Source organism: Pseudomonas sp. SDO55104_S430, assembly GCF_054070595.1.
The window spans coordinates 1-47,187 of the sequence record NZ_JBSVXG010000022.1 but is presented as its reverse complement, the minus strand read 5'-3'; the positions used below and the strand labels follow the sequence as shown (position 1 = coordinate 47,187).

The window sequence follows — 47,187 nt, the reverse complement described above, 5'->3', positions numbered from 1 at the left end:
GACTGCGCAGCAGTCCCATCTTTTTGGGGCCGCTTCGCAGCCCAACGGGGGCAAGCCCCCTCGCCACAGGTATGGGTTCGGCATTCAGATCCACATCAACACGCCATCAAACGATACGCCCCACCTCCGCTAGCGAAGGTGGGGCGTTTGCGTTACTGAACCACCAACGGCGCCGTCCTCACGGTCCCAAGCGATGACCGGATGGTAACCGTCGGGTTGTTCGCGCTCGGCACGATGGTCGTGGTCGTCGCCGACAATCTCCAGCGCCCGGTGACCGGAACGGTCGCGGTGCCCAGCGTGACCAGTCCGCTGGCGGTGGAGACCTGAACGGTGATGGTGTTGCCGACCACCGCCGAGGTTGTCCCGGAGAGGTCCCAGGTGTAGCGGTTGTTGGAGCGTGACCGTGCTTCGGCGGTGGTCACTACCAGGTTTTCCTGGGTGACCTGAGGGGTGACTTGCACGGTGACGGTGGCCGGTGCCGAGAGCGCGCCCAGTGCATCGCGGACCTGGTAGGTGAAGGTGGTGGTGAAGGCACTGGTGAAGCTCTGCGGTGCGGTGTAGGTCACCACGGTGCCGTCGGTGCTGACACTGCCCTGACCGGCCGCCGGCTGGGACAGGATGATCACGCTCAATGGCGCGTTGCCTTCGGGGTCGGCGTCGTTGAGCAACACGTTGAGGGTCAACGTTCCGCCCTGGGTGGCCGCGGTGTCGTTGTTGGCGACAGGTGGCAGGTTGGGGCTGACGTTGACCGTGACGGTTGCCGGATCCGACGCGAGGCCTTTGTTGTCCATGGCGATGTAGCTGAAGGTCGCCTGCAGCGGAACGTTGGTTGCCGGTGGTGTGTAGGTCAGGCTGGTGGTGCCGTTGAGCGCCACCGTACCCTGGCCGGCTGCCGGCGGTACGAAACTGCCGATGGTCAGCGGCGTGTCGTTGTCCGGATCGCTGTCATTGGCCAGCACGTTGATGGTGATCGGTACGCCCGAGCTGGTGCTGGCGTTATCCGCCACGGCCAGCGGTTTCTCATTGTCGCCCGGAACATCGACGATGCCGGCGACGCTCACCGGTTCGCTGTCCGAACCGCCGGCAGCCGATTTCACCGTAACGCTTTCCGGTGGCTGGGCCACGTCATTGACCACCAGGGTTCCGCTGACCGGCAGAGGACCGTAGCCCTGGGCGACCAGGCCTGGGTTGACGACCTTGTCGCTGGAGGTCGCGGTGATGGTCAGGCGGTGATTGGCCGGGTCGTATCGAGCAGTGCTGACTTTGACCACATCGACCGGCGTGCGCGATACCGAGGTGGGTTTGTTCGCGCCACCCAGTTCGCTGGCGGTCAGCACCACCACCGAGGGCGGGGCGCCCGCTGTCGCGAAGTGGGTGTGGAAATAGCCGTTGTTGTCGGTCAACAGGTTAGCGCCAGGCAGGCATGGGCCCGGTGGCGTGCCGGTGAGCGTGAGGGTTGTGCGGTAGCAGACCGTCGAGGCAGCTGGCGTCACGGCCTGGGTACTGCTGTTGGTACGGAACGAATCGGCAAAGATTTCGACCAGCGAGCCGTTGCTGTCACGCTGATAGGTAACACGTTCCACTTCCACCGGCGTCTGGGTGCGGTCGTCGTAGATCTTGCCGGAGATCGAGAACAGGTTGGTGCGCAGAGTGCCGGCGGGACCGGAGATCTCGATGTAGTTCTGCGGATTGCCCTGATCATCGAGGACCGGGCTGCCGCGTACCTGCTCGGCTATGTTCGGGTCGCCGACGAATTTCTCCTGCAGCCCGGTTTCCGGGTTGGTCTCGGTGAAGTAACGGGCGATTTCGTTGCCGGCTTCGTTGGTCAGGCTATTGGGGGCCGACGCGCTGTACAGGTACGGCCCGATGGCACCCTGCAAAGCCCCTGAATAGTTGAGGGTGGCGATGCCGATGTCACTGGTGTCGTTGATCGCCCGCCGTCCGGGCGCGGCAACGACGTACACCTTGGTCCCGTACGGATGGCGCACGGTGTACATTCCCGCGGCAGGCACTGCGGCGCGGATCCGGATGCGGGCGAAGTTGTGTTGCTCGCCATCGACGATTTCGCCTTCACCGGCCACCGCTTCCAGGGCGGCGACGTACTGCTCGATGCCGAAAGTTCTGTCGCCGACGCTGGCGTCTGCGGTGAACCAGAAGCTTTCGCCTGGCCAGTTATTGGGGAAGACAATCGGCTCGGCAGGATTGAAGCCGCCTTCGGCGGGAATGGTGCACATGTAGCCCGGGGCGTCCGGCGTACCCGGCGCGCGGGAGCTGGTTGTCTTGGACAGGCAGAGCTCCAGCTTCACGTTGTTGAAGTCTTGGTACCACATCGGGAACCGGCCGGTGGAAAGGGTGTACGGACCCGGGTCGAAACTCTGCAGCGCTGCGTGGGCACTGCCTGCCACAGCAATGGACAGGCTCAGTGTGTTGAAGATGAAACGTGGCCACTTGTTCATGTTACCTCCTGGCTCTTGATCCGAATTCGGATGGGTCACTGGACGATGACCACTTCTTCTGTATCGCTGCCGCCGTTGGCCGACGTCACCCGGATGGTCGCTGGCGGCACGGTGCCGGCGTTGGGCGACAGGGACTTGTCGGCACCGCCCGACAGCTCACCGATCAACGCACCGCTCTTGCCGGCGTAGGCGGTCAGGTTGGGCGGCGTGATGCGGTCGCTGGTCGAGGCCTCGATGGTCAGTCGACCGCTGCTGCGGCTGTATTCCGCGCGGCTGATGGTGACCAGATCGGTCAGTTGCACGGCGACGGTGGTTGGGGCAAGGAGGGTAGGAATCGCCAGGTGGTTGTCGGCGGTGACTTGCAGCGTCGACGGTACTGACGGGTTGACGGTCGACTGGCCGTACCAGCTGCCGGTCGAGTTGGCTTCGGTCATGGTCACGGTCGCGCCCGAACTGTCCAGGAAGTTGACCGTCCCGGGCGGCGGCGGAGCCATGGTGAACACATCCTGATGCGCGACCACGTCACCGCCGGAGTTGCCCCGCGAATAGCTGGCGCGCTTGACCATGGCCGGAGCCGGCAGGTCCACGGCGCTGAGCTTGCCGGACACGGAGAAGGTGTCGCTGCGGGTATCGATGCCGTTGGGGCCCTGGATACGCAGGTAGTTGGTGTTGAACGGGCTGCCGGTCACCAGCTCCTCCAGATTCGGGTCGCCGATGTATTTCTCCTGCTGGCCGGTCTCCGGATTGGTCTCGGTGTAAGGGCCATTGACGCTGCGCAGGAACGGGCCGATGTCGCCCTTGAGCGCGCCGGTGTAGTCCCCGGATGGACCGATGCCGATATCGCGGGTCATGTTGATCGCCCGGGTGCCGCCGGTGTCGGCGAACTCTTCGGGCGTGACGTTGAACACTTCCACGCCATAGGGGTGAGTGACCGTGTAGACGCCGGCGACGGGCACATCCACACGAATGCGGATACGGGCGAAGCTCAGTTGGTGACCGTCCGCGACCTCGCCGTTGAATGCCGCTTCGATGGCTGCAACGTAGTCCAGGTCGATGCCACTGGCGGCGTCGGTGATGGCGCCGTCCGCGGCGTACCAGAAGGTCTCATCGGGATAGTTGGTTGGGAAGACGACGGGTTGGGTGTCATCGAACTCGCCGGGTGCCGGGTTGAGGACGCACATGTAGGCCGGCGCCCCGGGGGTGGGTGCTGTGCGAGAGCTGACTGCTTTGCTCAGGCACAGGTCCAGGGCTCGGCCATGGGTGTCCTGATACCAGGCGGCGTATCCGGTCTTGTTGCCGCTATCGAGGGGGTAGGGGCGTTCTCCTGGAACACCCGGGTCCACGGCGTAAAGTGCCGCCTGCGCCGTCCCGCCACCGAGTGACGCCAGCAGGATCGAACTTGCCAGTAGGGTCAATCTGTTGTGCATGATTCAGTCCTCTTGAAATGACGCAGGCTGGGGGTGCAGCTCGGTCGAAGGGTTCTGAAACGGCATCAGCAACGTTCGTGCCTGTTTAATCCTTTGGAAGTTGTCTTGAAAATGTCATGAACGGATTAACCCAATCGAAATTAGTTGGTCAGGTGTCGGCTTGGGTAATGGATTCGGCGGTGTCAGGGTGCTGGGCTGTGCTCCGGGAATAATGAAGAGATCTGGTTTTTCATAGGGCGATTTTGATTCCGTGTTCCCGTTTTATTGGGCGGGAACGGTGCCTCGATAGAAGTGTGACAAAATATGTCGAGGGTTGCGGAATTCAGTTAATTTCAAGTTCTGGGGGAACTTCGTGTTTGTCGAACTAGAGGCTGGTGGGGGAAATCACCCACTGGTGGGGAACTCGAATTGAACTGTAGGTCACATCTTTATAGGGTCCAAGTTGTTTCACTATTGATACTGTCATTTGCGGTCGACAACTAAATCCCCGAATTTTTGTTATCGAGAGCGTCTCCATGACAGATAATCGCGCGTGCGGGAGTCATGCAGGTTTCTCATACATACTTTGAAATAGGTTTGGGGAAAGTGGGGAACTAAGCAAGAGAGGTGGTATTTCCCCGATTGTGGGCGGTTAGTTCTCAACTAGTTGAATTCAAACTTGATTTGCATCTGGCGCGATATTTGCGGTGCCGAAGCCCAACCATGTTTGTGCTGACTTGGAGGCCTATCCAAATGATCCGCGCGCAACTGCACTCTCACATCGAACTAGATGGCATCCGTCGCTGGTTAAAGAGACCGCAAGGCTTGGCCTTGCTCGCCGGCGTATGGCTCGCCGGTGGCGAATTGGCCGAGGCGGCGGTGCAGTGCCAGCGAACCCTGGTGGCCAATGTCGTGGCCATGGACCAGCCGTTGATGTTCAACCGGCTCGGCGCACACAACCCCAACGGCATGATGTTCGCCCTGCGCGCGGATGTGGTGGACACCAACGGGGTGTTGATCACCCAGGGCGGCAGCGCCACGCCCGGTCAGGTCACCTTGCGCCCGGACAAGCGTCCGCGGCCATTGGTGCTGCGGGTGGCTGCCGGTGACTGTCTGACGGTCAACCTGCAAAACCTGCTGGCGTTCCAGGCCAACCCCAATGGCCAGGGCGGCGACCACGAGAACGGTGCCAACGGCGAGTTGCACGTCGACGCTCAGGTCGCCGACCGCCATGTGGGTTTCCAGGTCAACGGCCTGCAGGCATTTGGCTCGATCAACGATATTTCCGCCAACAGCGGGCGTAACGACAACACCCTGCTGGCGCCCGGTCAAAGCCGCAGCTACACCCTCTACGCCGAACGCGAAGGCACTTTCGTGGCGACCAGTTATGGCGCCACGTTCGGCAGCGAGGGTTCTTCCGGCAACGTCGGCAACGGCCTGTTCGGCCAGGTCGTGGTGTTGCCCAAAGGCGGGCGGGCCTATCACAACACGGTCACCGAAGAAGACATGCGCCTGGCAACGCGCGGGCGCACACCGGCCGGTCAGCCGATCATCGACTACCAGGCGCGCTACCCGATGCTTGAACCCTGGATCGCCGAAGGCAAGGCCGGCAAACCGATCCTGAGCATGGTCGACGGCAGCGAGATCATTGCCAGCAATGCCGACGCGGTGATCATGGGTCCCAATGCCGACGGCAGTTTCCCGCCCAGCACCTATCCCCTTGAAAGCCAGGGCAAGCGCAACCCCAGCCTGCCCAATCGCCTGGAGCCGTTCCGCGATTTCGCTGCGGTGTTCCACGACCAGTCCGCGGTCATCCAGGCGTTTCCAGGGTTCTGGGGCGATCTGGCGTTCGGTCAGATGCTCGATCCGACCCGCGATGCCTTCATGGTTAACTACGGTTCCGGTGGCATGGGCGCCGAGGTCATCGCCAACCGGGTCGGTGTCGGCCCCATGCACGATTGCCTGTCCTGCGCCTACGAGGAATTCTTCCTCAGCGCCCACACCACCGGCGATATCGCGATGCAGGTGGACGTGCCGGCCAACACCGGCCTCGAACAACTGGCGCCCGGCCAGGTGCCGCCGGCCGACAGTGTCGGCATCAAGGCCAGCATGGCGCTGTATCCGGCCGAGCCGTCCAACGTCGCCCACAGCTACCTGGGCGATGCGGTGAAGTTTCGCAATATCAGCGTGGGTTACGAGCAACACGTCTTCCATCTGCACGGTCACCAATGGCTGTTCAACCCCAACGATGACAACTCCGATTACATGGATGCCCAAGGTGTCGGTCCGGGCTCGGGTTACACCTACGAGATCGCCAACGGCGGCTCCGGCAACCGCAATCGGGTGGTGGGTGACGCGATCTATCACTGCCATTTCTATCCGCATTTCGCCCAGGGCATGTGGGCCATGTGGCGCATCCATGATGTGTTCGAAGAGGGCACGCGCCTGGCGGTCAGCCAGGAGGGCGACAACGATTTTCACGCCCAGCCGTTTGCCCTGCGCAGTGGCTTGCCGGCCGCCGGCGCCCGGGCCTTGCCCGATGGCGAGATCGTCGCCGGCACGCCGATTCCGGCAATTGTGCCTTTGCCGGGTAAAGCCTTGCCGCCGATGCCGGGCAAGGTGGTGGTGATTCCGAAATTGAGCGGCGAAACGCTGACCGCCGAACACGAGCCTGGTGATGACAGCGAAGCACCGCCTGCACCGAAAGTCGTCGGCTCCCTGGCCCTGGTCGATCGCAGCGAAGCCAACCGCAATGCCGATGGCAGCCTGAAAAATCCCGGTTATCCCTTCTGGATCGGCGGCATCGAAAGCACCGTCGGCCAACGGCCGCCAACGCCACCGCTGGACATGCTCGATGCGCAAACGGCTACGGCACTCAAAGGCAGCGGCAAGGAACTGTGGTCGGCGCTGGATCCGGCGCAGGCAGGTGGTTGGGACGGTGGCCTGCCGCGTCACGGCCTGGATGGCTGGGCGGCTGGCGGCGAGGCGCAAGTGACCACCACTTTGGTGGACATGAGCAAAGGCCTGGAACGTGCTAAACCGGTGTATTTCCCGGAGGAGGGCACGGAGGTCGAACAGTCGGGCATGGCCTTCCACGCCAAGCCCTCACATGCCAGCTTCGCCGTGTTGCCCAATGGTCAATTGCAGCCGCGCGACTTCCTCACCAATGGCGCCCCACCGGTGGCGGGCGCGCCGTTTTTCGAACCCTGCATGGACGACCGGCAAAAGCGCCTGACCCGCGCCGCCGGAGCCGGCTATTTCAACAGCGGTGAGCGTCTGGACGCCCAGTCGTTCACCGGCGCCTCGTTGTTCACGGCCGATCACCCGCGCGTCTACAAAGGCGCCAATATCCAGTTCGACGCCGTGTTCAACAAGATCGGCTACCACTTCCCGCAAACCCGGATCCTCACTCTGTGGGAAGACGCGTGGCCGGTGATCAACAAACAGCGCCCACCTGAACCGCTGGTGATGCGCATGAACACCTTCGACTGCACCATGTACCAGCACACCAACCTGGTGCCTTCCGTCTATGAACTCGACGACTATCAGGTACGCACGCCAACCGACGTCATCGGCCAGCACATTCACCTGCCGAAGTGGGACCTGACGTCCGCCGACGGCTCGGCCAACGGCTGGAACTACGAGGATGGCGTGCTCTCGCCGTCCACCGTGGTCGAGCGCATCCACGCCATTCGCCGCTTCAACGATTGCCGGGACGGCGACCCACGGGAAGGCACCGGGGATTGCCCGGTGGCCAAGCAGCATCCGTACTTCGGACGATTCAATCGCGCTGACTGGCTGGGCGCGCGCACCACGCTGCAACGCTGGTTCGCCGACCCGGTGCTGAACGTGCACAACATCGATCGCGGCCTGGGCAATATCTTTACCCACGACCACCTTGGCCCTTCGACCCACCAGCAAGTGGGCATGTACGCCACCGTGCTGGCCGAGCCTGCCGGTTCCAAGTGGTATCACGCCGAAACCGGCGAGCCCCTGTACAACGGTGGCGGACGCCAGGACGGTGGCCCGACTTCCTGGCAAGCGGTGATCGAAACCGGCGATCTCGATGGCGACAATCGCAACGACAGCTTCCGCGAGTTCTTCCTCGAGTTCAGCGACTTCCAGCACGCCTATGAGGCCGGTGTCTACGTCGGCGCAGGCCCCGATGGTGTGCCCAATGCCGCAGCCTTCCCGGCCACGGCGGACAGCTTCCGCTACGCGATCAACCCGCCTGCGCGCAAGTCGGCCGCCAACCTGCTGGAGTCGGTGGTGGAAGTCGCCAGTGGCCAACTGCTGACGTGCCCGTCGCGGCCGTGTCCGCAAGCGATCTCGGCATCGGACCCTGGCATCTTCGTCGTCAACTACCGCCATGAGCCCCTGGGCCTGCGCGTCTACGACCCGAACAAAATGGCGCCGGACGGCAAGCGTGGCATGCAGGCTGATGGCCTGGCCGGCGATCTGTCTTACGCGCTGCAAAGCCGCACCGATCGGGCGATCCCTGCACTGAACCTGGCCCCCAGCGCGATCACCGCTGCGACCGGTCCCACCGGCGGCGTGACCCTGTTGCCCAAACACATCAACCGGGGCGACTTGCCGGGTGATCCGTTCACGCCGACGTTGCGCACCTACACCGGTGACAACGTGCGCCTGCGGGTCAATGCCGGCGGCCACGAAGAGGAACACAACGTGACGGTGCACGGCGTGAAATGGCTGCATTCGGGCAGTGGCTTCGGCAACAGCTCCAACACCGGCTGGAAGGCGTCGCAGATGGTGGCGATTTCCGAGCAGTTCGGTTTCATGGCGCCGGTGGCGATGATGTCCAGTGCGGCCAGCGAGACCGGCGATTATTTGTATTCCATGGATGCATCGCTGGAGGGTTACTGGAGTGGCCTGTGGGGCATCATGCGCAACTACTCCCAGAGCCGCAGCGACCTGTTCCCGCTGCCCAACAACCCAAGGCCGGTGGCCGCGCGCAACACCGTCAATTTCAATGGCGTGTGCCCGCGCATCAGCCCCAATCCCACCGGCATCGGCACCCGGCCGACGGTACAACGCAACTACGAGGTGGTCGCGGCCCTGGCCAACGACATCCTCGCCAACCCGTTGGGCCTGACCATCGGCGACCCGGCAGGCACCGGTCAGCATGTGGGCGGTCCGCTCAATCCGCTCGGGGGCACCCTGGTCTACAACCCGAGGCCGGTGACGGTGCCGCAGGTGACGATCTTCGATCCTGAAGATGGCGAGACCTTCACCATCGGTGGGCAGTCCGGCCCGTTGCACGACCCGACCGCCATCCTGTATGTGCGCAAGGCCGACCTCGATCCGGTCAGCGGCAAGCTCAAGCCCGGGGTGCCCGTCGAGCCGCTGACGCTGCGCGCCGCCGCCGGCGATTGCATCAACATCACGTTGGAGAACCGCCTGCCCCTGATGATGCCGGACCTGCCGAACTATGCGGTGATGCAAGGCACGGTCAAGCGTGACCGCTCCAGTGCGCAGGGCTCGACCACCTTCAACAACAACCTGATGCGGCCCTCCAGCCACGTTGGCCTGCACGCCCAGTTGCTGACCTACGACGTCAGCAAGTCGGATGGCTTCAACGTCGGCAGCAACCCGGTGCAGACCGTGGCGCCACGGGCCGGCAGCACCGGTGCGTGGCCCAGCCGGACCTATCAGTACTACGCCGGGCACCTGGAGCGCGCCGGTCAGCCGGTCGCGTCCCAATTGGGGCGCAACGTCGACATGATCGAAGCGACCCCCATCGAGTTCGGTGGCCTGAACCTGATGCCGGCCGACCCGATCAAGCAACCGCAGAAAGGCCTGGTGGCGGCCATGTCAGTGGTGCCGGCGGGCGCCACCTGGCAGGAGGACGCCGCTTCAAGGGCGTCGGCCACGGTGAAGCCGACGGGCGCCAGCAGCTATCGCGACTTCATGATGATCTGGCAAAAGTCCCTGAACATGCGCTGGGCCAACGGCCTGCCGGTGGAGAACATGTCATCCGAAGGGCCGGGCGTTCCCAACGACCCCAAAGACAACTCGGACATGGCCATCAACTACAGGAGCGAGCCCCTGTGGTACCGCTTCGCCCGCGCACCGAACGCACCGTTCGGCCAGGCGGCCGGCAATGGCCTGGGCGCAGTGCCCAATGCGCACATGGCCTACAGCAACGCGCTGGTCGGCGGCGATCCGGTCACACCGATCCTGCGGGCCAAACCCGGTCAGCCGTTCCGCACCCACGTGCTGATGCCGTCGGGCGGCAGCCGTGGCGCGACCTTCCAGCTCGACGGCCATGTCTGGGCGTTTAACCCGTTCCAGGCTGAAAAGCTCGACACCTGGGGTTACCCCATGAAAAACGCAGGCATCGGCTCGGTGCGCTTTGGCTACAACCCCATGGCCATGTACATCGGCGCACAGGAAAGCGTGCTCCCGGCGGCGCACTTCAGCTTCATGTTCCCGAGTGCGGGCGGGGCGAATGCGGTGCCGGGGGATTATCTGTATCGGGACTATGCGGCGTTCGGGAATCTGGGGGGGATTTGGGGGTTGTTGCGGGTCAGTGATGAGCCTGCGCCACCGCCGGCTGCCGCGCCGTAGCAGGGTAATTTACGAGGCACCGTCGCCGCCCAGGCGCGACGGTGCCCGTTACCTGCAAAGGCATTCGACTCTGGTAGATTGCAGCCACTCAACTGCCTGCCCGAGACCCGCCCACCATGAGAATCATCCGCAGCAAAGACTTCACCGCCACCCGCGCCTGGGGCGCCGACGACATCGCCAACATGGGCGGAACCACCGTGCGCCTGCACTGGACCGATCAGCCATATAAGTGGCATGTGAATGATGGGGAAGAGGTGTTTGCGGTGCTGGATGGGGTGGTGGATATGCATTATCGGGAGTCAGGTGTGGAGCGGGTTGTGACGCTGGAGGTGGGGGATGTGTTTTTTGCGGGGGAGGGGTGTGAGCATGTGGCGCATCCTCGGGGGGAGGTGAGGGTTTTGGTTGTGGAGCGGGAGGGGAGTGTTTGAGGTTGGTAATGGGGGATTGGTGGTTACTTTGAAGGGCAGAAATCGGCCGATTGTGTTGAAAAAGTCGATGTTGATACCCTCAACCATTCTCGTGGATTGGTTTTGGATAGATGCTCATGTTGACTGGCTTGAATCATCTTACGTTGGCGGTTGTGAACCTTTCTCGCAGCATTGAGTTTTATGTGGCTCTGCCCGGCTTTAGGTTGGCTGCCCGTTGGGAGACGGGAGCTTATCTTTCCCTTGGCGATCTCTGGCTTTGTCTGTCTCTCGATGAGAGCCGTGTGGCGGAAAAACAGCCTGCTTACACCCACTACGCGTTTTCGGTGGGGCAGGATGATTTTGAAGAAGTCACCGCTTACTTGCGGCTTCGTAACGTTATTGAGTGGAAATCCAATTCGAGCGAAGGTGACTCGTTTTATTTTTCGGATCCCGATGGGCATCGTCTGGAAGTGCATGTAGGCGGCCTCGCCTCAAGGCTCGAGCAATGCCGGCGCCAGCCGTATGCAGGTATGGAGTTTTTTGACTAATCGTTTTTGTCTGATTGTTTACTGAAAAAGTAGCTTTGCTATCAGGCCGGCATGCCAAAAGGGGACAGATTCTATTTCATAAATCTGTCCCCTTTTGATTGTAGGAGCAAGGCTTGCCCGCGAAGAGGCCGGCACATTCAACATCGATGTTGGTCGGCCTGACGCCTTCGCGAGCAAGCCCGCTCCCACACTGGATTTGTGTCGTGCGCAGCATTTGTGTTCGGCGCGGGACCTGTAGGAGCGAGCATGCTCGCGATGGAGGCACAGACACCGCGGGGTATCAGGCTGCCAGCGTTATCGTTGACGACCATCGCGAGCAAGCTCGCTCCTACAGGGGTTGATTATGGCGAAGGCCGGGCGCGCAGGCGTCGGCCGATGATGTCCAGGACGTCGCAGCCATCGCGCAGCGGGATGGCGCAGAGCAGGGCGAAGTCGCTGAGGATGAAGGAGTCGCACTCGATGGAGCCGCGCATGGCGAGGTTCTCCAGGACCTGGGTGACGGCGCGGATGCGGTAGTTGGCCGCTTCCATCAGGATGTCGAGCGGGACGTGGGTGTCGATGAAGAAGGTGGGCATGTCGGAGCAATTGCCGGTCATGGCCATCCAGCGGTTGACGGGAGGGGGCAGTGGTTTTTCGTAGGGTGGATCGGGGTGTAGTTTTGTCATGATTGAAGGGCCTTAGTACGCGAATTTCAGCAGCCAACGGCCTTCCTACGGGCTTGGGTGGCAGCCATGTGCGGGCGTAGGAACTGAGGCATACCAACTCAGCCACGTCGAAACGTGGTCCCGCACACAGCCGCCGCAAATCAAACGACAGAACTGGTTTGGTGTTGGTAAACGAATGGGCTCCTACACCCAGCCACCGCTTTCACGGCGACGGGAAAAAGACTATCCCGCCCATCCAACGCCCACCAGTTCATGCAAATCGCCGCGTTTCGAAGGAAATCTCCGACGACTTTGCCCAGAAAATTTCCCAGAACCTACAGCGCGTCCTACACCCCGGGTGTCAAACCCCCGGGGCGTGGGATTCTGCCCCAGTCAGGTGGGGCAAAACCAGGGTGTAGGAAAAACAGAAATGCCCTACAGCCTCAGGAGAAGATGCCTTCAGAGTTTTCCCAGTGCGGCGATAGACAACCGAAAAATCAGCGTCAAAGTTCCTGGCCAAAAAGGACAAGGGGACAGATCTATTTTTCATAAATAAACCTGTCCCCTTTTGGTCCATGTTGCAGTCTTCTGCGCCTCAGTTTTTCTCGGCACTGACCTGGCCGGTGTACTTGGGCAGATTGATTTCCACATCAGCTTTTTGTTGCAGGCCTAGTTCCATCAGGCGGCCGATATGGTGTTGGGCGGCAGGGCGTCGAACAGAGTTGAGAAAAGCGGGCCATTCCTTCCCGACGTCTTCGTTTGAAGGGAGGGAAGCTACGTTCACCAGATCCTTGATCTCGCCCAGAGATTGCTTGTCGAAGGTGGCGATGCGGCGCGCCAGTGCATCGACGAAGCCGTTCAGCTCGTTTTCGGGAAAGCTGCGGTTTACGTACCCATAACGCTCGGCCAGCTTGCCGTCGATGTCGTTACCGCTTAGCAGGACTTCTAATGCACGGCCGCGGCCGATAAGGCGTGGCAGGCGCGCCATTGGGCCTCCGCCTGGAACAAAGCCGGCGCCAATTTCAAATTGGGAAAGCACTGCCTTGTCGCTGGCAAAACGCATATCGCTGGCCAGTGCCAGTTCGCTGCCCACGCCAGAGGCGCGGCCGTTGATCATGGCGATGGAAACCACTGGGGACTTGCTCAGGCGTACCAACATGTCCGGAAGGGGCGGCAGGCCGGTCTTCCCGTTGGGCATTTCCAGTGTCCGCTCCAGGGGCTCCGCGAAGTCGTAGTGGGTCAGGAAAAAGCCAGGCACCTTGCTTTCAAAAACCACCACCTTGAGTTTGGCGTCGCTTTCTATCGCGCTGACCACCTTCTCGAACTGTAAGGTTGAATCCGGACCATATATGTTGAAAGGCGGGTTGTTGATCTGCACTCGCCAGTATTCCGGGCTGACCTTATTAATCAGAAACTGGTTGGGGGCGGAACTGGCAGATTTTGGGGGGCTGGCAGCAGCGTCGGCGGCAAGGGCTTGACCTGCGATGAAGCTCCCACCCAACAGCATGCTAAAGGCGAGAGTGGCGCTTACGATACGTTGTGATTTCATAATGGTGGAGCTCCAATGTTATGGATGAACAGCGTTGGATTGACCTGAGTTTTGTTCAGGACCACGAGCACCAGTTGATGCTCGAATTAGCAGTACCGCTTGGAAAATATAGGCGCGATGTGGTCAGGTTGATGCTCAACTTCTCGACCCCTTTCGCCGGCCAGCCAACATCGCCGGTTTTAATGGAATGTTGAACTTGGCTGTGCTTCTGGAGAACGATGGGGTCACTATATTTATGATCATCATGAAGATAAACGGACGATCTGAAATATCAGTTAATACATGGGGTAACTAATCAACTGAAGCTTCAGGAGGGATGGGCTATCGATCCGAAGTGGAGATTGGGTAGTTGCCCAAGCGCTGATCTGCTCAGCACCAAAAGGGGACAGATCTATTTTTCATAAATAAATCTGTCCCCTTTTGATGTTGGTTGTAGGAGCGAGGCTTGCCCGCGAAGAGGCCGGCACATTCAACATCGATGTTGGTCGGCCTGATGCCTTCGCGAGCAAGCCCGCTCCCACAGTGGATTGGTGTCGTGCGCGGCATTTGTGATCGACGCGGGACCTGTAGGAGCGAGCTTGCTCGCGATGGAGGCGCAGACACCGCAGGGTGTCAGGCCACCAGCGTCATCGTTGGATCAAAAAGTCAGCGTTGTGGTTCGACACAGAACCCATCAAATCATCGGCGGCAATCGATCCAGCATCTTGTCCAAAGTAATCGGGTACTCACGAACCCGAATCCCTGTCGCGTTGTAGATCGCATTGGCAATCGCCGCGCTGACGCCGCAGATACCCAGCTCACCAACACCCTTGGCCTTCATCGGCGAGGACACCGGGTCGGTTTCGTCGAGGAAGATCACTTCCTGATGGGGAATGTCGGCATGCACCGGCACTTCGTAGCCCGCCAGGTCGTGATTGACGAAATAGCCCAGGCGCTTGTCCACCGCCAGCTCTTCCATCAACGCCGCTCCCACACCCATGGTCATCGCGCCGATCACTTGGCTGCGGGCCGAGGTCGGGTTGAGGATGCGTCCGGCTGCGCACACCGCGAGCATGCGCCGCACTCGGGTTTCGCCCGTGGCGCTGTCCACCGCAACTTCGACGAAGTGCGCGCCGAAGGTCGATTGCTGGAATTTTTTGCTCAGCTCGGCGAACTCGATCGAGTCTTCGGCCACCAACTCCCCGGCTTGCGCGGCGTCTTGCAGCGGTATGCGTTTATCGCCAGTCCGTACTTCGCCCTCGGCAAACGTCGCATCGTCCACCTTCACACCCAAGCGCTGCGCGACGGCTTCACGCAACTTGACGCAAGCCGCATACACCCCGGCCGTCGAGCAATTGCCGCCAAACTGCCCGCCGGACCCCGCCGACACCGGAAAGCTCGAATCGCCAAGGCGCACTACCACCTTGTCCAGGCTGACGCCCATCATCTCGGCCGCGGTTTGACCGATGATCGTGTAGCTACCGGTGCCGATATCGGTCATGTCGGTTTCGACGGTGACGATGCCTTGCTGATTCAACCGCACCCGCGCGCCAGACTTGACCAGCAGGTTGTTGCGGAACGCCACCGCCACTCCCATGCCGAGCAACCAGCGGCCCTCACGCTGCGTACCCGGCTGCGCCGCGCGCTTGTTCCAGCCGAATCGTTCTGCGCCAGTACGCAGGCATTCGGTCAGGTGGCGCTGGGAGAAGGGGCGCTTGGGGTCGACCGGATCGACCTGGGTGTCATTGAGGATGCGAAATTCCACCGGGTCCAGCTTCAGTTTGTGCGCCATTTCATCCATGGCGATTTCCAGGGCCATCATCCCTGGCGCTTCCCCCGGCGCGCGCATGGCGTTGCCTTCGGGGAGGTCGAGGGTCGACAGGCGCATGGTCACCAGACGGTTCTCCCCCGCGTACAGCAATTTGCTCGGTTGCGCCGCCAACTCGACCTTGCCGTCGGGCAAGCCGCCGTTCCAGCCTTCGTGAGCCGAGGCGATGATCTTGCCTTCGGCGGTGCATCCGATACGAATGCGCTGAATAGTGGCGGGGCGGTGGGTCGAGTTGTTGAACATCAAGGGCCGGGCGAGGGCGACTTTCACCGGCCGTTTGGCCATGCGTGCGCCGAGCGCCGCCAGCACCGCGTCGGCGCGCAGGAACAGCTTGCCGCCGAAGCCACCGCCAATGTAGGGCGAGATCAAACGTACATTCTGTTTGTCGATGCCGAGGGTGGTCGCAAGGTCGGTCACGGACCAGTCGATCATTTGGTTCGAGGTCCACAGACTCAGTTTTTTGCCGTCCCAGGCTGCCATTGAGGCGAACGGCTCCATCATGGCGTGGGCCTGATCCGGTGTGGTGTAAGTGGCGTCCAGTTGCACCGGCGCGGCGGCGAATGCTCCCTCGAAATCCCCGTGCAGGGTATCGGGCATCTGCTCCTTGTCTTCCTTGCCAGATTCGCGGGTGGCCGCCAGATCAAACACGCCCTCGGCGCGCTCGTAGCGAATGTCGACCATCTGCGCGGCGGTGCGGGCCTGCTCAAAGGTATCCGCCACCACCAGCGCGACGGCCTGGTGGTAGTGCTGGATGTCCGGCCCGCCCAGCAGCTTCGCCGTGTTGTATTTGCCTTTGCCGAGCTTGCCGGCGTTGGCCGCCGTTACGATGGCCAGCACTCCGGGCGCGGCCTGGGCAGCCTCCAGATTCATCGAGGCGATGCGCCCCTTGGCGATGGCCGAACCGATCACCACGCCATAGGCCTGGTTCGGCGCGACGTCGTGATGCTCGTAGGCGTAATGAGCAGTGCCGGTGGTTTTCAATGGGCCTTCGATGCGGGTGGTGGCCTTGCCCACGACCTGTAATTGATCGATGGGATTGGTGCTGGCCGGGGTATCGAATTTCATGCCTGTTCCCTCGCTTGGGCCATTACCGCAGCCAGCGTGCGCTCGACCAGGGTCAGTTTGAAGGCGTTGTCATGGGTGGGGGTGGCGCCGGCGAGCAGTTGCCCGGCCACCGCTTTGGCGCCTTGGGCCATCCGGGCTTCGGCATCCTCCGCGCGCCAGGGCTTGGGCGCGACGCCGCCAAGGGCGATTCGACCGCTGCCATCCTTCTGGATCACGGCGGCCACGGATACCAGGGCGAAGGCGTAAGACGACCGATCTCGAACCTTCTGGTAGAGGTGCGTACCGCCAAGGGGCGGTGGCAGCGTGACAGCGGTGATCAACTCATTGGCGGTCAGGCTGGTTTCGATGTTGGGTGTGGTACCGGGCAGCCTATGCAAATCGGCAATGGGAATGACCCGGGTGCTGCCGTCGGGTTTCACCGTCTCGATCTGGGCATCTAGCAAGCGCATGGCCACGGTCATGTCGCTGGGATGGGTGGCGATGCAGGCGTTGCTGACACCGATGATGCCCAGTTGCCGACTGACGCCGTCGATGGCCGAGCAGCCGCTGCCGGGCTGGCGTTTGTTGCAGGCCTGGTTGGGGTCGTAGAAATACGGGCAGCGGGTGCGTTGCAGCAGGTTGCCGGCGGTGGTCGCCATGTTGCGTAACTGGCCGGACGCGCCGGCGAGCAGGGCCCGCGCCAGCACCCCATAGTCTTTGCGCACCCGCGTGTCGGCCGCGAGGTCGGTGTTGCGCACCAGCGCACCGATGCGCAGGCCGCCATCGGCCGTGGCTTCGATCCGGTCCAGGCCGGCACCGTTGACGTCGATCAGATGCGAGGGCGTTTCGATTTCCAGCTTCATCAGGTCGAGCAGGTTGGTGCCGCCGGCAATGAAGCGCGACCCGTTGGCCTGGGCGGCGAGGGCGGCGGCGTCGGCGGGTGATTTGGCCCGCAGGTACGTAAAGGGTTTCATGCGCTGGCCTCTGCGACTTCGCTGATCGCCTCGATGATGTTGGAGTAGGCGCCGCAGCGGCAGATGTTGCCGCTCATGCGTTCCTGGATTTCACCGGCAATCAGCTTCGGTGGTTCGGTCAGGTCGGGGCTGGCGTGGCTGGGAATGCCATCACGGATTTCCCCCAGTACCGCCACCGCCGAGCAAATCTGCCCCGGTGTGCAATACCCGCATTGATAACCGTCGTGCTTGATGAAAGCGGCCTGCATCGGGTGCAACTGTTGCGGCGTGCCGAGGCCCTCGATGGTGGTGATTTTCGAACCTTCGTGCATCACCGCCAGGGTCAGGCAGGAATTGATGCGCCGGCCGTCGGCGATCACTGTGCAGGCGCCGCACTGGCCATGATCGCAACCTTTCTTGGTGCCGGTCAGATGCAGCTGTTCGCGCAGCGCATCGAGCAGGGTGGTGCGAGTGTCGAGGTCCAGGGCGTGCTGTTGGCCGTTCACCTCGATCGACACCTTGGCCTTGATCGGACGGGCGGCGTTGGCGGCGCTGGCCTGTGCGCAAATGAAGGGCGGTAGCGCAACGCTGGCGGCGGTCACGGCTCCAACGATCAGAAAGGTGCGTCGGGAAATCGTCATCAGGTCAATTCCTTTGCAGGTTTTGGGAGAGCAGCGCACTGCGGCGCTTTCGCTGCCCTCCTAAGACTGACCCTGGGGTTGACTGAAACGTTCTGTGTTTTTCGCCAATGCTGTTATGCGCGTGTCTCATGAATCTCGACGCAGAACCTGTTGTGGATATGCATTATCGGGAGTCGGGTGTGAAGCGGGGGATGTGTTTTTTGCGGGGGAGGGGCACCGGGCAGCCTCCAGCTGCACCTAAACGCCCGCCAGAAGGGTCGAGCTCGGCGCCCAACCAAGAGCAAATTGGAACTTGAATGATTGCGCAATCAGTGTAATCTCTCCCTATGCCCTGAGGAGCCCAAGCCTCCTCGGGTATTTTTTTACGAGCGAATGATTGCGCAATCATCAAAATAAAACCGCCAATCCGAAGGAAGCCTCAAATGCCACAACAACCGCAAAACCTGCAGTGCGCTGACAACGACCGAATTGCCTACATCAAGGTTTCATCGGTGTTTCTGCCGCTGGCGAACCCGATCAGCGGCGCCAAGGTATTGACCGGTCGCCAGAAGCCGATGACCGAGATCGCCATTCTGTTCGCCGAGATCGAAACGGTCGATGGACACCGCGGGCTGGGCTTCAGCTATTCAAAACGCGCCGGCGGCCCGGGCCAGTTCGCCCATGCCAAAGAAATTGCCCCGGCGCTGATCGGCGAAAACCCCAGCGACATCGCCAAGCTGTGGACCAAGCTGTGCTGGGCGGGCGCCTCGGTAGGTCGCAGTGGCCTGTCGACTCAGGCCATCGGTGCCTTCGACGTGGCCCTGTGGGACCTCAAGGCCAAGCGCGCCAACCTCTCGCTGGCTCGCCTGCTCGGCGCCCAGCGCGATTCGGTACGCTGCTACAACACCTCAGGCGGTTTTCTGCACACGCCTCTCGACCAGTTGCTTAAGAACACCGACCTGTCCCGCGAGAAAGGCATTGGCGGGATCAAGCTCAAGGTTGGCCAACCCGATTGCGCGATCGACCTGCACCGCGTCAGCACCGTGCGCGAGCACCTGGGTGAAAACTTCCCACTGATGGTCGACGCCAACCAGCAATGGGACCGGCCGACTGCGCAGCGCATGTGCCGGCGCTTCGAAGAGTTCAATCTGGTATGGATCGAGGAGCCGCTGGACTGCTACGACGCCGAAGGGCATGCCGCCTTGGCGCAGCAGTTCGACACGCCTATTGCCACCGGCGAAATGCTGACCAGCGTTGCCGAGCACGCCGAGTTCATCAAACTGCGCAGTGCGGATTTCCTGATGCCCGACGCGCCACGGGTAGGCGGCATCACCCCGTACCTCAAGGTAGCCGCAATGGCGGAACAGGCCGGCGTGATGCTGGCACCACACTTTGCCATGGAGCTGCACGTACACCTGGCAGCAGCGTACCCAACTGAGCCATGGGTCGAACATTTCGAATGGCTGGAGCCGCTGTTCAACGAGCGTCTCGAAACCCGCGACGGGCGAATGCTGGTACCGACCCGTCCGGGCCTGGGCCTTTCCCTCAGCGAGCAGGTACAGCCCTGGACCGCGCAAGTCGTCGAGGTCGGCACACGCCCGTAAGACCAAGGGCCGGCCAGGCCCTGCTGCAACTGTACGACCGGAAAAAATCGTGAACCACAAGGCCCGGGCGCTGATGACAGCGCCTACGGGTCCGATCGACATAAAAAAGACAATAAGAGGGTTACGTACGTGGATCAATTGACAACCGCTGCAGCGGCGAGCGCAGCTCCCACCAGCCAGAAACGGACCCATGTCCGCTACTACATTCTCGCCATGCTGTTCATCGTCACCGCGATCAACGTCGGCGACCGGGCAACGCTGTCGATCACCGGCTCCGCGCTGATGGAAGTGCTAAGCATCGACACGGTGACACTGGGCTACATGTTCTCGGCCTTCGCCTGGGCCTATGTCATGGGCCAGTTGCCCGGCGGCTGGCTGCTGGACAAGTTCGGTTCGGCGCGGGTGTACGGCATTTCGCTATTCCTGTGGTCGAGCATCACCGTGGCGCAAGGCATGACCGGCTTCCTCTCGGTACCGGTCGCGGTCGCCACGCTGTTCGTGCTGCGTTTCCTGCTGGGGGTGATCGAAGCCCCCGTATACCCGGCCAACAACCGCATTGTCGCAGCCTGGTTCCCCATGCAGGAGCGAGGCCTGGCAACGGTAATCTACAACTCGTCGCAGTACTTGTCGGTGGTCCTGCTGGCGCCGTTGATGGGCTTTATCGCCCACCGTTTCGGCTGGGAGCATGTCTACTGGTTCATGGGCGGGCTTGGTATCGCGATCAGCGCGCTATGGTTCAAGTTCGTCAAGGCCCCAGCCGAGCATGGCCTGGTCAACGATGCGGAGCTTGAACATATCCGCAGCGGCGGTGCCGAGATCGACATGGACAAGGCGCGGGAGAAAGGCGCGTTCCAACCACGCTTCTCCGATCTCAAGGTGCTGTTGCGCAGCCCGATGATGTGGTCGATCTACCTGGGCAAATACTGCGACACCTCGCTGCAATATTTCTTCCTGACCTGGTTCCCCATCTATCTGGTCAAGGGCCGCGGGCTGAACATCATGGAGGCTGGTGCGATTGCAGCAATCCCCGGCATCTGCGGCCTGCTCGGTGCGCTGTGCGGAGGCGCCGTATGCGACTTCCTGCTGCGTCGTGGTTTCTCGCTGACCCTGGCGCGCAAGATCCCGCTGGTGTGCGGGATGAGCATCGGCGTCACCTTGGTGCTGTGCAACTTCACCGACTCGATCTGGATTGTCACCCTGCTGATGTCCCTGGCGATCTTCGGCAAGGGCGTGGTGGCGGTGGACTGGACCCTGGTGTCCGACACCGCGCCCAAGCAGATTACCGGCATGGCGGGCGGGCTGTTCAACATGTTCGGCAACATCTCGGGGATCATCACGCCGATCATCATCGGTTACATCGTGCATGCGACGGGCTCGTTCGAAGGCGCGCTTTACGTGGTCGCAGGCCACGCGCTGCTGGGCGCGCTGGCGTTCCTGAGCATGGGCACGCTGCGCAAGCTGGCACTTGAACGTGCATGACCCCCACTTCCGTTGCAATCACGCCCCTGAGGTATGAACACCATGATCAACATTCTTCTGACCCAACCCGTGCCCGACGACATCGACCGCGAGCTGCTGCGACGCTATAGCGTCCACCGGCTTTACGAGGCAGCAGACCCGAACGCATTTCTGGCCTGCCATGGCAAGTCCATCCAGGCAGTGGTGACCGGTGGCGCGAAGGGCCTGGCCAACCCGGTCATGGACCGCCTGCCCGCGCTGCGCCTGATCGCCATCAGCGGTATCGGTACCGACGCTGTGGACCTTGTCCATGCTGCCAGCCGTGGCGTGCAGGTGAGCACCACGCCAGGCGTGCTCACTGACGACGTCGCCGACATGGCCATCGGCCTGCTGATCATGACCCTGCGCGAGCTTGGCACCGGCGAGCGAATCGTACGTGCCGGCGCTTGGGGCAAGACGCCGCAACCTCTGGCTCGAAAAGTCTCGGGTATCTCGCTGGGCATTGTCGGCCTGGGCCGGGTCGGGCACGCCATCGCCCATCGCGCGCAGGCATTCGGCATGACCATCCGTTACCACGACCGCAAGGAGCAGCCTGAGAGCGGTCATGAATATGTCAGGGATATCGAGGCGCTGGCACGCTGCAGCGATGTTCTGGTGCTGGCCGCGTCGGCGGACAACGGCGAGGCGATCATCACCGCCAAGGTGCTGCAGGCCCTGGGGCCGCAGGGATACCTGATCAACGTGGCGAGAGGCAAACTGGTCGATGAGCAGGCACTGGTGGCCGCGCTCCGCGACCGAGTGATAGCCGGCGCCGGGCTGGATGTGTTCGTCGACGAGCCAAACGTGCCGCAGGCCCTGCGCGAGCTGGACAACGTAGTGCTGCAGCCGCATCGCGGCAGCGCCACGCAGCAGACGCGCCTGGCAATGGGTGAAATGGTCCTGGCCAGCCTGCATGCATGCTTCGACGGGCAGCCGGCTGCCATCGACGGGCAATAGCAGAAGCAGCGCTGATCTGGCAGTTCGCCGGCCTACCGGGTATCTTGCCCACAGTGCGGCCCGGGGCAATACTTGCCTGGGGCCGCGTACTCGGTCAGTCGAATAGCCTCGGAATCAGCATGGCAAGACAAATCGCGAAGCCGTCGTCGACGGCCGATGCGCAGGCAGTTAAAAAAGCGGGCAGCCCGACACTGGTCGATGTGGCCAAGGTCGCGGGTGTATCCCCGATTACCGTGTCGCGTGCCTTGCACCGCCCAGAGGTGGTCAGCGAAGAAATGCGTGAAAAAGTGCTCGCGGCGGTGCGCCAGACGGGCTACGTCTCCAACATGCTGGCCGGCGCGCTGGCCAGCAAAAAAACCCGCCTGGTGGCAATTTTCCTGCCCACCATCGCCAACTCGATCTTCGCCGACACCGTCCAGGCCCTCATGGACCGCCTGACCGAAGCCGGTTATCAGACCCTGCTGGGCCTGACGGGCTATTCGGCCGAACAGGAGGAGAAGCTGCTCGAAGCCGTGCTGGGGCGACGCCCGGACGGCATCGTGCTGACCGGCACACTGCACACCGAATCCAGCCGCTTGCGCCTGGCCCAGTCGGGCATTCCAGTGGTCGAAGCTTGGGACCTGAGTGAAGACCCTCTCGACATGCTGGTTGGTTTTTCCCATGAGGGCGTCGGAGCGGCCATCGCCAAACACCTGCTCGGCAAAGGCTACCAGCGTTTCTCCGTTGTCAGCATCAGCGACCCTCGCGGCCTGCGCCGCTGCAACAGCCTGGTTGGCGAACTGGCACGCCACGGTATTACCAGCGTGCCCATGCAGGTGTTGACCCCGCCGGCCACGCTGGAAGTCGGCCGCCAGGGCCTAAAGCAACTGCTGGAGGCCGGTGAAGCCCCGGATGTTGTGGTATGCAGCTCTGACACCGTCGCACAGGGTGTGCTCGCCGAAGCAGCCAGCCGAGGCATGCGCGTTCCCGAGGATATCGCTGTGATGGGCTTCGGCGACCTGAGCAGCGCTGCTCATGTGCATCCTGCGCTGTCCACCGTGCGGGTGGACGGCAAGCGCATCGGTGACCAGGTTGCCCGTGCACTGCTGGAGCGTTTTAAGCATCCCGACGGCGGTAAGACGGTGCGAGTTGATACTGGGTTTACCCTGGTGGATCGGGAAAGCACCTGAAAGGGCGGGTCAACACAACAGAGGTTTAGAACAAAGCGTGACGACCGGTTTCCCAGTTGTCGATGGCAGGCTTTGCAGGGTCGGCTTACCGATCTTTCAGAGCCAGGGGAAATGAATTTGGTATCGAGGCACTCCTGAATGCCCCAGACACCACCTTCACGGCCCAGGCCACTCATTTTCTGCCCACCAAACGGTGATACGGTGCTTGAGATGTCGACGGCTCGCCGTGGTTGATACCGACAATGCCGTAGTCCAACTCTCCGATACGCTGGCATCAACATTCCACCGTTGCGGGCAGAGGCGCGGCTGTAGGAGCACCAGCTCTACTTGCTGGCCAGCCACTACGAGTGCGCCGGATTAGTATCGCTGACGAAGTCGTCGAGGCTTTCGGGAAGTACGGTGCCTTGGCCTCGGTGTTCACCTTGGATAAAGCGCATCATGGGCGATCCCTACGATGAAATCCTCAGAAATCATATCAAGGGTTCGCAGAAGTATTTTTACACACTCTCGGCCGGTTTCTGCCTGTCGTGAGCGGCACAAATCGGCCAAAAGTGGACGGTGGACACGGTGATGGCAAATAAGTAACTTCATCAGTGAGCAGCAGCCCTTGCCATCACACATAGTACGGTCTTCTTTAAGCATTGTCGCATTTGCCGTAGACACTACTGCGCCGTGCAAGGACTTACGGAGTGACAAAGAAGCCCTAAAACACTACATCGCGATAAGAAGCGCAAACCACTCAACCACTGTTGAATATCCAAGGAAGTTTCCAATGCGTTTGTTGACATTACTATCTGCATTCTTGTTCGCTGGACTGCCCCCAATCGCCCTTGCTGCTGGCCCTGAGCATCCAAAAGAATCAATTATCTTCGACCAAGTAGTGATCGATGAGATTTCCAACGCACTATCAGGGAAAACTCGCACTGACTTTGACAAGTTGACCTTGAGTGCACTTAGAGAGAGCACGCCAAATATCTCGCCTTTAGCTCCAACCTATCGAGTCTCATACAGTCCAGCTATAGCGGTTTATGCATCAGTGGTTACTTCCAATGCTCAGAATGTGTTGTATCGGGAGACATCTATCACAAAGCTTTCAGACAAAGAAACTGGGCGAAAATATTCGGTCACATGGGCTATGGCTAGGTGCGAAGCTCGATCAATCACTCCCCTCTATGCCTTTCATGTCGATCAAGCTGGAAACATTGTCCGCACTTTTCTTCTCGCCCGGCTCGGTGATCTCGCAGCCACGGACGACGCGCTTGTTGCGGATTCGCTCGATGTTGTTTGCGGCAAAAGCAACGAGGCAGCGGTTGTCTCTGAGCCTCTCGTAGACGCTAACGGTCTCTTCGGAGAGTGAACGTTCCAGCATTCGATGACATCCGTTCTGCCTGCGCCGACCAGACCGGCACCGAATGTTACGGCTGATCGTCTGGATTTCTCAATTTCTGGGCGATAGCAGTTCTTGGATAACGTCAGCTTTGGGTAGACCCCCATCCTTCGTGGCAGGCAGAAGTCGACCCAAAGCTGACGTCAGGCAATGGATGCTCGTGGCCAATAGCTGTAATTAAGCAACCGGAGTAATCTTTCGGCCTTCCCGCACAATTGAGGCTAGCAACAGATGACGGAACAGCTTTGCGTGGTGTTCATTCCGGCTCTTTCAGTAGCGTTGCAAAACGCCGAAACGAACAAAGGCTCTCCACTTACAGAGTCCGAGGCGCTCAAAATCCGTGATCAAGCGACATGCGTTGCAGTTCCATTCGACGTCGCCCTAGGTATGGAGAAGGATCGTGGTTTCCGGGACTTGGTTGCTGAGGATTGCTGGAATGAATGGCAGCGACTACGGCTCACAATGAAGAAATGATCCTCCTGACCTGCACTATTCCTCAGTCATAAATGCGATCTTCTCCTGCTCATTTCTAGCGAAATGAGAGGCAGCTTCTGGCCCAGAGTGTGTAAAAACGCTTTTGTATCTTGAGTGCGTCAACCATGCGTTCCTAGGCGATGCGATTGCCCAAGCGTTTGCCGCGATAAGCATGATTGACGTTCCAAAGCGGTTATCGCGCGGTATAGCGCCTTCTGGAGCAGAGAAAACCGAGGCTTTACGCCGCCATCGCCTTCAGCAGGCCTGCTGTACCGATGATGTTCATAACCCGCTTCATGTTGTAGGCGAGCACATTGAGACTCATCTCCGCGCTTACCCCGACCAGTTTGCGCGTCAGGAAATGCGTTGAGCCCATCCATTGTTTGAGCGTCCCGAAGGGATGCTCAACCGTCCTTTTTCGGATTCGCATCATGTCCGGTGCATGGTTCAACCGATGCTGCATTTCCTCCAGCACCGCTTCATGTTCCCAGCGCCTTACTCGACGATTTTTGCTTGGTGTGCACTGCCTTTTCAGTGCGCAGCCCTGGCATTTCGAACTCCAGTAACAGTGCATATTCATGCCTTTCTCAATACTGGAGAAGCGCCAGGGCAGCGACTCTCCCGCCGGACAGATGTATTCGTTTTTCGTTGCGTCATAAACGAAAGCATCTTTGTTGAATCGACCATCCGCCTTGGCGCTTGAAGTCATCGGCTTTGGCACGTAGGCAGTGATGTTCGCGTCGTGACAAGCAAGGATTTCTTCACTCTTGAAGTAACCTCGATCAGCTACCACCGCCAACGTTTCTGACGCCATGGCATCGCGAGCCTGCTTCGCCATCGAGCTGAGTTGATCGCGGTCGGAACCGTAGTTGGTGACCTCATGAGCAACGATCAAATGGTGCTGAGTATCGACCGCTGTTTGCACGTTGTAGTCGACGATTCCCGTGCCGCGCGTCATCATGGAGCGGGCGTCTGGATCGGTCAGTGAGACCTGTTTATCCGGCGATTCATTGAGCTGGATTTCGATCGCCTGAAGCTCTTTCATTTGCGTCTTCAGCTTGGTGATTTTCTCTTCCAGCCGCACGGCGCTGGGCTCGGAGGCTGTAGGTTCTTGCCGATCGGCAGCATCGAGTGCCGTCAGGTAACGGTTGATGCTCGATTCAACTTCTTCCATTCGCCGCTTCAGTTTGGCGCTGGTGAAATTGCGGTCACGATTGTTGACTGCCTTGAATTTGCTGCCGTCGATGGCGACCAGATTTTCCCCGAACAATCCCAACTGCTGACACAGCACAACGAACTGGCGGCAGACGCCTCAGATGGCCTTGCTGTTGTCTTTTCGGAAGTTGGCAATGGTCTTGAAATCCGGCATCAAACGCCCGGTCAGCCACATCAGCTCGACGTTGCGTTGGGCTTCCCGTTCCAGGCGTCGACTCGACTGAACCCGGTTCAGATAGCCGTAGATGTAAATCTTCAACAGGATCGCGGGGTGATAAGCTGGCCGGCCCGTCTCTGCCGGTATGACACCGTCAAAACCAAGTTTGGCCAGGTCGAGTTCGTCGACGAAGACGTCGACTACGCGCACCGGGTTGGTATCGCTGACGTAGTCGTCAAGACTCTCGGGAAGTAAGGTGCTTTGACCGCGATGTTCGCCTTGGATGAAGCGCTTCATTGACGATTCCTGAGTTAAACACCTCGGAAAATCATAGCAAAGGTGTATAGCGGCATAGGCTCCCTGATAGAGGCGGACTTCAGTTACCCCTCTTACTGGCGAACAATTTTTGAGGTGCAGACGATGGCCCGCTTACAGGCTGTAAAGATTGACTTAAGTGAGGTGACGAATTCTGACGAACTCCATTCCATCTTGAAAGATGCACTCGGATTCCCTAGCTGGTACGGCTGTAATTGGGATGCTTTCTGGGACGCAATTACGGGACTTGTGGAAATGCCCATACACTTGAAAATTTCAGGTTGGAATACTTTATCCAGACGTTTACCGGGGGATGCGAAGCTGATGCAAAAAATCCTTGAAGACATGAAGATCGAGTATCCAGAACTCGCACCAGATGTGGAGTTCGACTAAACGATTTTTAGGCCGACATTTGGCCGGAGCCACGTAAACCGCCAGCCGCCCTCAGGAAATTTCAGTAGATCCCGCAGCGAGATTCTTGGCTCACTGCCGTTGGCTGGCTGCACCATCTGTTTTTACACACTCTGGGCCGTTTTCTGCCCGTCGCGAAAGGTAGAAAACAGCCAGCGGGCAGTGATCCTAATAAATAAATCTGTCCCATTTTTTTCGTCCCATTGTTCCACTGCGTGGAATGCGGGAGTTGGAATCGACGCAGAACCTGTAGGAGCCAGCATGCTCGCGAAGGTGGCCCAGACACCGCAGGGCATCAGGCACCCAGTGTCATCAGTCTCCTCCGTCCGCTGGCGCTTGCGCGAACACCGTCAGCCCGTACGTCAACGCAAGTTCCATGGCCGATTACAAGGGGTATAACTGTCAGTGCAACAGGCGGTGCACACGCCCTCCAAAGGCTGCGCCCTGACCAGCCCCTCCAGCCTGACAGGCACCCGCGGCGCGGAGCGATGTGATGAGTTCCAGAGCATGGCGATGGGCTCGCAAGAGTCTTCTTGGCGGCATCGAACTGGCCTTGCTGGTGGTGCCACTGTGCGCCAGCGCCATGTTCAAGTGCCAATCCAGGGACGGCGCCATCAGCTACACCAGCCAAACCATCGCCACCGCCCGCTGCACCCGCGTGAATGGCATGGCGGGCGCCGATGCCGGTGCCAAGGCAAAGGCCCAGCCACGCTCTGTCCGGGGCGACGACCCCGGCGCGATGCGGATTCGGGTGTTCACCTTCATGCACAAAGGTGTTCGTCAGTACGTGAGCCGGCGCCCCGTCGGGATCTCCGCGCGGGTTGATGAGCTCGACGTCTATTACATCAAGGGCTGCTACCTGTGCACGATGCCGAAGGATTTCAAGGTCGCCTCACTGCGCCTGGACACCCGGTCCTATCAGCGGGAGATCGAAGCCGCTTCGGGTCAGTATGGTGTCGACAGGGCGCTGGTGCGCGCAGTGATCCATGCCGAATCGGCGTTTCGCCCCTATGCCATTTCCGAAGCCGGCGCCCAAGGTCTGATGCAATTGATGCCCGCCACCGCCGAGCGCTTCGCCGTGAACGATCCGTTCGACGCTCGACAGAACATTCGTGGCGGTGTGCGCTACCTGGCCTGGTTGCTCAAGCGCTTCAACGGCAACCGGACGCTGGCGTTGGCAGGTTACAACGCCGGCGAAGCGTCCGTGGACCAGTACAACGGGGTGCCTCCCTACGCCGAGACGCAATCCTATGTCAGCCTCGTGCAATCCTTGACGGAACGCTATCAGAACCACCGCTAGTACCGCAGGGCCCATAGCCCGCAAGCCAAAGTGGCTTTGCTAGAATCACCGGCTTTTACTTATGGATGGAGGGGATTGAACATGGTTTCGAAGCAAACAGAATCCGAAATCCCGACCATGGTTCTGCGCTCCGACCGCCTCGTATTAAGGACCTGGACAAACGCAGATCTGACCTCGCTCATATCGATGAATTCGGAACCTGAAGTTAATGAATGGTTAGGTGGACCTGCGTTGGCGAAGGGGAGTGCTGCTTCGCTGGACAGGTATCGAGAGTGCATGGCTGCCAATGGATGGGGGGTGCTGCATGTGGCGGACAGCAGCGGGATGTTTCTTGGGCTGGCAGGATTACAACCCGTCCGATCCGAGTTGCCGGTTGCACCTGCGGTTGAAGCGGTATGGCGATTTCGCAGGATTGCATGGGGTGCAGGATATGCATCCGAAGCGATGCATATGGTGTTGCAGGAGTGCCGCCAGAAAATGACGGGGAGTCAAATCCTCGCCATCATTTCTCAGCCCAATACTCGCTCTGCACGGACCGCCACGCGTGTCGGATTTCGTCATGATCCAAATTCAGATTTCCTTTATCCGGATCCAGCGCTTGATGCCAGGCTTCGGCCGCATGGCGTATTCCGTCTTGATTTAGAACCGCCTGGTGTTACGCCCGTGCAATCCTGACGAGCCCGTCCAGCCATTCCTGATGGCAGCAAAAGGGGACAGATCTATTTTTCATAAATAAATCTGTCCCCTTTTGATTGGTCTGCTCCTACAGCCGTACCGCCATCATCGTGCATACCTGTAGGACCGTGACTGCCCGCTGATGGATATCACATTCGCAAAGCATGCGATCTAACTTCTATTCTGGGTCGTAACAGGTCCATCCTGGCGGCGAATATCTGTCTGAACGCTTTCGTCTACGATACCCTTTGGTTGCTGGGCGCCATCCGAGTTTCGGGATATTGCATGAAAAATGTCGACGCAAACCGCTTGAAGATTTGGCAAGCACTTTCAGAATTTTTCCTCGACACAGAGATCACCGACTCGACTTTTGACTATGTCGCTCGCGTAGTCCTGGAAACAGGTTATTCGCCTAAAGAAATTCAAAGCATCCTTTGGGGGGAGGTGTTCCCAGCACTTGAGGGAAACCTCAAGTCCATTGTAGGTGAATGGGCAGGGTGGACAGATGAATGGCTGTTGGAGCATCTATCGGTATGTGAAGTCTCCGCGAGCAAATTGGGAGACAGCGGCATTGTCAAAGAAATCAGTAGATGCTGGGGGCAAGTAGCAATTCGACTTCCGTCGGCTTATGCCTGAACCCCGCTTTCGATTCAATGCCTCCAATGGTTACCGGCTCCTATCGGCCAATCTCTATCCGATGCTGAGCATCAGCTTCGGGTTGATTGCTGCCGTTCATGCTCGATTGTTTGCTAGGGAAATATCGGGCCCCCAAAGGGGGCAGATCTATTTTTCATAAATAAATCTGTCCCCTTTGATTTACCGGGCTCCGGCAGTTACTGGACAGTGCGTCGCTGTATGAGTAGCGTGCCTTTCATGTATCACTCACTTAGAGAAAGCTCATGGTGTCTTTGGCTGTTCAAAATGAGGTTCGCAACCGTCTACGCCGCGCCGAGGACGAGCATGATGTGAAGGTTGTACTAGCCGTGGAATCTGGCAGTCGTGCTTGGGGCTTCGCTTCTCCGAACAGCGATTACGATGCGCGTTTTATCTACGTAAATACTCCTGATTGGTATCTTTCCGTTGGCCTTGAGGAGCAACGCGACGTCGTTGAGTACCCAATCGTTGATGAAATGGACATCAATGGCTGGGATCTCCGAAAGGCGCTCAGGTTATTCTGGAAATCCAATCCAGGTTTTGTGGAGTGGATTCAGTCGACCATCATTTATGAGCATTCGGGATCTTTTCACGAACGGGCCAAGGAGCTACTGCCGCATGTTTATTCGGTAGAGAGTGGGATCTACCACTATCGCAGTATGGCCAAAACTAACTACAGGGGGTACTTGCAAGCCCCTCAGGTACCGCTCAAAAAATACTTTTACGTGTTACGACCTTTGCTTTCAGTACGCTGGCTGGAGCAGTTCGGCTCACCTGCGCCGATAGAGTTTGACAAGCTGCTCTGCGTCATCGAAGGAGATACAGATCTTCTGCGGTCGATTGATGATTTGCTGACGATTAAGCGCGCCTCTCCAGAAATGGGCTTATCTCCCCAGATCATGACCATCCAAAAATACGTTGAGCGAGAAATAAATCGACTTGAAGCGGTCAAACCGCCCCGTAATGAGCGTAAAGACGTTGAGCCACTACTTTCAGAAATGTTCCGCTCGGTGATGAGGGAAACCTGGGGTTAGGTGTTCGGATCAAAATCGACCAAAAGGGGATAGCTCTATTTTTCATAAATAAATCTGTCCCCTTTTGATTGCAGTATCCAGAGGGGACAGATCCATTTATTGATAGATCTGTCCCATTTTGATTGGTGTCGTGCACAGCATTTGTGATCGACGCAGGACCTGTAGGAGCGAGCATGCTCGCGATGGAGGCCCAGGCACCGCTGGGCATCAGGCAGCCAGCGTTATCGTTGGCGACCATCGCGAGCAAGCTCGCTCCTACAGTGGATTTGTGTCGTGCGCAGGTTTTGTGATCATCGCTGAACATTGTGGGAGCGGGCTTGCCCGCGAAGAGGCCGGCACATTCAACAGCGATGTCGCCTGAACTGACGCCTTCGTGGGCAAGCCCGCTCCCACATAGGATTTGCGCGTTGGTTATGGCGAAGGCCGGGCGCGCAGGCGTCGGCCGATGATGTCCAGAACGTCGCAGCCATCGCGCAGCGGAATGGCGCAGAGCAGGGCGAAGTCGCTGAGGATGAAGGAATCGCACTCGATGGAACCGCGCATGGCGAGGTTTTCCAGGACTTGGGTGACGGAGCGGATCCGGTAGTTGGCCGCTTCCATCAGGATGTCGAGCGGGACGTGGGTGTCGATGAAGAAGGTGGGCATGTCGGAGCAGTTGCCGGTCATAGCCATCCAGCGGTTGACGGGAGGGGGCAGTGGTTTTTCGTAGGGTGGATCCGGATGCAGTTTTGTCATGTTGGAAAACTCTTTTAGATACCTATTTGAAGCAACCACCGGCCTTCCTACGGGCTTGGGTGGCAGCCGTGCACGGGAGTAGGAACTGAGGGCATCTAACTCAGCCACGTCGAAACGTGGTCCCGCACACAGCCGCCGCAATCAAGCAACAGAACTGATGCAAGCCAGATACCCGGGTTCCTACACCCAGCCACCGCTTTCACGGCGACGGGAAAAAGACTATCCCGCCCATCCAACGCCCACCAGTTCATGCAAATCGCCGCGTTTCGAAGGAATCTGCGAGGACTTTGCCAAGAAAATTTCCCAGGACCTACAGCGCGTCCTGCACCCCGAGTATCAACCCCCCGGGGCGTGGGATTCTGCCGCAGTCATGGGGGGCAAAACCAGGGTGTAGGAAAAACAGAAATGCCCTACAGCGTGTGACGAAGATGCCTTCAGAGGTTTCCCTGCCCGGCGATAGACAACCCAAAATCACCACGCCGCACCCACTGTAGGAGCGAGCTTGCTCGCGATGGTGGCCCAGACACCGCGGGGCTCAACCCAATAGACCGATAGCCATGACCATGCTGTGCGTGACGCACGAAATGGGCTTCGCGCGCACCGCGTGGTGTTCATGGACCAGGGAGAAATCGTCGAACAGGCCACACCGAAAGAGTTCTTCGAAAACCCGCAGAGCGAGCGCAGCCGGTTGTTCCTGAGCCAGGTGCTGCATTGAGCGACTGGCCCCGCCATTCGATTGCGCACCGACGATGTTGCAGCCGTTTGATTAACGCTGAAAAAATGGCTGTTGCTTTAAATGAACCCGCGCTTGACCTGCTCACTGATCAGGTCAGCCAGTACTTGCACAGGTTCGGTAAAGCTTTGGCGAGAACGATGTACCAACCCGATATCTCGGTGAAAAGTGTGCGTTCCGAGATCGAGTGCCCGTATACCTGCTGGCCATTCCGGATCAGGCGTCGTTTGTGGTACCAGCGCAACGCCAACATTGTTTTCGACCAGTTTGACAATGGCCTCAAGCTCATCCAGTTCGCAGACTTCATGCAGGGTGAAATGCATCTGACGCAGGAACCGGTCGACTTGCCTGCCGCCGAAGGATGATCGGTCATATCGAATGAATGGCTGACTGGAAATCAGTGCCGACCAGTCGTCTCCCGGCATATCGCGCGGCACGATCAGACGGTAGGGCTCGAGCGCCAGATTCGTCCAGCGAAGATCACTCTGGAGTGAGAAGGGTGGGCGAATGATGGCGGCCATGTCGATCTCGCCAGCATCGACCAGGTTCACCAGTTCCATTGATAGCCCCGGTATCACACGCGTGCGGCACTGGGGACATTGTTGGTGGAATCTGGCCAGCGCGTCCGGCAAATAGGAGCGCTGCACGGACGCGATAGCGCCGATGTTCACCAGCACACTTGCAGGTTGTCCCAACGTCGTGGAGCCCAGGTTTTCGTAAAGCCTGAGCAGCTCCTGCGCTTGCAGGAGTATCTGCTGGCCCATCTTATTGAGATGTGCCGAGCGTCCTTTTCTGTCAAAAATTTCGAAGCCCAGCTCTGATTCCAGTCGCTGAATCTGCGCGCTCACGGCCGCCTGCGTGAGACCGATCTTGTTGCCCGCAGCGGCAAACGTGCCTTCGCGCGCCACGGCGATGAGTGTCTTGAGTTCTTTGATCATTCACAAATATTAATTGTGTTTCTGAGAAATATATATTGATTTTTCTGTTTGGTTTTCCGCCCTACGATGTTTCCCATCCCCGGCATCGGCCTGACCCATACAGCCAATGACGGTAGAAATGTTCGCCAACCAACAAAAAACATTACTGGAGTTCTGATGAGCCTCTCGCCATTCCACCTCGCAATCCCTGTGTACGACCTCGCTTCAGCGCGCACCTTTTACGGTGACGTCTTTGGTCTTGAAGAAGGGCGCTCCAGCACCCAGTGGGTCGATTTCGATTTTTATGGTCACCAACTGGTCATTCACGAGCACCCGAAAACCGCTTCTCAAGAGAGCGTCCACAGCAATCCGGTCGATGGTCACGATGTTCCTGTTCCGCACTTCGGCATCATCCTGGCTTGGGAGCAATGGGAAGCACTGGCCGAGCGTCTGAAGTCGTTCGGTACCGAGTTTGTGATCGAACCGTATATTCGCTTCAAAGGTCAGGTTGGCGAGCAAGCCACCATGTTTCTGTTTGATCCGTGCGGTAATGCCCTTGAATTCAAGGCTTTCAAGGATATGAGCCAGCTCTTTGCCAAATAACAAAACGCCTGGCACAACCCCGTTGTGCCATTTGATCTCAAGTGAGCTGGAAGCTCATGACTCTAGCAACTGCCAATAGCGCAGACCTTTCATTCCAACAAGAAGGCTAGACATGAAACGTATTCCCTTGGTGTGGCAAATCGTTGCCGGGCTGGTGCTCGGCGTGCTTGTCGGTTGGTACTTCAATACACATCCGCAATATCAAACATGGGTCAGCGCGGAGATCCTCAAGCCGCTCGGCGACATCTTCATCAAGATGATGAAGATGGTGGTCGTGCCGATTGTTTTCTGTTGCATGATTTTGGGCATCGCTGGTGGCGGAGACAGCAAATCCTTTGGCCGAATGGGTGCGAAGTCACTCGGTTACTTCTTTGCGATTACCGCACTGGCCATCGTTATGGGGCTGTGTTTCGCGAACATCTTCGAGCCAGGTACGGGTACGGATATCTCAGGGGTCTCGCATAGTTCTGCATCGATCACCATGGAGCCATCCAAAGGTGCATTAGTCATTTTGCAGAACATCGTTCCAGACAATGTATTGGTCGCGATGTCGGAGGCGAAGTTGCTGTCAGTGCTGTTTTTCGCCGTTCTGTTCGGCCTGGCACTTAACGCTTTACCCAAAGAGAAAAGCGCACCCGTCATCGCACTGGTCCAGAGCATTTCGGATGCAATGTTCAGGGTTGTCTCCATTGTCATGGCCTACGCGCCGATCGGTGTGTTTGGCATGATCGGCGCGACGGTGGCGACTTTTGGTTTCGCCTCACTGCTGCCCTTGCTCAAGTTGATCGGAGTTGTGTATCTGGCGTTGATTGTTTTCGCTCTTCTGGTGCTTGGCGGTATTTGCTACCTGATTGGCGAAAACATCTTCAAGTTGATTCGGTACTTTCGCAATGAGTTGATCCTGGCGTTCTCGAGTGCCGCGTCAGCCGCCGTCATGCCGCAATTGATGACCAAGCTGGAGAGCTACGGTGTACCGCGTCGGATCGTCAGTTTCGTGGTGCCGGTGGGCTATGCGTTCAACCTCGATGGCGCGTCGATTTTTCTCGGTGTCGCGACGATCTTTGTGGCGCAACTCTATGGCATCGACTTGTCGTTGTCTCAGCAGATCCTGCTGGTGGTGACGATGGTACTGACCTCGAAAGGGGCAGCAGGGGTGCCGGGTTTTGCCATCATCATCTTGTCAGCCACCTTGGCGTCTGCCGGTCTTCCTTTAGAGGGCGTGGCGTTGATCGCCGGCATTTTCAGGATCATCGACAGCGGCACCACCACGCTGAACGTATTGGGTAACGCCATCGCACCGTTGGTTATCGCCAAATGGGAGAGGGTCGAACGGGAACCTTCACGGGCACATCCAGCAGCAAGGGCGTAATCGTTCGCGGGGCGGCAATAGGTATTAAAACGCAAAGAGACTGGTCGTCGGTCAGGTCTGGAAAACAATGACCAGGCGACCGGTCTTTCGATTTGGAAATTACAAGTTTGATAGCGCTTCTTGGCTACCCATGCACATGGATGTTCGTTAAGCCGCGCGGTAACCTCGGAAGCGGAACAGGACCTCCTTCAATCGAGTTTCGCGCACAGCGCACCCACGCACTCACACCGCGCCATGCGCGGCGAGATTGCGATATTGCCCTTTGAAATACAGCAATGGCTGTGCCGCAGCGGCCTCTTGCAGGTTCAGCGCTTTCACCTCACCAATCACGATCAGGTGATCACCTGCGACGTGTTCGGCGTGAACTTCACAATCCAGCCAGTGCAGGCTGCCGGCAATGATCGGATTACCCAGCGGCGACTCCTGCCATTGGACACCGTGCCACTTGTCCGTGCCTCGCCGAGCGAACTGGTTGGAGATATTGACCTGTTCGCCCGACAGGATGTTGACCGCGAATCGGCCTGCCTGGCGAATTTTGGGGTAGCTGGCTGAACTGGACATGACGCTGAATGACACCAGCGGCGGACTCATCGACACGCTGTAGAACGACTGACAGGTGAAGCCAATCGGTTCGCCATCAACGTGTGTTGAAATCACTGTGATGCCAGATGCGTAGTGCCCGAGCGCTTCGCGAAAGCTCAAAGGTTCGATGGCATTACCAGAAAGTGACATGACAGGTCCTAAGTAAAGAGTGCGTTGACCGTGTTAAGCAAGGTCTGAAGCCACCCGATCATCTGGCAGACTTCAGCCTTCTCAATTGTGAAAGCGGCCCGTCGATCAAAAGTGAGCTGATCGCTCATGAAGTTGCGTCGACCACTTTGGAGCGTGGCTCAGCGCCCGTTCGACAGTTCTCTGCGAACGATTTCCGCTCCGGCACTCAACGCGTTCAACTTGCCCCGGGCGACTTGACGAGGCAAAGGAGCCATACCGCAGTTGGTGCATGGGTAGAGCTTGTCCGCGTCGACGAACTGAAGGGCTTTTCTCAAGGTATTGGCGACTTCCTCGGGCGTTTCAATGGCGTGGTTCGCCACGTCAATGGCGCCTACCATGACTTTCTTGCCCCGAATGAGCTCGATCAGATCCATGGGCACGTGAGAGTTGTGGCACTCCAGCGAAACGATATCGATGCTGGATTTTTGCAGCTTGGGAAAGGCTTCTTCGTACTGTCGCCACTCCGAGCCCAGCGTCTTCTTCCAGTCGGTATTCGCTTTGATGCCGTAGCCGTAGCAGATATGCACGGCGGTTTCGCATTTAAGCCCTTCGATTGCTCTTTCCAGGGTGGCAACACCCCAGTCATTCACCTCATCGAAAAATACGTTGAAGGCAGGTTCGTCGAACTGAATGATGTCGACCCCGGCAGCCTCCAGTTCTCTAGCCTCCTGGTTGAGAATCGTGGCGAATTCCCATGCCAGTTTTTCACGGCTCTTGTAATGGGCGTCAAAGAGGGTATCAATCATCGTCATCGGGCCTGGCAGGGCCCACTTGATAGGCTGTCCGGTTTGCTGACGCAGGAATTTGGCATCTTCGACAAAGACTGGTTTTCGCCGAGCGACGGCACCTACGACGGTTGGCACGCTGGCATCGTAACGATCACGAATCCTGACCGTCTCGCGCTTTTCAAAATCAACGCCGTCGAGGTGTTCAATAAACGTAGTAACGAAATGCTGACGAGTCTGTTCACCGTCACTGACGATATCGATACCGGCCAGTTGTTGTTCGTGCAATGACAAGCGCAGCGCATCCTGCTTGCCTTCAACCAACTCATCGCCTTGCAGTTTCCAGGGCGACCAAAGGGTCTCCGGTTGAGCAAGCCAGGCAGGTTTCGGCAAGCTGCCAGCTGTCGAAGTGGGCAACAGTTTTTTCATGAAAGATGACCTTGGTTCAATTAATCAAAGAGCGCAGCTGACGGACCATTGCTCAAGAATGGTCTGGTAGGGCTTGATAAAGTTTTCTTCGGCGAATTTACCTTGCTCGATAGCCAGCCGACTCCGTTCTTCTCGGTCATACACAATTCGAGTCAATGAGTAGTCCTGGTTTTTCAAACTAGGCTGATAGGACTTTCCTGCTGCAGAATTTGCGTTATAAATTTCAGGTCGATAAATTTTCTGGAAGGTATCCATCGTGCTGATGGTGCCAATCAGCTCAAGGTTGGTGTAATCACCCAGCAGGTCGCCTGAAAAATAAAAGGCCAAGGGCGCAGCGCTGTTAGGCGGCATAAAGTAGCGAACCTTCAGCCCCATCTTCTTGAAATACTCATCCGTCAAAGAGTATTGGTCCTGTTGGTACTCAAACCCCAAAACAGGATGCTGGTTCTCGGTCCGGTGATAAGTTCTGGTGCTTGAAACACTCAGGCAGATTACAGGCGGCTTGTCGAAATGCTCTTTGTAGGCAGTTGAATTGACGAAGCACTTGAACAACTTCCCGTGCAAGTCGCCGAAATCCTCTGGGGTGCTGAACCCGGACTGGTTCCTGTTGTGCTCCAGCAATCGCACACTGAAGTCATAGTCGCGCACGTAGGAGGAGAAGTTGTTGCCTACGATGCCGTTGATGCGCTCATCGGTTTTTCCATCAACAATCGTTGTTTTCAAAACTTCGATCAAAGGAATGGCCTGATCACCGCCTTGCGCATCGATGTTCATTTCAGCGGAAATGATGTCCAACTCAACCGTGTAACGATCGCCAGCAGGATTGTCCCAGTGCGCCAAGGCATTGAAGCGGTTGTCTATCATCTTCAAAGTGTTGCGCAAATTCTCTTGACGACTTTTCCCTCTGGCCAGATTGGCAAAGTTTGTGGTAATGCGCGTAGTGTCCGAGGGCAAGTAATCCTCATCAAAACAAATGCTCTTGATAGCAAATGCGAATTTATTGTTCATCTTGGTCTGACATCCTGTTTTTGAGCCGGACCTGAACTTGTTATTTATCGTTTTCAGATTGGCCAGCGTTCTGTTTATTCACTTGGCAGTCTTTGTTGGACCTGCAGTGAAGAGCAGTGCGCATCTTATGCCGAGTGCCCAGTTGAATAAAAACGAATTGATTTCAATAAAATATTAGTCACATTCATGATCGATGGCGGGGTCTGGGCTGAGATGTCGGCGCCTACAAGAAGACGTTTCAGAGAGCATTCCAAATGGCGTAACTACCTCGCGCCCGCAGTGGAGCTGAAGTCACTGTCGACTTTTCACTCATGGTGAGACAAACTAATTTTAATTCTCATCAACTCAAATTTTATTCATATTCATGATCGATTTACGTCATCTTAAAACCGTACAAGCCATGCGGGACACCAGCAGTCTGGTGGAAACGGCTGAGCGTCTGAACCTGACACAGTCAGCTATTTCCCATCAGCTCAAGGAACTGGAGGAGCGCATGGGGATGACATTGTTCATGCGCAAATCAAAGCCGATGCGCTTTACCAGCGCGGGTCTGAGATTGCTGAAACTGGCTGATGATGTCCTGCCATTACTGCGGGAAGCCGAACGTGATTTCAGCCGATTGGCGGGCGGTTCGGCTGGACGTTTGCACTTGGCGATTGAGTGCCACAGCTGCTTCCAGTGGCTGATGCCAGCCATCGACGCCTTCAGGAGATCATGGCCGGAAGTAGAGATGGATCTCGCGTCAGGGTTCTCCTTCGCGCCGCTACCTGCATTGGCGCGTGGCGATCTGGATCTGGTTGTCACCTCCGATCCGATCAACATGAACGGCATCACCTATGTGCCTCTGTTCACCTACGAAGCATTGCTGGCCGTGGACAACCATCATCCGCTGGTTGGAAAAAGTGTCATTGCGCCAAAGGACTTGAAGCCACTTACGCTTATCACCTATCCCATCGAACGAGACAGGCTCGATATCTTCACTCGCTTCCTCGATCCAGCCGACGTCGAGCCGCTCAATGTCCGAACCTCCGAGATGACGGTAATGATGATGCAATTGGTGGCGTCGGGTAGAGGCGTCAGCTGCCTGCCAAACTGGGCCTTGCACGAATACACCTCCCGCGGATATGTCACGGCTCGACGCCTGGGCGAGAAGGGCATGTTTCCGACACTTTTCGCTGCGGTGCGCTCGGACATGCTGGCAACGCCCTATATGAGTGATTTTCTACTGACGGCCAAAGACACTTCCTTCTCGACGCTGGAGGGCATTTGCGTGGTTCGGGAGTAGGGCTCGTCGAGCATCAGTGTCATGGGCTGGCAGTGCCCAGGGATACCTTCCAGGAATTCACAAGTCCGGTATCAATTTTGGGCACTACGAGGATTTAGTTAACCATCAGCTCATCCAATGCCTTCTCCAACGTGCTGACCGTACGCTCGGTGTTGTGCAGCTTTTCCAGCCCGAACAGCCCGATACGAAAGGTCTGAAAGTCGGCCGGCTCGTCGCATTGCAACGGCACTCCCGCGGCGATCTGCAGGCCGTGGCTGACAAATTTCTTGCCGCTCTTGATGTCGGGATCATCGGTGTAGCTCACCACCACGCCAGGGGCCTGGAAACCGGCGGCGGCCACGCTTTTGATGCCTTTGCCGGTCAGCATTGCGCGCACCCGATCGCCCAAGGCCTGTTGTTCCTCGCGCACCTTGTCGAAACCGTAGGCTTGCGTCTCTTTCATCACTTCGTTGAATCGCGCGAGGGCATCGCTGGGCATGGTCGCGTGGTAGGCATGCCCGCCCTGTTCGTAGGCCTGCATGATCTGCAGCCACTTTTTCAGGTCGCAGGCGAAGCTGCTGCTTTGCGTGTGTTCGATGCATTCGAGGGCCAAGGCACTTAGCATTACGAGGGCGCAGCAAGGGGAGGCGCTCCAGCCTTTCTGCGGTGCGCTGATCAGCAGGTCGACTGCGCATTTGTGCATATCCACCCAAATCGTGCCCGAGGCGATGCAGTCCAGTACGAACAGGCCACCCACCGCATGCACGGCGTCGCCGACGGCTCGCAGGTAGTCGTCGGGCAGGATGATCCCTGATGAGGTTTCAACGTGGGGGGCGAAGACGATCTGCGGCTTGTGCGTCTGAATGGCGGCCAGCACTTCGTCCAGAGGAGGAGGGGCGTAGGCGGCCTGGCGACCGGTTTCGACCGGTCGGGCCTTGAGCACCGTGGTGGCCGCCGGGATGTTGCCCATCTCCAGAATCTGGCTCCAGCGATAACTGAACCAGCCGTTGCGGATCACCAGGCATTGCTGGCCGGTGGCGAACTGGCGCGCCACCGCTTCCATGCCGAACGTGCCGCTGCCCGGCACCACCGCAACAGCCTGGGCGTTGTAGACCTGCTTCAGGGTGCTGGAGATGTTCTTCATCACGCCTTGGAACGACTGCGACATGTGGTTGAGCGAGCGGTCGGTGTAGACCACTGAGTACTCGACCAGCCCCTCGGGATCGATGCTGGGGTATAGCTTTGACATGGGGTGGCTCCTTTTTCCGCAGGCATGGGAAGTCTGCTTGCGCGCATTAAACATAGCTGAAAGGTGCGTGTTTAAATGGTTTCGGAATGAGTTCCGAAACCCTGGCCTCGGTCGACGTGATTTTCCATCACCTCGTCGATCATCTGGATGGCGGTGTAAAACCACCACCGCCAACGACCACCGTGTTGCGGGCGACGGACGTCGGCTTTCCAGCCAGCGCATGGAGAATAATCAGGAATTGATCAATAGCAGTTTTTTATAAAAGTTGGCTACTGACAGTAATGGCACGGAAAACATCTGATCATTTTTCAACTTTCCCCGCATTTAAGCAGATAAATTGGCCGGTTCAGTTTTTCAGATTGATATCCTGTGAGCATGTTCTTTTTATTATCAATGTGCTCTTTTTAGTTATACATTCAAGCTGTAGAACCATCGAGTAACGAGGCTGACGCGAAGGGTGCGCCGGCTCGTATTTCCTGCTCTACACCTAGTCTTCCATTAGGTAAAGTATATTTTGGTATTAAATATTTAAATCTTGGTGTAGCTGCTTTTAAGTCCGTTCGATGACATTTTCGCCGCCTTCTATCGTGTGACTGATGATTATTCTTCTCAGAACATAATTTTGAGAAGACAATCCTTATGCCGCGCGACCCTGATTGAAGCCTATGAATGCGAGAGTGCATTCGCCGAGGAAACTTGCGCTGTTTTGGCAACCAACTGTCAAAAATGACGACTACAAGGAAGAAACGGCTCAGGACCTTATATTCTTTTTAGTCTGGCGGATTACAACATGCAGATTTTATGGGCCGACGGTGAACGTATCCTCTGTCGGGTATCGCGCTTGGGAGCTGACGGTAATCGCAACGTCTTGTTGTCGAGGCTCGCCGCCGAACAACCTTTGCCGGCGAGTCTCGCCAGACTCGCTCACGAATTTTCGTTGAAAGAGGAACTCGATTGCAGTTGGGCACTTCAGCCGCACGAGATGGTGCGCGAAGGCGCTCATATGCAATTGGTACTTGAGGATCCGGGCGGCCAGCCCTTGGCGCAATTGCTGGCACGCCCGATGGAAATCACGACGTTCTTGCAGCACGCAGTCAGCATTGCAGTGGCGCTGGGTAAGCTCCATCAGCGGGGGATTGTTCACAAGGACATCAAACCCAGCCATATCCTGGTGAACTGCTCCGATGGCCAGGCCAAACTCACCGGGTTTGGCCTGGCTTCTCGGTTGCCCCGCGAACGGTCGGCGCCGGAGACGATCAGCGGCACGCTCGCTTACATGGCACCTGAGCAAACCGGTCGGATGAATCGCTCGATCGATTCGCGCAGTGACCTGTACTCCTTCGGCGTCACCCTCTACCAGATGCTGACCGCAACGTTGCCGTTCACCGCCGTCGACCCGATCGAATGGGTACATTGCCATATCGCGAAGAAACCGCTGCCACCCAGCGTACGGGTCGAAACGGTACCCAAGCCACTCTGCGACATTGTGATGAAGTTGCTCGCCAAAACGGCGGAGGAACGCTACTGCACCGCCGCCGGGGTTGAGTACGATTTGCGCAAATGCCTCGCCGACTGGCAGCAACTTGGCCAGATCAATTCGTTTACTTTGAGTGAACACAGCAGGTCTGACCGGTTGCTGATTCCGGAGAAACTCTACGGACGCGAGCGGGAGGTCGACGCGCTCATTGCCGCGTTCGGTCGAATCGTTGAAAACGGCGCACCGGAAATGGTTTTGGTTACCGGTTATTCCGGCATAGGCAAGTCCTCGGTGGTCAATGAGCTGCACAAGTTTCTAGTGCCGCCCCGAGGAATATTCGCCTCCGGCAAGTTCGATCAGTACCGGCGAGACATTCCCTATTCGACGCTGGTTCAGGCGTTTCAAAGCCTGGTCCGTACACTGCTGGGCAAGAACGATACGGAGCTGGCGAGTTGGCGTGAGGACCTGCAAATGGCGCTGGATGCCAACGCGCGGCTCATGACCGATATCATTCCCGAGCTGAAATTGATCATCGGCGAGCCGCCGCCGGTGCCGGTGCTTGATCCTCAGCAGGCGCAACGTCGTTTCCTCCTGGTGTTCAGGCGTTTTATCGGCGTGTTTGCACGGGCTGAACATCCGCTCGCCCTGTTCCTTGACGACCTGCAGTGGCTCGACGCCGCAACGCTCGACCTGCTGGAAGACCTGCTCGTCGGATCGGATATGCGGCACCTGTTGCTGGTGGGGGCTTACCGCAGCAACGAGGTGGATGTTACGCACCCGCTTTCGGGAAAGCTTCAGGCCATTCGTAATGCCGGTGGCAGGGTTAACGAGATTACTCTGGCACCGCTGGCCAAGACGCACATCGAGCAGATGATTGCCGAAGCGCTTCACGAAGAGATAAAGCGTGTCGAGCCTCTGGCGCAGATCGTGCTGGAGAAAACGGCGGGCAATCCATTCTTTGTGATCCAGTTTCTACTGGCGCTTGCCGAGGAAGAGCTGTTGGCTTTCGGCTACGAGGTTCGTCAGTGGTTCTGGGACCCGGATCGTATCCATGCCAAGGGTTACACCGACAACATCGTTGACCTGATGGTCGACAAGTTGACCCGCTTGCCGATTCACACTCAGCAAGCGTTGCAGCATCTCGCCTGCCTGGGCAACGTCGCCGACATTCAGGCGCTGGCCACCGCCATGGATGTGCCCGAGGCGCAGTTGAGCACGGTATTGTGGGAAGCGATAAGTCAGGAGTTGGTCGAGCGACTGGACGGCAGCTATGGGTTTGTACATGACCGTATCCATGAGGCTGCCTATTCTCTGATTCCTGAAGCGTCCCGGGCCCAGGCACATTTGCGAATCGGTCGGTTGCTTGTATCGCAGATAACTGCCCTGGATCTGGAGGAATCGATCTTCGAAATCGTCGGCCAGCTCAATCGCGGTGCTGATCTGCTCACGGAGTCGATCGAGCGGGAGCAGCTGGTCGAGTTCAATCTGATCGCCGGTCAGCGCGCCAAGGCATCGACTGCCTACGCGTCAGCGCTCAACTATCTCACCACCGGTTCGCAGTTGTTGGACGAAGACGGCTGGGCACATAAGCATGAACTGCTTTTTGCATTGGAGTTGAACCGGGCCGAATGCGAGTTCCTTACCGGACAGCTCTCCGTTGCAGATGAGCGTCTGACGACACTGTTGAAGCGGGCCGAGACTGTCATTGAGCGAGCGAACATCGCCTGCCTGAAGATGGATGTCTACCTGCTGATGGATCGCAGCGACGGCGCGGTCAGTGTCTGTCTCGACTACCTGCGTCATGTGGGTATCGAGTGGTCAGCCCACCCAAGCGACAATGAAGTGTCCCAGGAGTACGACCGCATCTGGTCACTGCTGGGCGATCGACAAATCGAGGCGCTTGTCGATTTACCGTTGATGGACGACGCCGTCTCACTGATGACTGTCAGCGCGTTGGGCAAGCTCTTTCCCCCTGCTCTGCAGATAGACGCGAACCTGGCGTGCCTGTCAATATGCAAGGCCGTCAGCCTCAGTCTCGAACGCGGCAACTGCGATGCATCGTGTGTGCACTATGCCAACCTGTTTCGGGTTGCCGGGCGGCGATTTGGTGACTATCAGGCGGGATTGCGCTTCGGGCAACTGGGCTGCGAGCTGGTCGAACATCGTGGATTGACGCGATTCGAGCCGAGCACCTTTCTGTGTTTCTCCAATTTTACTTCGCGTTGGATGAGGCCAGTGGCGCAGTGTCGCGATCTGTTGCGCCGCTCGTTTGGTGCCGCTAATCGGATCGGAGATTTGCCGTACGGTGCCTATGCGGGCAACAGCCTTACTTCCGACGCGCTGTTCGCCGGCGCGCCATTGTCCGATGTACAAGGCGAGGCTGAGCGCGGTCTGGCCTATGCCATCAAGGTGCGTTTCGGCCTGGTTGTCGATTTCATCGAAACCCAGTTCGCGCTGATCCGCATGCTTCGAGGCCAGACGTCATACTTTGGTTGCTTTGACGATCAACAGTTCAACGAAAGCAAGACCGAAGCCCATCTGTCCAGCAGCCTGGACCTGGCCCTGGCAGAGTGCTGGTACTGGGTGCGCAAATTACAGGCGCAGTACATGGCCGAAAATTACGCGGCGGCCATGACAGCCGCTGCACAGGCTCAGCGCTTGCTCTGGGCGTCTCACTCGTTTTTCGAGGAAGCTGAGTTCTACTTTTATGATGCGCTGGTTCGGTCAGCCTGGTGCGACGGCGTCTCGGAGCAAGAGCATGCGCTGCATCTGGCCGCCATGGGCGTCGATTACCAGCGGTTGCAGGGCTGGGCGCAACAGTGTCCGGAGAATTTCGCCAGCCGGGCAGCGTTGATCGCTGCCGAGATCGCCCGAGTTGAAGGGCGTGTGCTGGACGCCGAGTTGCTGTATGAACAAGCCATCAATCTGGCGCAGAAGGATGGTTTCACACAGATCGAGGCGCTGGCCAATGAACTGGCGTCTCGCTTCTTCGCCGCGCGTGGCTTTGGCAAAATTGCCTGTGTCTATCTGCAGGATGCGCGCTACGGTTATCTGCGCTGGGGCGCCGATGGCAAGGTGCGCCAGCTGGAAGCGAAGTATCCGTCGCTGCGCACCGAAGAGTCTTCGCTCGGCCCGATTACCACCATGGCAACGGCGGTTGAACACCTCGACCTGACGACCGTGATCAAGGTCTCCCAGGCGGTGTCGGGCGAAATCGTTCTGGAAAAGCTGATCGACACGGTCATGCTCACCGCCATCGAACAGGCCGGAGCCGAGCGCGGCCTGTTGATCCTGTCGGACGCAGGCGAGCACAGGGTTGTTGCGCAAGTGACCACCGGCGGCAACACTACGCAATTGCGCGATACCGCCGTCAGCAGCAAGCTGTTGCCGGAGTCCGTTCTCTATCAGGTCTTGCGCACTGGCGAGAGCATCGTTCTGGGCGACGCCATGAGCGAAGCCCCGTTCGCCGCCGACCCTTACGTGCGCCAGCAGCGCGCCCGCTCGATTCTCTGCCTGCCATTGATGACCCAGGCCAAGCTGGTGGGGGCGCTGTATCTGGAGAACAACCTGAGCGCCAGGGTGTTCAGCCCGAACCGCATTGCGGTGCTGAAACTGGTGGCGTCCCAGGCGGCCATCTCCCTGGAAAATGCCCGGTTGTACCGTGAGGTCGCCGAGCGCGAATCGAAGATCCGGCGCCTGGTGGACGCCAACATCATCGGCATCGTGGTGTGGAATGTTGATGGTGACATTGTCGAGGCCAATGATGCCTTTCTGCGTATGTTGGGCTTCACCCGTGAAGACCTTGTTTCAGGAAGGATGCGCTGGCGCGATCTGACGGTGCCGCAGTATCGCGAACTCAGCGATCGTTACGTTCAGGACGCGGTGCGCAATGGCCATGCTCAACCCTTGGAGAAGGCGTATTTCAAGAAAGATGGCAGCACGCTGCCGGCGATCGTTGGTCTAGCCATGTTCGAAAGCGATCGCAAGGAAGGCGTCGCCTTCGTCCTGGACCTGACCGAGCGCAAGCAGGCAGAAGAGAAAGCCCGCGAAAGCGAGCGGCGCTATCGCGAGGTGCAGACCGAACTGGCCCACGCCAATCGCGTCGCCACCATGGGGCAGTTGGTGGCATCGATCGCGCACGAGGTCAACCAGCCGATTGCAGCCGCAATACTCAACGCCCATGCCGCGCAGCGTTGGCTGAACGTTCAGCCACCGGCACTCGACGAGGTCCGTCAGGTGCTCGGCCGGCTGATCCAGGATGCCAACCGCGCCGCCGATGTGCTGGGGCGCATTCGCGGGCATATCCGCAAGGCGCCGCCGCAGAACGGTGCGCTGGACATCAATGTGGCCATTGGCGAAATGATCGAATTCACTCGAAGCGAGATCATGAAGAACGGTGTGACGCTGCAGACGCAACTCACCGATGGCTTGCAGTTGATCGTCGGTGATCGTGTGGAGTTGCAACAGGTGCTGCTCAATCTGATCATGAACGCGCTTGAGGCGATGGGCGTTACACCGCAAAACGAGCGCCAGTTGCAGATCAGTGCGGTGCCGGGGGGGGAGGGCTACTTGCTGATCAGCGTCAGCGATTCGGGGCTGGGCTTTGCCACGCAGAACCCCGATCAAGTGTTCACCTCGTTCTACACCACCAAAGCCGCGGGCCTCGGCATGGGCTTGTCGATCTGCCGTTCGATTGTCGAGGCCCATGGCGGACGCTTATGGGCGAGTGCCAATCAGCCCCGTGGAGCCATATTCCAGTTCACGCTTCCAGTACGGCATCACTTTCCATAGCACTGACAGGGAATTCGCCGGAGTTCAAAGGGTGACGGACGTGCTATCTCGTCACCCTATCTTTCATTGATGCGTGTGTTTGTCTGTTGACGCTCGATGGTTTGCATCGATGTTTTCTCCCGCCACCCGCTGGCGACCGGCCATGGGCTTCATGTAGAACGCGCTGTCCACCGGACCCCCTGTGGGAGCGGGCTTGCTCGCGAAAGCGGTCTGTCAGCTGACAACGATGTCGGCTGACACGACGC

At 58.5% G+C, this 47,187-nt stretch carries 33 protein-coding genes and 3 pseudogenes; 20 read left to right on the top strand and 16 right to left on the bottom strand.

Annotated features, from left to right (window positions below):
- Positions 1 to 152: 152 nt before the first annotated feature.
- Together ACW9JE_RS06975 and ACW9JE_RS06970 are read right to left on the bottom strand one after the other, a co-directional pair.
- A complete protein-coding gene (locus ACW9JE_RS06975; RefSeq protein ID WP_457432320.1) occupies positions 153 to 2,456 on the bottom strand; it encodes an Ig-like domain-containing protein in 2,304 nt (767 codons plus the stop codon).
- A 35-nt stretch (positions 2,457 to 2,491) separates the two neighbouring features.
- A complete protein-coding gene (locus ACW9JE_RS06970) occupies positions 2,492 to 3,883 on the bottom strand; it encodes a hypothetical protein (RefSeq protein ID WP_457432319.1) in 1,392 nt (463 codons plus the stop codon).
- A 732-nt stretch (positions 3,884 to 4,615) separates the two neighbouring features.
- On the opposite strand from ACW9JE_RS06970, the gene mnxG reads away from it, so the two are divergent.
- From mnxG to ACW9JE_RS06955, 3 genes are all read left to right on the top strand, one after another.
- Positions 4,616 to 10,450, top strand: coding sequence for a manganese-oxidizing multicopper oxidase MnxG (gene mnxG / locus ACW9JE_RS06965; RefSeq protein ID WP_457432318.1), 5,835 nt, complete (start codon positions 4,616 to 4,618; stop codon positions 10,448 to 10,450).
- A 116-nt stretch (positions 10,451 to 10,566) separates the two neighbouring features.
- On the top strand, positions 10,567 to 10,878 hold the full coding sequence (locus tag ACW9JE_RS06960) for a cupin (RefSeq protein ID WP_457432317.1): 312 nt from the start codon (positions 10,567 to 10,569) through the stop codon (positions 10,876 to 10,878).
- A gap of 116 nt (positions 10,879 to 10,994) precedes the next feature.
- A complete protein-coding gene (locus ACW9JE_RS06955) occupies positions 10,995 to 11,405 on the top strand; it encodes a VOC family protein (protein ID WP_457432316.1) in 411 nt (136 codons plus the stop codon).
- A gap of 341 nt (positions 11,406 to 11,746) precedes the next feature.
- Here the strand turns inward: ACW9JE_RS06955 and ACW9JE_RS06950 are convergent, their stop codons facing one another.
- A complete protein-coding gene (locus tag ACW9JE_RS06950) occupies positions 11,747 to 12,070 on the bottom strand; it encodes a hypothetical protein (protein WP_224533802.1) in 324 nt (107 codons plus the stop codon).
- Positions 12,071 to 12,644: 574 nt separating this feature from the next.
- Positions 12,645 to 13,598, bottom strand: a complete 954-nt coding sequence (locus tag ACW9JE_RS06945) for an enoyl-CoA hydratase/isomerase family protein (RefSeq protein WP_224534268.1) — start codon at positions 13,596 to 13,598, stop codon at positions 12,645 to 12,647.
- 20 nt (positions 13,599 to 13,618) lie between these two features.
- Between ACW9JE_RS06945 and ACW9JE_RS06940 the strand changes: the two genes are divergently transcribed.
- Positions 13,619 to 13,792: a hypothetical protein gene (locus tag ACW9JE_RS06940; protein WP_224534270.1), complete on the top strand. Its 174-nt coding sequence runs from the start codon at positions 13,619 to 13,621 to the stop codon at positions 13,790 to 13,792.
- Between the two features lie 479 nt (positions 13,793 to 14,271).
- Here ACW9JE_RS06940 and paoC read toward each other — a convergent pair whose 3' ends face one another.
- Genes paoC through paoA form a run of 3 tightly spaced genes read right to left on the bottom strand, consistent with a single transcriptional unit; the run spans position 14,272 to position 18,043 of the window.
- Positions 14,272 to 16,470: an aldehyde oxidoreductase molybdenum-binding subunit PaoC gene (gene paoC, locus ACW9JE_RS06935; RefSeq protein WP_457432315.1), complete on the bottom strand. Its 2,199-nt coding sequence runs from the start codon at positions 16,468 to 16,470 to the stop codon at positions 14,272 to 14,274.
- Positions 16,467 to 17,423 (bottom strand): FAD binding domain-containing protein, encoded by a 957-nt coding sequence (locus ACW9JE_RS06930; protein ID WP_224534274.1) that lies wholly within the window; start codon positions 17,421 to 17,423, stop codon positions 16,467 to 16,469. Before ACW9JE_RS06930 ends, paoC begins: the two co-directional genes overlap by 4 nt.
- Positions 17,420 to 18,043 (bottom strand): aldehyde dehydrogenase iron-sulfur subunit PaoA, encoded by a 624-nt coding sequence (gene paoA / locus ACW9JE_RS06925; RefSeq protein ID WP_224534276.1) that lies wholly within the window; start codon positions 18,041 to 18,043, stop codon positions 17,420 to 17,422. Before paoA ends, ACW9JE_RS06930 begins: the two co-directional genes overlap by 4 nt.
- Before the next feature lie 422 nt (positions 18,044 to 18,465).
- On the opposite strand from paoA, the gene ACW9JE_RS06920 reads away from it, so the two are divergent.
- From ACW9JE_RS06920 to ACW9JE_RS06905, 4 genes are all read left to right on the top strand, one after another.
- Entirely contained in the window at positions 18,466 to 19,626 is a 1,161-nt protein-coding gene (locus ACW9JE_RS06920) for an L-talarate/galactarate dehydratase (RefSeq protein WP_457432314.1), read from the top strand.
- A 213-nt stretch (positions 19,627 to 19,839) separates the two neighbouring features.
- Positions 19,840 to 21,105, top strand: a complete 1,266-nt coding sequence (locus tag ACW9JE_RS06915; protein WP_224534364.1) for an MFS transporter — start codon at positions 19,840 to 19,842, stop codon at positions 21,103 to 21,105.
- Between the two features lie 42 nt (positions 21,106 to 21,147).
- Positions 21,148 to 22,080, top strand: coding sequence for a 2-hydroxyacid dehydrogenase (locus tag ACW9JE_RS06910; RefSeq protein WP_224534279.1), 933 nt, complete (start codon positions 21,148 to 21,150; stop codon positions 22,078 to 22,080).
- Between the two features lie 119 nt (positions 22,081 to 22,199).
- A complete protein-coding gene (locus ACW9JE_RS06905; protein ID WP_224534281.1) occupies positions 22,200 to 23,249 on the top strand; it encodes a LacI family DNA-binding transcriptional regulator in 1,050 nt (349 codons plus the stop codon).
- A gap of 353 nt (positions 23,250 to 23,602) precedes the next feature.
- Here the strand turns inward: ACW9JE_RS06905 and ACW9JE_RS06900 are convergent.
- Positions 23,603 to 23,689 (bottom strand): annotated as a pseudogene (locus tag ACW9JE_RS06900) (hypothetical protein); the annotation flags it as partial.
- A gap of 716 nt (positions 23,690 to 24,405) precedes the next feature.
- On the bottom strand, positions 24,406 to 24,618 hold the full coding sequence (locus ACW9JE_RS06895; RefSeq protein WP_224534283.1) for a hypothetical protein: 213 nt from the start codon (positions 24,616 to 24,618) through the stop codon (positions 24,406 to 24,408).
- A gap of 249 nt (positions 24,619 to 24,867) precedes the next feature.
- Here ACW9JE_RS06895 and ACW9JE_RS06890 point away from each other — a divergent pair, with 249 nt between their 5' ends.
- The gene (locus ACW9JE_RS06890; RefSeq protein ID WP_224533167.1) at positions 24,868 to 25,110 is read left to right on the top strand and encodes a hypothetical protein; all 243 of its coding nucleotides are present in this window, start codon (positions 24,868 to 24,870) and stop codon (positions 25,108 to 25,110) included.
- A gap of 238 nt (positions 25,111 to 25,348) precedes the next feature.
- Here the strand turns inward: ACW9JE_RS06890 and ACW9JE_RS06885 are convergent.
- Positions 25,349 to 26,779, bottom strand: a pseudogene (locus ACW9JE_RS06885) (IS1182 family transposase).
- A 123-nt stretch (positions 26,780 to 26,902) separates the two neighbouring features.
- Between ACW9JE_RS06885 and ACW9JE_RS06880 the strand changes: the two are divergent.
- The 5 genes from ACW9JE_RS06880 to ACW9JE_RS06860 all read left to right on the top strand — a co-directional run bounded on the left by ACW9JE_RS06880 (position 26,903) and on the right by ACW9JE_RS06860 (position 30,871).
- Positions 26,903 to 27,190 carry a barstar family protein gene (locus ACW9JE_RS06880; RefSeq protein ID WP_224533166.1) on the top strand — a complete coding sequence of 96 codons (288 nt, stop codon included), beginning with the start codon at positions 26,903 to 26,905 and terminating at the stop codon, positions 27,188 to 27,190.
- A gap of 511 nt (positions 27,191 to 27,701) precedes the next feature.
- Entirely contained in the window at positions 27,702 to 28,508 is an 807-nt protein-coding gene (locus ACW9JE_RS06875; protein WP_224533165.1) for a lytic transglycosylase domain-containing protein, read from the top strand.
- Between the two features lie 81 nt (positions 28,509 to 28,589).
- Positions 28,590 to 29,183 (top strand): GNAT family N-acetyltransferase, encoded by a 594-nt coding sequence (locus ACW9JE_RS06870; protein ID WP_224533164.1) that lies wholly within the window; start codon positions 28,590 to 28,592, stop codon positions 29,181 to 29,183.
- 285 nt (positions 29,184 to 29,468) lie between these two features.
- Positions 29,469 to 29,819: a DUF7079 family protein gene (locus tag ACW9JE_RS06865; protein WP_457432313.1), complete on the top strand. Its 351-nt coding sequence runs from the start codon at positions 29,469 to 29,471 to the stop codon at positions 29,817 to 29,819.
- Between the two features lie 263 nt (positions 29,820 to 30,082).
- Positions 30,083 to 30,871, top strand: a complete 789-nt coding sequence (locus ACW9JE_RS06860; protein ID WP_457432312.1) for a nucleotidyltransferase domain-containing protein — start codon at positions 30,083 to 30,085, stop codon at positions 30,869 to 30,871.
- A gap of 411 nt (positions 30,872 to 31,282) precedes the next feature.
- Here the strand turns inward: ACW9JE_RS06860 and ACW9JE_RS06855 are convergent, their stop codons facing one another.
- A complete protein-coding gene (locus tag ACW9JE_RS06855) occupies positions 31,283 to 31,606 on the bottom strand; it encodes a hypothetical protein (protein ID WP_457432311.1) in 324 nt (107 codons plus the stop codon).
- A gap of 557 nt (positions 31,607 to 32,163) precedes the next feature.
- Between ACW9JE_RS06855 and glnQ the strand changes: the two are divergent.
- Positions 32,164 to 32,321: pseudogene (gene glnQ, locus ACW9JE_RS06850) on the top strand (glutamine ABC transporter ATP-binding protein GlnQ); the annotation flags it as partial.
- A 77-nt stretch (positions 32,322 to 32,398) separates the two neighbouring features.
- Here glnQ and ACW9JE_RS06845 read toward each other — a convergent pair.
- The gene (locus ACW9JE_RS06845) at positions 32,399 to 33,277 is read right to left on the bottom strand and encodes a LysR substrate-binding domain-containing protein (protein WP_457432310.1); all 879 of its coding nucleotides are present in this window, start codon (positions 33,275 to 33,277) and stop codon (positions 32,399 to 32,401) included.
- Between the two features lie 156 nt (positions 33,278 to 33,433).
- On the opposite strand from ACW9JE_RS06845, the gene ACW9JE_RS06840 reads away from it, so the two are divergent.
- A complete protein-coding gene (locus ACW9JE_RS06840; RefSeq protein WP_457432309.1) occupies positions 33,434 to 33,859 on the top strand; it encodes a VOC family protein in 426 nt (141 codons plus the stop codon).
- A 112-nt stretch (positions 33,860 to 33,971) separates the two neighbouring features.
- Entirely contained in the window at positions 33,972 to 35,228 is a 1,257-nt protein-coding gene (locus tag ACW9JE_RS06835; RefSeq protein ID WP_457432308.1) for a cation:dicarboxylate symporter family transporter, read from the top strand.
- A 222-nt stretch (positions 35,229 to 35,450) separates the two neighbouring features.
- On the opposite strand, the gene ACW9JE_RS06830 is transcribed toward ACW9JE_RS06835, so the two are convergent.
- The 3 genes from ACW9JE_RS06830 to ACW9JE_RS06820 all read right to left on the bottom strand — a co-directional run bounded on the left by ACW9JE_RS06830 (position 35,451) and on the right by ACW9JE_RS06820 (position 38,161).
- Positions 35,451 to 35,960, bottom strand: coding sequence for a flavin reductase family protein (locus ACW9JE_RS06830; protein ID WP_457432307.1), 510 nt, complete (start codon positions 35,958 to 35,960; stop codon positions 35,451 to 35,453).
- A 158-nt stretch (positions 35,961 to 36,118) separates the two neighbouring features.
- Positions 36,119 to 37,153: a methionine synthase gene (locus tag ACW9JE_RS06825; protein WP_224533156.1), complete on the bottom strand. Its 1,035-nt coding sequence runs from the start codon at positions 37,151 to 37,153 to the stop codon at positions 36,119 to 36,121.
- A 24-nt stretch (positions 37,154 to 37,177) separates the two neighbouring features.
- Positions 37,178 to 38,161 (bottom strand): DUF1852 domain-containing protein, encoded by a 984-nt coding sequence (locus ACW9JE_RS06820; RefSeq protein ID WP_457432306.1) that lies wholly within the window; start codon positions 38,159 to 38,161, stop codon positions 37,178 to 37,180.
- Positions 38,162 to 38,525: 364 nt separating this feature from the next.
- Between ACW9JE_RS06820 and ACW9JE_RS06815 the strand changes: the two genes are divergently transcribed.
- Positions 38,526 to 39,446, top strand: coding sequence for a LysR substrate-binding domain-containing protein (locus tag ACW9JE_RS06815; RefSeq protein ID WP_457432305.1), 921 nt, complete (start codon positions 38,526 to 38,528; stop codon positions 39,444 to 39,446).
- Positions 39,447 to 39,540: 94 nt separating this feature from the next.
- Here the strand turns inward: ACW9JE_RS06815 and ACW9JE_RS06810 are convergent, their stop codons facing one another.
- A complete protein-coding gene (locus ACW9JE_RS06810; protein ID WP_457432304.1) occupies positions 39,541 to 40,674 on the bottom strand; it encodes an aminotransferase class V-fold PLP-dependent enzyme in 1,134 nt (377 codons plus the stop codon).
- A gap of 86 nt (positions 40,675 to 40,760) precedes the next feature.
- Between ACW9JE_RS06810 and ACW9JE_RS06805 the strand changes: the two genes are divergently transcribed.
- Complete coding sequence (locus ACW9JE_RS06805) at positions 40,761 to 40,916, top strand: hypothetical protein (RefSeq protein WP_224533152.1); 156 nt, start codon at positions 40,761 to 40,763, stop codon at positions 40,914 to 40,916.
- Positions 40,917 to 41,464: 548 nt separating this feature from the next.
- Complete coding sequence (locus ACW9JE_RS06800) at positions 41,465 to 46,942, top strand: trifunctional serine/threonine-protein kinase/ATP-binding protein/sensor histidine kinase (RefSeq protein WP_457432303.1); 5,478 nt, start codon at positions 41,465 to 41,467, stop codon at positions 46,940 to 46,942.
- Positions 46,943 to 47,187 lie beyond the last annotated feature (245 nt).

Coding starts and splice junctions, on each gene's coding strand:
- ACW9JE_RS06975 (WP_457432320.1), bottom strand. CDS start 2,456: ATGAACAAGTGGCCACGTTTCATCTTCAACACACTGAGCCTGTCCATT.
- ACW9JE_RS06970 (WP_457432319.1), bottom strand. CDS start 3,883: ATGCACAACAGATTGACCCTACTGGCAAGTTCGATCCTGCTGGCGTCA.
- mnxG (WP_457432318.1), top strand. CDS start 4,616: ATGATCCGCGCGCAACTGCACTCTCACATCGAACTAGATGGCATCCGT.
- ACW9JE_RS06960 (WP_457432317.1), top strand. CDS start 10,567: ATGAGAATCATCCGCAGCAAAGACTTCACCGCCACCCGCGCCTGGGGC.
- ACW9JE_RS06955 (WP_457432316.1), top strand. CDS start 10,995: ATGTTGACTGGCTTGAATCATCTTACGTTGGCGGTTGTGAACCTTTCT.
- ACW9JE_RS06950 (WP_224533802.1), bottom strand. CDS start 12,070: ATGACAAAACTACACCCCGATCCACCCTACGAAAAACCACTGCCCCCT.
- ACW9JE_RS06945 (WP_224534268.1), bottom strand. CDS start 13,598: ATGAAATCACAACGTATCGTAAGCGCCACTCTCGCCTTTAGCATGCTG.
- ACW9JE_RS06940 (WP_224534270.1), top strand. CDS start 13,619: ATGGATGAACAGCGTTGGATTGACCTGAGTTTTGTTCAGGACCACGAG.
- paoC (WP_457432315.1), bottom strand. CDS start 16,470: ATGAAATTCGATACCCCGGCCAGCACCAATCCCATCGATCAATTACAG.
- ACW9JE_RS06930 (WP_224534274.1), bottom strand. CDS start 17,423: ATGAAACCCTTTACGTACCTGCGGGCCAAATCACCCGCCGACGCCGCC.
- paoA (WP_224534276.1), bottom strand. CDS start 18,043: ATGACGATTTCCCGACGCACCTTTCTGATCGTTGGAGCCGTGACCGCC.
- ACW9JE_RS06920 (WP_457432314.1), top strand. CDS start 18,466: ATGCCACAACAACCGCAAAACCTGCAGTGCGCTGACAACGACCGAATT.
- ACW9JE_RS06915 (WP_224534364.1), top strand. CDS start 19,840: ATGCTGTTCATCGTCACCGCGATCAACGTCGGCGACCGGGCAACGCTG.
- ACW9JE_RS06910 (WP_224534279.1), top strand. CDS start 21,148: ATGATCAACATTCTTCTGACCCAACCCGTGCCCGACGACATCGACCGC.
- ACW9JE_RS06905 (WP_224534281.1), top strand. CDS start 22,200: ATGGCAAGACAAATCGCGAAGCCGTCGTCGACGGCCGATGCGCAGGCA.
- ACW9JE_RS06895 (WP_224534283.1), bottom strand. CDS start 24,618: ATGCTGGAACGTTCACTCTCCGAAGAGACCGTTAGCGTCTACGAGAGG.
- ACW9JE_RS06890 (WP_224533167.1), top strand. CDS start 24,868: ATGACGGAACAGCTTTGCGTGGTGTTCATTCCGGCTCTTTCAGTAGCG.
- ACW9JE_RS06880 (WP_224533166.1), top strand. CDS start 26,903: ATGGCCCGCTTACAGGCTGTAAAGATTGACTTAAGTGAGGTGACGAAT.
- ACW9JE_RS06875 (WP_224533165.1), top strand. CDS start 27,702: ATGAGTTCCAGAGCATGGCGATGGGCTCGCAAGAGTCTTCTTGGCGGC.
- ACW9JE_RS06870 (WP_224533164.1), top strand. CDS start 28,590: ATGGTTTCGAAGCAAACAGAATCCGAAATCCCGACCATGGTTCTGCGC.
- ACW9JE_RS06865 (WP_457432313.1), top strand. CDS start 29,469: ATGAAAAATGTCGACGCAAACCGCTTGAAGATTTGGCAAGCACTTTCA.
- ACW9JE_RS06860 (WP_457432312.1), top strand. CDS start 30,083: ATGGTGTCTTTGGCTGTTCAAAATGAGGTTCGCAACCGTCTACGCCGC.
- ACW9JE_RS06855 (WP_457432311.1), bottom strand. CDS start 31,606: ATGACAAAACTGCATCCGGATCCACCCTACGAAAAACCACTGCCCCCT.
- ACW9JE_RS06845 (WP_457432310.1), bottom strand. CDS start 33,277: ATGATCAAAGAACTCAAGACACTCATCGCCGTGGCGCGCGAAGGCACG.
- ACW9JE_RS06840 (WP_457432309.1), top strand. CDS start 33,434: ATGAGCCTCTCGCCATTCCACCTCGCAATCCCTGTGTACGACCTCGCT.
- ACW9JE_RS06835 (WP_457432308.1), top strand. CDS start 33,972: ATGAAACGTATTCCCTTGGTGTGGCAAATCGTTGCCGGGCTGGTGCTC.
- ACW9JE_RS06830 (WP_457432307.1), bottom strand. CDS start 35,960: ATGTCACTTTCTGGTAATGCCATCGAACCTTTGAGCTTTCGCGAAGCG.
- ACW9JE_RS06825 (WP_224533156.1), bottom strand. CDS start 37,153: ATGAAAAAACTGTTGCCCACTTCGACAGCTGGCAGCTTGCCGAAACCT.
- ACW9JE_RS06820 (WP_457432306.1), bottom strand. CDS start 38,161: ATGAACAATAAATTCGCATTTGCTATCAAGAGCATTTGTTTTGATGAG.
- ACW9JE_RS06815 (WP_457432305.1), top strand. CDS start 38,526: ATGATCGATTTACGTCATCTTAAAACCGTACAAGCCATGCGGGACACC.
- ACW9JE_RS06810 (WP_457432304.1), bottom strand. CDS start 40,674: ATGTCAAAGCTATACCCCAGCATCGATCCCGAGGGGCTGGTCGAGTAC.
- ACW9JE_RS06805 (WP_224533152.1), top strand. CDS start 40,761: ATGAGTTCCGAAACCCTGGCCTCGGTCGACGTGATTTTCCATCACCTC.
- ACW9JE_RS06800 (WP_457432303.1), top strand. CDS start 41,465: ATGCAGATTTTATGGGCCGACGGTGAACGTATCCTCTGTCGGGTATCG.